The 47,148-nt window shown below is 47.4% G+C and carries 44 protein-coding genes, 2 tRNA genes, 2 rRNA genes, 1 pseudogene and 1 riboswitch (1 of these 50 cut by a window edge); of the genes and pseudogenes, 7 read left to right on the forward strand and 42 right to left on the reverse strand.

Features of this window, described 5'->3' with window-relative positions; genetic code table 11:
* From ABN764_RS20385 to ABN764_RS20395, 3 genes and pseudogenes are all read right to left on the reverse strand, one after another.
* Positions 1-118: the 5' portion of a hypothetical protein gene (locus ABN764_RS20385; RefSeq protein ID WP_446672924.1), read on the reverse strand. It extends 347 nt beyond the left edge of the window; only the first 118 of its 465 coding nucleotides appear in the window; its start codon is at positions 116-118; its stop codon lies off the left edge, out of view.
* A gap of 50 nt (positions 119-168) precedes the next feature.
* Complete coding sequence (locus ABN764_RS20390; RefSeq protein ID WP_036618848.1) at positions 169-597, reverse strand: hypothetical protein; 429 nt, start codon at positions 595-597, stop codon at positions 169-171.
* A gap of 210 nt (positions 598-807) precedes the next feature.
* Positions 808-1,404 (reverse strand): annotated as a pseudogene (locus ABN764_RS20395) (site-specific integrase); the annotation flags it as partial.
* Positions 1,405-1,514: 110 nt separating this feature from the next.
* On the opposite strand from ABN764_RS20395, the gene ABN764_RS20400 reads away from it, so the two are divergent.
* The 3 genes from ABN764_RS20400 (at position 1,515) to ABN764_RS20410 (ending at position 3,086) form a co-directional block, all read left to right on the forward strand.
* A complete protein-coding gene (locus ABN764_RS20400; RefSeq protein WP_021254967.1) occupies positions 1,515-2,054 on the forward strand; it encodes a GNAT family N-acetyltransferase in 540 nt (179 codons plus the stop codon).
* Positions 2,055-2,451: 397 nt separating this feature from the next.
* Positions 2,452-2,733 carry a hypothetical protein gene (locus ABN764_RS20405; RefSeq protein WP_446672925.1) on the forward strand — a complete coding sequence of 94 codons (282 nt, stop codon included), beginning with the start codon at positions 2,452-2,454 and terminating at the stop codon, positions 2,731-2,733.
* A 41-nt stretch (positions 2,734-2,774) separates the two neighbouring features.
* Positions 2,775-3,086 carry a hypothetical protein gene (locus ABN764_RS20410; protein WP_446672926.1) on the forward strand — a complete coding sequence of 104 codons (312 nt, stop codon included), beginning with the start codon at positions 2,775-2,777 and terminating at the stop codon, positions 3,084-3,086.
* Between the two features lie 5 nt (positions 3,087-3,091).
* Here the strand turns inward: ABN764_RS20410 and rlmD are convergent, their stop codons facing one another.
* From rlmD to ABN764_RS20430, 4 genes are all read right to left on the reverse strand, one after another.
* Positions 3,092-4,630: a 23S rRNA (uracil(1939)-C(5))-methyltransferase RlmD gene (gene rlmD, locus ABN764_RS20415; RefSeq protein WP_446672927.1), complete on the reverse strand. Its 1,539-nt coding sequence runs from the start codon at positions 4,628-4,630 to the stop codon at positions 3,092-3,094.
* 581 nt (positions 4,631-5,211) lie between these two features.
* Positions 5,212-6,114, reverse strand: a complete 903-nt coding sequence (locus tag ABN764_RS20420) for a diacylglycerol kinase (RefSeq protein WP_446672928.1) — start codon at positions 6,112-6,114, stop codon at positions 5,212-5,214.
* Positions 6,115-6,547: 433 nt separating this feature from the next.
* Entirely contained in the window at positions 6,548-7,651 is a 1,104-nt protein-coding gene (locus ABN764_RS20425) for a sirohydrochlorin chelatase (protein ID WP_446672929.1), read from the reverse strand.
* A 4-nt stretch (positions 7,652-7,655) separates the two neighbouring features.
* Complete coding sequence (locus tag ABN764_RS20430) at positions 7,656-7,946, reverse strand: YerC/YecD family TrpR-related protein (RefSeq protein WP_021254972.1); 291 nt, start codon at positions 7,944-7,946, stop codon at positions 7,656-7,658.
* Between the two features lie 280 nt (positions 7,947-8,226).
* On the opposite strand from ABN764_RS20430, the gene ABN764_RS20435 reads away from it, so the two are divergent.
* Positions 8,227-8,769, forward strand: coding sequence for a tyrosine protein kinase (locus ABN764_RS20435; protein ID WP_446672930.1), 543 nt, complete (start codon positions 8,227-8,229; stop codon positions 8,767-8,769).
* Positions 8,770-8,828: 59 nt separating this feature from the next.
* On the opposite strand, the gene ABN764_RS20440 is transcribed toward ABN764_RS20435, so the two are convergent.
* The 21 genes from ABN764_RS20440 to ABN764_RS20540 all read right to left on the reverse strand — a co-directional run bounded on the left by ABN764_RS20440 (position 8,829) and on the right by ABN764_RS20540 (position 31,701).
* On the reverse strand, positions 8,829-9,827 hold the full coding sequence (locus tag ABN764_RS20440; RefSeq protein ID WP_174808358.1) for an inorganic phosphate transporter: 999 nt from the start codon (positions 9,825-9,827) through the stop codon (positions 8,829-8,831).
* 104 nt (positions 9,828-9,931) lie between these two features.
* Complete coding sequence (locus tag ABN764_RS20445; RefSeq protein WP_021254975.1) at positions 9,932-10,543, reverse strand: DUF47 domain-containing protein; 612 nt, start codon at positions 10,541-10,543, stop codon at positions 9,932-9,934.
* 457 nt (positions 10,544-11,000) lie between these two features.
* Positions 11,001-11,831: an alpha/beta hydrolase family protein gene (locus tag ABN764_RS20450; RefSeq protein ID WP_072731989.1), complete on the reverse strand. Its 831-nt coding sequence runs from the start codon at positions 11,829-11,831 to the stop codon at positions 11,001-11,003.
* 180 nt (positions 11,832-12,011) lie between these two features.
* Positions 12,012-12,257, reverse strand: a complete 246-nt coding sequence (locus ABN764_RS20455) for a hypothetical protein (RefSeq protein WP_028532338.1) — start codon at positions 12,255-12,257, stop codon at positions 12,012-12,014.
* Positions 12,258-12,325: 68 nt separating this feature from the next.
* The gene (locus tag ABN764_RS20460; protein WP_174808360.1) at positions 12,326-12,904 is read right to left on the reverse strand and encodes a TetR/AcrR family transcriptional regulator; all 579 of its coding nucleotides are present in this window, start codon (positions 12,902-12,904) and stop codon (positions 12,326-12,328) included.
* A gap of 69 nt (positions 12,905-12,973) precedes the next feature.
* Positions 12,974-13,765, reverse strand: coding sequence for an ABC transporter permease subunit (locus ABN764_RS20465; RefSeq protein WP_174808361.1), 792 nt, complete (start codon positions 13,763-13,765; stop codon positions 12,974-12,976).
* Positions 13,765-14,874 (reverse strand): ABC transporter ATP-binding protein, encoded by a 1,110-nt coding sequence (locus tag ABN764_RS20470; protein ID WP_446672931.1) that lies wholly within the window; start codon positions 14,872-14,874, stop codon positions 13,765-13,767. The genes ABN764_RS20465 and ABN764_RS20470 overlap by 1 nt, the downstream gene beginning before the upstream one ends.
* 248 nt (positions 14,875-15,122) lie before the next feature.
* Positions 15,123-16,430 (reverse strand): phosphoribosylamine--glycine ligase, encoded by a 1,308-nt coding sequence (purD, locus tag ABN764_RS20475; RefSeq protein ID WP_446672932.1) that lies wholly within the window; start codon positions 16,428-16,430, stop codon positions 15,123-15,125.
* A 10-nt stretch (positions 16,431-16,440) separates the two neighbouring features.
* On the reverse strand, positions 16,441-17,988 hold the full coding sequence (purH, locus tag ABN764_RS20480) for a bifunctional phosphoribosylaminoimidazolecarboxamide formyltransferase/IMP cyclohydrolase (protein ID WP_446672933.1): 1,548 nt from the start codon (positions 17,986-17,988) through the stop codon (positions 16,441-16,443).
* Between the two features lie 471 nt (positions 17,989-18,459).
* A complete protein-coding gene (gene purN, locus ABN764_RS20485) occupies positions 18,460-19,038 on the reverse strand; it encodes a phosphoribosylglycinamide formyltransferase (RefSeq protein ID WP_268625127.1) in 579 nt (192 codons plus the stop codon).
* A gap of 287 nt (positions 19,039-19,325) precedes the next feature.
* On the reverse strand, positions 19,326-20,366 hold the full coding sequence (gene purM, locus ABN764_RS20490) for a phosphoribosylformylglycinamidine cyclo-ligase (protein ID WP_446672934.1): 1,041 nt from the start codon (positions 20,364-20,366) through the stop codon (positions 19,326-19,328).
* Positions 20,367-20,712: 346 nt separating this feature from the next.
* Positions 20,713-22,182 carry an amidophosphoribosyltransferase gene (purF, locus tag ABN764_RS20495; protein ID WP_446672935.1) on the reverse strand — a complete coding sequence of 490 codons (1,470 nt, stop codon included), beginning with the start codon at positions 22,180-22,182 and terminating at the stop codon, positions 20,713-20,715.
* Positions 22,167-24,407, reverse strand: coding sequence for a phosphoribosylformylglycinamidine synthase subunit PurL (gene purL / locus ABN764_RS20500; protein ID WP_446672963.1), 2,241 nt, complete (start codon positions 24,405-24,407; stop codon positions 22,167-22,169). Before purL ends, purF begins: the two co-directional genes overlap by 16 nt.
* Before the next feature lie 76 nt (positions 24,408-24,483).
* On the reverse strand, positions 24,484-25,170 hold the full coding sequence (purQ, locus tag ABN764_RS20505) for a phosphoribosylformylglycinamidine synthase subunit PurQ (RefSeq protein ID WP_028532345.1): 687 nt from the start codon (positions 25,168-25,170) through the stop codon (positions 24,484-24,486).
* 3 nt (positions 25,171-25,173) lie between these two features.
* Positions 25,174-25,416 carry a phosphoribosylformylglycinamidine synthase subunit PurS gene (purS, locus tag ABN764_RS20510; protein WP_021254988.1) on the reverse strand — a complete coding sequence of 81 codons (243 nt, stop codon included), beginning with the start codon at positions 25,414-25,416 and terminating at the stop codon, positions 25,174-25,176.
* A 164-nt stretch (positions 25,417-25,580) separates the two neighbouring features.
* Complete coding sequence (locus ABN764_RS20515; RefSeq protein ID WP_446672936.1) at positions 25,581-26,711, reverse strand: phosphoribosylaminoimidazolesuccinocarboxamide synthase; 1,131 nt, start codon at positions 26,709-26,711, stop codon at positions 25,581-25,583.
* Between the two features lie 433 nt (positions 26,712-27,144).
* The gene (gene purB, locus ABN764_RS20520) at positions 27,145-28,443 is read right to left on the reverse strand and encodes an adenylosuccinate lyase (protein ID WP_021254990.1); all 1,299 of its coding nucleotides are present in this window, start codon (positions 28,441-28,443) and stop codon (positions 27,145-27,147) included.
* Complete coding sequence (gene purK, locus ABN764_RS20525; RefSeq protein WP_446672937.1) at positions 28,436-29,653, reverse strand: 5-(carboxyamino)imidazole ribonucleotide synthase; 1,218 nt, start codon at positions 29,651-29,653, stop codon at positions 28,436-28,438. The genes purB and purK overlap by 8 nt, the downstream gene beginning before the upstream one ends.
* Positions 29,650-30,165 (reverse strand): 5-(carboxyamino)imidazole ribonucleotide mutase, encoded by a 516-nt coding sequence (purE, locus tag ABN764_RS20530; protein ID WP_232055443.1) that lies wholly within the window; start codon positions 30,163-30,165, stop codon positions 29,650-29,652. Before purE ends, purK begins: the two co-directional genes overlap by 4 nt.
* Before the next feature lie 198 nt (positions 30,166-30,363).
* A riboswitch (purine riboswitch) is annotated at positions 30,364-30,464 on the reverse strand.
* 473 nt (positions 30,465-30,937) lie between these two features.
* Positions 30,938-31,372 carry a universal stress protein gene (locus tag ABN764_RS20535; RefSeq protein WP_446672938.1) on the reverse strand — a complete coding sequence of 145 codons (435 nt, stop codon included), beginning with the start codon at positions 31,370-31,372 and terminating at the stop codon, positions 30,938-30,940.
* Positions 31,373-31,419: 47 nt separating this feature from the next.
* A complete protein-coding gene (locus ABN764_RS20540) occupies positions 31,420-31,701 on the reverse strand; it encodes a DUF1294 domain-containing protein (RefSeq protein ID WP_072731979.1) in 282 nt (93 codons plus the stop codon).
* A 214-nt stretch (positions 31,702-31,915) separates the two neighbouring features.
* On the opposite strand from ABN764_RS20540, the gene ABN764_RS20545 reads away from it, so the two are divergent.
* Complete coding sequence (locus tag ABN764_RS20545) at positions 31,916-32,266, forward strand: hypothetical protein (RefSeq protein WP_083545368.1); 351 nt, start codon at positions 31,916-31,918, stop codon at positions 32,264-32,266.
* Here ABN764_RS20545 and ABN764_RS20550 read toward each other — a convergent pair.
* Both ABN764_RS20550 and ABN764_RS20555 read right to left on the reverse strand, forming a co-directional pair.
* Positions 32,263-33,303 carry a matrixin family metalloprotease gene (locus ABN764_RS20550; protein ID WP_446672939.1) on the reverse strand — a complete coding sequence of 347 codons (1,041 nt, stop codon included), beginning with the start codon at positions 33,301-33,303 and terminating at the stop codon, positions 32,263-32,265. The two genes, ABN764_RS20545 and ABN764_RS20550, sit on opposite strands and share 4 nt — an antisense overlap.
* 206 nt (positions 33,304-33,509) lie before the next feature.
* A complete protein-coding gene (locus ABN764_RS20555; RefSeq protein WP_174809890.1) occupies positions 33,510-34,460 on the reverse strand; it encodes a transglycosylase domain-containing protein in 951 nt (316 codons plus the stop codon).
* Between the two features lie 273 nt (positions 34,461-34,733).
* Between ABN764_RS20555 and ABN764_RS20560 the strand changes: the two genes are divergently transcribed.
* Positions 34,734-34,809 (forward strand) — tRNA-His (locus ABN764_RS20560).
* 10 nt (positions 34,810-34,819) lie between these two features.
* Positions 34,820-34,901: transfer RNA gene (locus ABN764_RS20565), tRNA-Leu, on the forward strand.
* Positions 34,902-35,006: 105 nt separating this feature from the next.
* On the opposite strand, the gene ABN764_RS20570 is transcribed toward ABN764_RS20565, so the two are convergent.
* From ABN764_RS20570 to ABN764_RS20625, 12 genes are all read right to left on the reverse strand, one after another.
* The gene (locus ABN764_RS20570; protein WP_446672940.1) at positions 35,007-36,005 is read right to left on the reverse strand and encodes a hypothetical protein; all 999 of its coding nucleotides are present in this window, start codon (positions 36,003-36,005) and stop codon (positions 35,007-35,009) included.
* Between the two features lie 25 nt (positions 36,006-36,030).
* Positions 36,031-37,032 carry a hypothetical protein gene (locus ABN764_RS20575; protein WP_268624895.1) on the reverse strand — a complete coding sequence of 334 codons (1,002 nt, stop codon included), beginning with the start codon at positions 37,030-37,032 and terminating at the stop codon, positions 36,031-36,033.
* Between the two features lie 227 nt (positions 37,033-37,259).
* Positions 37,260-38,339 carry a hypothetical protein gene (locus ABN764_RS20580; protein WP_268624894.1) on the reverse strand — a complete coding sequence of 360 codons (1,080 nt, stop codon included), beginning with the start codon at positions 38,337-38,339 and terminating at the stop codon, positions 37,260-37,262.
* A gap of 92 nt (positions 38,340-38,431) precedes the next feature.
* On the reverse strand, positions 38,432-39,415 hold the full coding sequence (locus ABN764_RS20585) for a hypothetical protein (protein ID WP_268624893.1): 984 nt from the start codon (positions 39,413-39,415) through the stop codon (positions 38,432-38,434).
* Positions 39,416-39,500: 85 nt separating this feature from the next.
* Positions 39,501-40,898, reverse strand: coding sequence for an ABC transporter substrate-binding protein (locus ABN764_RS20590; protein WP_446672941.1), 1,398 nt, complete (start codon positions 40,896-40,898; stop codon positions 39,501-39,503).
* A 13-nt stretch (positions 40,899-40,911) separates the two neighbouring features.
* Positions 40,912-42,237 carry an ABC transporter substrate-binding protein gene (locus ABN764_RS20595; protein ID WP_446672942.1) on the reverse strand — a complete coding sequence of 442 codons (1,326 nt, stop codon included), beginning with the start codon at positions 42,235-42,237 and terminating at the stop codon, positions 40,912-40,914.
* Between the two features lie 52 nt (positions 42,238-42,289).
* Positions 42,290-42,931, reverse strand: a complete 642-nt coding sequence (locus ABN764_RS20600) for a hypothetical protein (RefSeq protein WP_446672943.1) — start codon at positions 42,929-42,931, stop codon at positions 42,290-42,292.
* A gap of 2 nt (positions 42,932-42,933) precedes the next feature.
* A complete protein-coding gene (locus ABN764_RS20605; protein WP_446672944.1) occupies positions 42,934-43,284 on the reverse strand; it encodes a hypothetical protein in 351 nt (116 codons plus the stop codon).
* A 187-nt stretch (positions 43,285-43,471) separates the two neighbouring features.
* The gene (locus ABN764_RS20610) at positions 43,472-44,506 is read right to left on the reverse strand and encodes a hypothetical protein (protein WP_446672945.1); all 1,035 of its coding nucleotides are present in this window, start codon (positions 44,504-44,506) and stop codon (positions 43,472-43,474) included.
* A gap of 320 nt (positions 44,507-44,826) precedes the next feature.
* A complete protein-coding gene (locus ABN764_RS20615) occupies positions 44,827-45,810 on the reverse strand; it encodes a hypothetical protein (RefSeq protein WP_446672946.1) in 984 nt (327 codons plus the stop codon).
* A gap of 952 nt (positions 45,811-46,762) precedes the next feature.
* Positions 46,763-46,879, reverse strand: a 5S ribosomal RNA gene (rrf, locus tag ABN764_RS20620).
* Between the two features lie 146 nt (positions 46,880-47,025).
* Positions 47,026-47,148 (reverse strand): 23S ribosomal RNA (locus ABN764_RS20625); the annotation flags it as partial.

A 47,148-nucleotide genomic window follows, 5' to 3' on the forward strand; every position in this document is an offset into this window, starting at 1 on the left:
CAATGTCATCATGTATCACTACACTATCTATAACTTTAGGATTGTTTTCTCTATTCATCCAAAATTGTTCTATATCTATTGTAATAGGAATGAGATGAAACTCATGTTCTAATGCCATCTAAATCCTCCCAATACTTTATAACTTCACCTTCCCCCCACCTGTTGTTTTCAGATGTAAGGTTCATAATCCTTTTCATATGACACTTTCGTTTCTTCATGCGTCGGTATATCTATCAGTTGCACTTTTTTAATATCCATGTGTAAGAAATCGTTTGCTAGTATTTTTACTATTCTATCAATACTCATCATATCCCAATCTTCTGAAAGCTTTGACCATACATAAATATAGGTAGGCTTGTGGCCTTTATCATTCATCGGTGCAAAGTGGTCAACTTGACATAAGGTATCTTCTTCATCCCTCGGATATATATAACTATAATCGATGTCCTTATTACCTTTTATGAACTCCTCAATCTCGTCATAAAATTCTTTGTCTTCTGTTTTATCAAGTTCGTTATTCAATAAATTTATGAGACAGGGCTGAGTCAATAAATCGAAATATCCTAGAAAGTTATTTTTGTCCTTGTCAGAAAACAATGTAATTTCATCATTAGAACTTTTGTCGCAGAATCCATATACTCCATACCAAAATAGCCAATGTAGATCGGCTACACTTTGGCATTTTGTGTTTTGGGAGATGTTCTTAAATGTTCTTAAATGCTCTTAGAAATTTTTATATTTTTGTCTTGAAAGGTAGTAAAAGAGTAGTAAATTCGTTTTTTACTACCAAGCAAGATACATTTTATATCAAGCAGCGAGCTGCTGTTCTTGTTGCTTTCTTTTTTCCAATCGTTCCATTTCTGCACTTGCAGAATCGAATGTTGCGTGTGCGTAATAGTTGAGGGTCATTGTAATGTTGGAGTGTCCCATGATGTATTGCAATGCTTTTGGATTCATGCCTTCATTGGCTTTATCGGTGCAGAATGTATGTCTTAGGGTATGTGGTGTCACTACCTTTGGCAATGCTACTTCATTATCATTATCCTTGTTGTACTTCTTTACAAGTCCTTGGAACACACTATTGTAATTTATACCGATTTTCGGATTGCCGTTTCGAGTAACGAATATGAAGTTGCTGTAGCCATCTATGGTGACAGTCTTTGTAAATCTGCGCCTATCCATTATACGTCTAAAGGCTTGATAGACTTCCTCTGTCATCTTAATTCGTCGGAAACCACTCTTTGTTTTTGGTTCATCAATGTAGTATCCAGTTCCTGTGCAGTATAACAACTGATGGTTTACATCAATAATTCTGTTTTCTAAATCTATATCTGCATCTGTCAATCCGCACAACTCGGAAATACGAAGTCCTGTACCAAGCAGTATGATTATATCATCATAATGTGGAAATATCCGGGTTTTTATACTATACTGGTGTCGTTAAGGCACGGAGGACGGGGAACGGCGTTACGGGCAGATGCAGCGAATTTATATTTTCGGAAGTAGGGAAGAAAATGATTGAATTAAGAAAAATTACCCACGATAATTTTGAGGCAGTGTTGAAGTTAAGCATAACAGACGAGCAGAAAGGAAATGTGGATTCCAGCATATATTGTTTGGCTAAAGCCTATGTAAAGATACTCAACGACGAAAAACCTCCTATGATCTTCGCTATATGCAACAATGATGAAGTCATAGGATATGTCGATATTGGATTTTTCGAACTGGCGGAAAGTGCATTTTTATGTGAAAAATATGGAGATAAATCTACTTATGGACTTAATCGCTTTATGATTGATAAAAAGCATCAAGGCAAAGGATTTGGCAAACAAGCAATGATGAAAGTTATTGATTACATAAAGTCGTTTCCACAAGGAAAAGCCGATGCAGTTGCTACATCATATTGGATGGTAAACGAAGCCGTCCGGAAGTTGTTTGCGTCTGTCGGTTTCGTTGAAACAGGAGCGATATGGGACGGACAAACAGGGGGTAATTGGAATGCAGAAAGAAAAGATATAGAGTATGCAGAAGTAGGTGCCAGACTCGGATTATAAAGCTAACAATTTGAATAGTGCATCGTACAGTATAAGACCAACTATGCGAAGTCAATAGCAAAAATGCAAAAAGAAAGCACAACATTAGCCGTGCAAAAAAGTGCACGCTTCCGCGAACCTGTGGGAAACAGGCTTGAAAAAAGGGATAATAGTAGTAAATTGGAGTTGAAATCCTGTGAATGTGCTTGTAAATCAAGGGCTGTGGGGTTTAACTAACAAATTTTTTGTAAATTAGTTTGCTTTTGCAATACTGCTCCCTCCCTTTCACCTATGACGTTTAGACTACTTCAACTCTACATCAACTTTCTACATCTTTCAACACCGACTCCCTAATAAAAGGTTATCGCAACTAATCCCCTACCAAGAACGATTGCTTTGATTGAAAGGGGAGGTAATAATGAATATTGAAAGAGTGTTTACAGGCACAACTGACTTTAAGACCTTAATTATTAGTCAATTGGAGAAGGAGATTGAAAATATTGTATCTGCCGCCCGAAAAGGATACATTTGTGGCACCTATGCAAGGCATGGGAACATCGCTTGTACCAATCATGCAGTTAAGGAACAAAACCTCACAGAAGTCATTCTAAGCGACTTAAAAGCGATGTACGACAAACTGAACCTACCTGATCTGGATGCCAAGGTCAAACAAAGAATAAACGCTAACCAAAAAAAATAACAAAACAGCTACAAGCCATTGATAAACAAATACAAAAGCAAATGGATATAAAGAAAAATGCTTTACAGAAGTTTGTCAGTGATGCTATTACCAAGGACGACTATGACTGTTTGGTTACAGATATTGAAGACAAGTTGCTGCATTTAGAAGTCGAAAAAAGCCAACTTCAAAAAAAGATGGAGGAAAGCTACTCAGCGAGTAAACTTTTCTCCATCAAAGAACAATTTAAAAAAGCAGTGGCTTTCGATACTTTGACTACAGAGACTCCTTTACGCTTCGTTGAAAAGATTGAAGTCAAAGAAGATAAAAGCATCAAGATTTATTATAAGTTTGCCATGGTTGAGGGGTTATAATCCACTCAACCTTCTTCTAAAACTAGCAGTGAAACACACTCCACATGCGTAGTCTGCGGGAACATGTCCACCGGCTGTACCTCAACGACGCGGTAGCCTCCACCCGCCAGCACTTGCAAATCGCGAGCCAGCGTCGACGGATTGCAGGACACGTATACGATGCGCTCTGGTTGCATGGCAAGCATCGTGTCGAGCAATGCAGGATCGCAACCCTTGCGCGGCGGATCGACGACGATGACATCAGGCGTCACACCCTGCTCCTTCCAGCGAGGAATAACGTCTTCTGCTGCGCCAACGGCGAATTCTGCGTTTGTCACGCCATTCAGTTCTGCATTGCGGCGCGCATCGGCGATCGCTTCCTCAACGATCTCGACGCCGAGTACCCGCTTCGCGCGCCGTGCAAGGAACAGCGAGATCGTCCCTATGCCGCAATACGCATCAATGACCGTCTCTTCCCCTGTCAGGCCAGCATATTCTACAGCCTTTTCATACAGCACTTCCGTCTGCACCGGATTTACTTGGTAGAAGGAACGCGCGGAGATTTTGAACGCGATATCACCGATATAATCCGTAATATATTCCGAACCCCACAATACGCGGGTCTTATCTCCCATAATAACGTTCGTACGCTTCGTATTAATATTCTGGCAGACGCTCTTCAACTGCGGCAAAGCCTCAGCAAGCTCCGCTACGATCTTCTCCTGATGCGGCAGCTTGTCCCCATTCGTCACGAAGGTGATCATCAACTCGTTCGTGCGGAAGCCGACGCGCATCATCACATGGCGCAGCAGCCCTGTATGCTGCTCTTCATTATACGGCTCAATGCCGTATTTCCGTACAACTTGCTTCACCGCACGCATCGCGTCGTCGTTCATTTCATGCTGGATCAGGCTCGTATCCGTATCGATGATCCGATGGCTCGCTTTTGCAAAGTAACCGCCGATCAGCTCGCCTGTGCGCTCATTTTTGCCGATCGGCATTTGGCTCTTGTTCCGATAGCGCCAAGGCTGCTCCATTCCGATCGTTGGCCATACTTTGATCGGCTGCTCCTGCGCAGCATTTTCAGTTGCAGCTGCTTCGCCATCCGCTTGCTCCACTTGGAACTTCCCGATACGCTCCAGCACGTCGACGACATGCTGCCGCTTCCATATCAGTTGCTCACTGTACGCCATATGCTGCAACTGACAGCCGCCATATGCATTCGCTGGATGCTCCAACTCCACGCGATGTGGGCTGTCTACAAGGCGCTCTAACACCTTCGCATATCCGTACTGTTTCTTCACCTTCAGTACAAGCGCACGCACCTGCTCACCCGGCAATGCCCCTTGTACGAACAGTGTGAAGCCGTCTGCACGACCTACTCCTTCTCCATCATGCGTCAAGCCGATAATATCCAGTACAACCTCATCGTTCTTCTGAACCGGAGCATTATGCACGCGTGCATGTGCCGCGCGTCCACCCACCGCTTCCTGTGAACGCGTCGCAGATGCAGACTGTCCTCCATTTCGACGCCCCGGCCGTTTGCTTTGCTTATTTCCTTTCACTCTGATGCCCTCCTGTTATGTGCTAACGAATTCATCTATTTTTGAATGCCCTCGCATTGCTTGTCTACCGTCATGTTCATGCTCTTTCTTCTGTCAGGAACCATAGATACATGAGATATCTTCCTCAATGATCGCAAGCAGTCTGACACGATACAAATAACGTCGAACGACTCTGCATCCTTACGCAGCCTCGAAAACGTCATCCCTATTGCATCCAGCTGTTCACATGTTGAGCATGGCACAATCATACCATAATCTACCCGCGAACAAGAAGAACCAGCGGTTCACTAGCTCTAACTACTTTTTCCTAACAAAAAAGAATCCCAACCATAATCCGGTCAAGCCACATCTCAGCATTCAGCAATTAGCAATTAGCATTTAGCTTCTGCTTTCTGCTTTCTGCTTTCTATATCCAATTATCGCTATTCTATTCTCCTCACCACAGCAATAACAATAAAACGGCTTGACCCGCGCCCTCAACGACAGCAAGTCAAGCCGAACGTCCACCATCTGATCGTGGAACGATATCATTCTATTTTCCATTGCCATAACAGCTCGGTACATACGCACTTCTCTCCAGCTCACAAAGCCTCTGGAACATCCGCGAAAATACGCAAATGGGACGGCAGCACCCTGAACGTCGCTGGCAATAAACCGCCGAATTCGCCGTCTAGATTGAGCTGAACTGCATCCGGCGATGTAACCGTAACTCGATTCGTCTGCTTGTGAATGACGAGCGGATCATTAATATGCTCTCCCCGAAGAGCCATACTAGCTACCCGAACGAACTCCACAAGATTGCAGCGTTTCAGCATAATGACATCGAATAAGCCGTCATCAATTCGCGCCTCAGGCGCCAGCTTCTCGAAGCCGCCAACCGAGTTCGTATTCGTAATCAAGAACAGCATGAATTCCTCATGATAGACGCCGTGGCCTTCCAGCTCAATACGCAGCTCCGTCGGACGCAGGCGAGTCATCTTCTCAAGGCCCTTCATATAATAAGCGAGCTGCCCGATAATCGTCTTCAGCTTGCTTGGCACCTCATACGTCAATTCCGTCAAGGAACCGCCGCCTGCAATATTAATGAAGTACTTCTCATTCGACTGCCCAAGGTCAATAACCCGAGTTGTCTGACGCGTAATAATTGAGCAAGCATCCTCCCAATTGCGAGGAATACCCAACGCCCGTGCGAAGTCATTCGTCGTCCCAAGCGGAATAATGCCAAGTGGAGGCCGTTCCGGCTTGTCCGCCATCCCATTAATGACCTCATTGAGCGTACCATCGCCACCAGCTGCGATAATCATATCATAGCCGTTATCAATTGCTTCTGCCGCACTAGCCGTTGCATCTCCTTCGCCTTCCGTCGCATGCGTCGTCGTCTCGATGCCAGCAGCATCCAGCATATGCAATATATCCGCCAGCCGCTTCCTGCCTTCCTCCCGGCCAGATGTCGGATTATAAATAAGCCTAGCTCTCTTTACCATGAATGTTTCACCCATTTACAATCTATTCACGTTCAACCGATTTCACAACCTTCTTCGCGAAGGCTTAGCTGCCAGCAACATTTCGCCATATCGTCCAGTTCTAGTCACTTTGCCTCGAACAGCAAAACAACCTGTGTTATGAACCATACTACCATAGTAAGCTTCTTCATATCCACATCATGCCTTGTTGGAGACATCCTAACTTTACAGCAGCCCTGCGGACAGTTATAAAAACTCCGAACCACCAACATATATTCTTATGTATCAAGATGCATCGTGGCATTCTCACGCAATTCCATCTGCATCGTCACATCATACAATCTATTCTTCTCATGATAACACAATCGTTCCTCAAAATGTTCGAAACTGACGGGATAATCGCCCTAGCAACTTCCGTCGGCAGACTTTCAAACGATCCCAATCCCGGCACCAACTATTGAGATACATTCCCCTTCATCATAGCCAGTAAACGAACCGCTTCCTGCTGCAGCCATCTATTCAAGGCGGAGTGCGGCAGCAGAGCTTCGCCATCATACATGGCAGACACATCACCAAGCCGCTGCGGAATCACATGAGAAGTGAAATAACCTCGACTGAGGAACACAGGAACGACGGCAACACGACGTTCAACAATCTGTTCTCCGCACGAGCGGCCTCCACCATCATGACCATCGAAGACATCCATACCGCCGAACGAGTCTAGGGGAACAGTCAATTGTTCCGCCCTGCCGCTCCAGACAATTTCATCTTGACCGAGCGTCAATACGCTCTGTAAACGGCTCACCGCTTCCGCAATATCTTCACAGCAGAGCAAGGCATGTGAGGCTCCTGCACACGAGCCACGCAGCACAAGCTTCCGCTCCAGTCGCCGTAAGCTCTCATGCCAGCGCGAAGCAAATGGCTCGTATCGACTTCCGTGCGCAACGAGCAGCACTGCATCCGAGTCTGGTCGTACCCCGAGTCCACGCAGCCGCTCCTCCACCATCTGAAGGAGAACATCCTCCTGACTGTCCACATCCGCAATCGAACAGCTTCGATCAGACTGTGCCGACAATCCTAAGTAAGAGCCACTTTCACTCCCATCTCCACTTTGCTCAACATGAGCAGAGAAGGAAGATTCGACAGCTCGCCCGTTCTCTTCCATTCCTTCGCTCGACATAGCTGACGGACACACATGCAATGGAACAACATCCCCTCCATCGAGCGGTCGGCCGTAATAGACGCGGGCACGCACTCGGAATGGCTCCAAGTCCGTCTTACAGAGCGGAGCAGGCTTAGCGCCCAGCGCATATGCTATCTCATCGGCATGCGTACTACCCGCAGACACGAACAAGGGGATGACCCCAATATGGTTCACCCCTTGTGCTTCCAATGTATTAATGCCGTATTGTATATCTTGTTCCGGTACACATTCCAAGTAAGAGGAGACGACAGCAACCCCTTCAGGCCAATCCGTCTGTGCGATGGCTTCCTCTACCAGTGTAACCCAGGATTCATCTCTTGAACCGTGGCTGATGATAAGCAGTCCCGGCTTCATCAGATTATTTACCTAAGCGTTCTAATGCCATTTTATAACCATCATTTCCGTAGTTCAAACAACGCTTCACGCGGGAAATCGTGGCTGTACTTGCTCCGGTCTCCGCTTCAATCTGATTGTACGTACAGCCCTTGCCCAACATACGAGCAACCTCCAACCGCTGGGATAAGGATTGAATCTCATTTACCGTGCACAGATCATCAAAGAAAATATAACACTCTTCCACTGATTTCAGCGTCATAACCGCCTCAAACAGCTGGTCGACTGACTTATCGTTCAATTTTTTCAATTGCAACCTTATCCACCCCTACATCAATGCTTGTTACCCTCATTGTACTTCCTTTGACATACCTTTTCAAGCATTACAGTTGTCATGCGTTAGTGAATTACTGTAAAAATAGAGCGCTTCCATAAAAGATTGGGCGTCCGTCTACGGGCGATCGTCCAATCGAGTTGTTCGCCTATCACATACAGTATATTATCCCATACCAATGCAGAAAGCACTAGAGAATGTTGATTGGAGTACGTTAAGACTATGCAAACCTGCCATACTTATACAAAAAGGTCGTGATGAGATGAACAACCCTCGCCAATATGAGAGGGCTCCTTTACCGTCGCAGCTGATGAACGTCCCCAGTCTTCCCAAGCAAAAGGAAAACAAGGCGCATATCCGCAGCTTCAGCCCTGAACCTGCGCCCTTCTTGCCGTCATTCACTCCACCGCCACCGTTAGAGACAACAACAGCCATCGTTCCATTTAGCCAAGCAGCCGAATCGCCAATTGCCACGGTTGTTGAGGAGACCACTGCCAAGAAAAGCGGCTTCTCGATCGGTGACATTAAGCAAGTCATTGATCGCATGGGCGGAATTGAAGGCATCGTCGAGACGATGGGCAAGGTGCAGAAAGTAATGAACAGCGTATCCCAGATTGCTCCCGTCGCCAAGCTGCTCATGGGCACACTCCTTCCAGGCAAAAAGAAAGACGGAGAAGACGGTGACGAAGATGATCATTGGACGAAAAATCCGCGGAGGCGCCGCCGCAAGCGTACAACAGGAAAAGGGAAATCGCCGATTCCAAGTAAGCAGCGCCGTCGAACTTCCAAGACGCGTCGCCGGTAATTACACACAGCAAAAGAGCCGACTCCTCCATAGAGAGAGCCGGCTCTGTGTGCTTCTATTTAAAAGAATAGATCGATGAACTTGAAAATAATCATCGCAAGTACCGCGCAAATCGGAATCGTAATGAACCAAGTCACTACAATACGACCTGCTACGCCCCACTTCACCGCCGAGAAACGCTTGGCGGAGCCTACCCCCAAGATCGCGGAGGTAATAGCATGCGTAGTGCTAATAGGCAAATGCGTCAGCGTTGCCGACATAATAACCGAGGCTGCAGACAAGTCTGCGGCAAAGCCGTTAATCGGTTCAATTTTGAAAATTTTCGTTCCCATCGTTTTAATGATCTTCCAGCCGCCAATCGAAGTACCGAGTGCCATCGCTGTTGCAGCAGCAATCTTAACCCACAGCTGTACTTCCATTTCGGTCTGCAGTTGTGCAGTGACGAGTGCGAATGTAATAATCCCCATTGCCTTCTGCGCGTCATTCGTACCATGTGTGAATGATTGCAGAGCAGCCGTAATAATTTGACAGGTTCGGAACCCTTTATTAACGGTATGTGGACTATGATTCCCAAATATCCATTTCAAGATTGTCATCACAACATAACCGACAGCGAAAGCAATAATTGGCGAAATAATAAGACCGAGAACGATGTTTTTAAATCCGCCCAAGTTCAAATAATCTGATCCGGCGCCGATGAATACTGCCCCTGCCAATGCACCAATGAGCGCATGCGAGGAAGATGACGGAATCCCGAACCACCAAGTAACTAAGTTCCAGATTATGGCCGCGATCAGCGTCGCCATGACGATTTCAAGACCATTCTCCAGCTTTGCTGGATCGGCAATGCTGCCGCCTATCGTCTTGGCAACCCCTGTAAAGGTCAGCGCCCCGGCAAAGTTCATCACAGCGGCCATCAAAATGGCAACTCTCGGCGGAAGCGCCCTCGTTGACACCGACGTGGCGATCGCATTCGCCGTATCGTGGAAGCCGTTAATAAAGTCAAAGGCAAGCGCCAAGAAAATAACGACGCCCACGATAATCATCGTAATATTCATATCCATTATCTATGTGATTGCACAGCACTAATTATCGTCTGTCCGCGCAATCCCTACCTCCTTCGTACACTAGGGCTGGCTTATCTTATGTGTTACGACAGTTATTAGGAATTTCGCATGACGATCGTTTCAAGCTGCTTCGCCACATCCTCACAGCTGTCGGTCGTCTGTTCAAGACGCTCGTATACGTCCTTGCGTTTGATCAATTCGATTGGATCCTTTACTTCAGCGAACAAGGCACGAACCCCACGGCGGTAAATGTCGTCTGCGGAATTTTCCAGCTCATTGACACGTATGTTATGCTCGCGGATAGCAAGCAGTTTTTTCTGTGACAACAGTTTGATTGCCTTCTGTATTTCATATGCACTGCGCTTGATAACATCGGCGAACAATACCACGATTTCATCACGTTCAATCATTTGGTACATGTCGAAACGCGAAGCGCTGGCCTCCATCCCATCAAGAACATCGTCGAGTGCAGTGGTAAGCGCCATAATGTCCTCGCGCTCAATCGGCGTAATGAATGTTTTATTAAGCTCTGTCAAGATCGTATGTACATAGACGTCACATTTGCTTTCCAGATCCTTCATTTCCTTCGTAAACGCCAAGACATCCGTCAAATCTTCTACGCCTTGTGCGAACGTTTCTGCCGCTAGAACGAGCGTATCCGCCATGTTTTGCAGCGTTTCGAAAAACACGTCCCTTTTCTTGAACATTCCCGAGATCTCCTTTGCAACAAAAATTGCATGTGATGTAATCTTCTAAACCTTACATATCTTATCATAGGATACGGTGGTTTTGTAAAGAAATCGTAAACCAAACGTGAGCAAATGTCGAAACTTTAGCCCTATTCACCGCCAGAAATTCTCCCTTATTCGACAATTTTCGCCGTTTTTCATAAAAAGTACAGCAAAATACCGTTCTCACGCCGTTTTTCGCTCACCATCCAATGTTTCCCATGTTGAAATGTTGGATATGCCATAGACATGGGCTAGCAATCATGCTGCGCCCACCATACGGTATAGTTTCCTCCTTTTTCTGCAAAGACATACATAAGATCGGCATATGCTCGTATTCACCCCAAATCAAAAAAGACGAAGCTGCTATGCCTTCCGGCTGCCACTTCGTCTCACATTCATAATTGGATTATCTCACCCCCACACCATCATCAAGCTATATACTCCAGTTCGCCCATTCTTCCTGCCGCTTCTCCCACCGCTTCAACCATTGAAGCGTGCAGGTGAACAGCTTCTCCCGATGCGTGCCATCCGAATACGTATGATCGGCTTGGAACACAATTTCCTTATCACATTGACCGTCGCTGCGCAGCCAGAACACCTTCTGGAACAAGAAGCTGTAATCCGCCGGGATGACATCATCACTTGTGCCGTGTACGAGCAGTACATCGCCATTGAACTTGCGTGCCTCTTGCAGCGGCTGATGAACACCCAACGCATTGAAGTAAGCAGGCGTGAAGGAATATCCCAGGTAATCGGCGGATCCTCTTGTCATTGCCGTATCGTACTGCTCTCGCCCGACTATCCGCACAATATCATTGAATGGGTAGGCTACAGGCGACCAGAGGACAAGCCGCTTAATGCGCTGATCGCGCACAGCGGTCAATATTGCAATCGCTCCACCTAAGCTGTGGCCGATCAGCGTTACCCGCTGCGGGTCGACATCACCGCAGCCGAGCGCATAATCGAGTACTGACTGCGTCTGACTTATCATGTCATCTAGACCAGTATGCCCGTAATCGCCCGTGCTCTCGCCGCATCCGGCGAAGTCGAAGCGCACAACGATGTGCCCTTCCCCTGCCAGTCTGCGCGCTGCATTCACGAATAAACGGTCAACACCGATTCGGCTGCCGACGAAGCCGTGGCAAATAATCGTTACAGGGGCGCGCCGCTTCACACCACGTTCAAATGGAGCTCGCTCCTCTGGATAATGAATCGTCGCCGCCAACCGTTCTTCTTGCCATCGAATATCAATATGTCGCTCCATCTTACACTCCCCTGCCTTCTACATCACTCAGGTGCGTGCAGTGCACCCTGCATCGTCTATATCATATAATTCCGATTAATATACTATGTTTTAAGTTGAGTGTACTCCTCTATCCGATTGCTGTCAAGAGTTCAGACAAGAAAAAAACCGCAACACCGCGCAGCGGTATTACGGTTTTGATTAGTAATGCAGTCCGTACGAACGCTGCAGCATCTGATGCGTCTCCAGCGTCCCATCCGTCATCCCCGCCTGTAAATGCGAGGCAGCCTGATCATAATCGTCTGTGTCCGCAGAGTCATCCGTCAAGGATGACTTGCTAGCTAAATGGGACTCTTTAACCGCGGACGCTTCGCTTGGCCCCCTCGAATGCTCCTGATTGAGATACAGCTGTGTTAGCCCTTGTTCTGAATCGCTCTTCCCTTTCATCCTTGTCACCCTCCTGCCGTATGTCATGATTGGCCTATACGACATTATTATGGTGTGTAAGGAGAATTTTATACGCCGTTAGAAGGACGTTCAGACAGAATGCCATGACAGAGCATCGTCGTGATCTGGTCAGACAATGTGCGTACGTTCATCCGCTCATCCAAATTGCCTGGCTGGAGGAAGAACTGCTTCATCGACACGAGATAACGCACGATCAAATGCGGAGAAAGCTCTTTGCGAATCTCTCCCCTCTGCTGCCCCCGGAAGATTGCCCCTTCAAACTCCGGGATGACGTGCTCCTCTTGATAGGCCATCATTTTTGCGAACAGATTTGGATAGTACTGCGTTAAATCGGTAACGAACGTTAAAGATATCCGATCAAAGGGCTGGTATTTTAGCAAAAGGTCGAATAGTTCATACATATCCTTCGCTTCTTCCATCACACGCAGCAAAAATTGATGGCTCTCCTGCACCATCCGTTCCGTAATAGCCTCAAGCAGCCCTTCCTTACTTTGAAAATATTTATATATCGTCATTTTCGCAACGGGAACCGCCTCCGCAATCTGCTCCATACTCGTCTCTTGGATGCCCCGTTCGAAAAACAACCGCTGTCCGACATCCATAATTGCGATCGCTTTACTGTTCAACTGGCATAAGCTCCCCTTTCCGTGCGGACAAGGCTCTGCCGCCTATGCCTTCAAGAGAGAGACTGCATCTTACAGATCCCGCTTCGTCAGCACAAGCCAGCCGAAGAGCAGCCCGCCTGCATATATCCCTATCGTAATGAATACACCCTCCCAAGGCAAGCTGCCAGCGTCGAATAAATCTTTGCCATTGAATACCGTGAACAAGCTGATATCCGACATCCAGGCTAACGACTTCTCCATACCGGAGAGCAGATGAAATAGGAACGATAAGATGACGATTCCAATACTAAGCGACATTCCGGTTCGCTCGGAAGTGACGAAGACCGTCATCACATATCCGATTCCGGCAAATGCCTGCGCCGCCAGCAGGCCCGCGATCGAGTAGGTGAGCAGCAGCCCTGCATCCGCCACGGTACTGAACAGGTGCCCGAACCATACCGTAACCCCATAACTGACCGCTGCAATCAAGAAGAAGGCAAGAAGATGCGCGCAGGCTTTACCGAGGAATAGCTGCCCACGAGATGCTGGCAGGGTGAACATGAAATCCACTGTCCCTCGATCCCTCTCCCTCGCCACCGTGGAAGCCGCCCACATCGCAGCGAATATGCCTAACAGCATCATGTAGAACACAAGCGGCTCGCCAGCCATCCAGCCCTCGAAGCTGCCGAACATCTCCACATGCATACCGAATCCTTCCAGCAAGGCAGGAGGGAACTGCTTCAAAGCGTCCAACAGCGATGTATTGCTCGTATACATGTCGCCGAGTCCAGCGAACATCATCTGGAACACAATAATGATGCCTGCCCATATGAAAAAGCTGCGACGATTCGTTCTCCATTCATAACGAAACACCTGCCACATTACGCTTCTCCCCTTTCGCTCTCAGAACGCTCACGTGAATGCCCAGCTTGCGTTGGCTGCTCTACTGCATCCTCCCGCGAATGTCCAGCCTGCTTTGTCTTCTCTACTACGCGCTCGTGCAAGTGCCCAGTTTGCGATGATTGCTCTCCTGTGCGTTCCCTCAATTGCCCAGCTTGCGTTGATTGTCCCGCTTGATCCTGCGAATGATTTTCCCCATTTCCGCTCGCATCGTACTCCGCCATGAACAGATCCTCCAAAGAAGGCTGCTCAATACGGATATCCCTTAGCTCGTGGGCAGCAATACGCTGCAGGGCTAGGTGCAAATCACCTTGCAGCACAAGACGATGCTCCATGCCATCGTATACTGCGTTCGGATCGATATTTCTCAATCGGTAAGCCTCTATGCAATTACCCTGCTGCTTGAATTGAATATGTGCAATCCGGCGATCCTTGCCTGGAATCCCATCTACATCACTTACTCGCAGCAGACGACCTTCTCGGATGAACGCGACACGGCTGCACAACTTCTCTACCTCGCTTAGAATATGGGTGGAGAAGAAGATGGTCGCTCCCCGTTCATGCTGCTCCATTAATATCTGGAAAAAGGTGTGCTGCATCAACGGATCAAGCCCTGATGTCGGTTCATCCAGTATAATTAAATCCGGCTTATGCAGCAGACACTGTACAATGCCAAGCTTCTTGCGATTGCCAAGTGAGTACGACTTCACTCGCTTACTGATATCCAACTTTAACTGATCTGCCAAGGCCATTGCAGTTGTATGTTGCAACAACAGCCCATTCATTCGCGCAGCGAAGTCCAGTACTTCTTTGCCTGTTAGCTCCTCGTTATAATGCACTTCTGACGGTAAATAGCCGATTCTCCTGCGAACATCAGGACGTTCCTTGTTCATTACTTCTCCGAACAATTCCACTGTCCCCGAGATAGGGCGAATGAGCTGCATAATCGTACGAAGCGTAGTAGACTTTCCCGCCCCATTCGGTCCAATAAATCCGAAAATCTCACCCTGCTGTACTTCTAAATTGACTTCGTGGATACCGCGCTGTGATCCGTACCTTTTTGTGAGATTGCTCAACTTGATAGCGTTCATGCGGCACACTCCAATCTATACTATAGTTAAATTATGAGTATATCTTATTCCGCATATATTCAAACTCACAAGTCCGTTTTATACTCAATCAAGTATGAAAGTATACCATTCTCCACTCATTAGCTCTTTCCTGCTCATCATTTCGAATCAATGGAAAAATAGGCGATCGAGCTCAGATATCCGAGAATGCTCCCTGCAACTTCCCCTTCGATAACAAAAAAAAGAGGAGCATCGCCCCTCTTCCTCGTCTATCTTGTCTGTACTTGTATTCGTTCTGACTTCGCACCGATGTCACTGCGGTATTGCATCCCACTGAATTGGATGCGTTGAACTGCCTCATATGCCTTCGCTTTGGCTGCTGCCACATTGTTGCCAATGCCGACAACTCCTAGCACTCGGCCTCCTGCTGTCCGCCACGTTCCATCCTCATCACGCACCGTGCCCGCATGGAATAAGAGAGCTGATTCCGCTGCCTGCTCCAACCCCGTAATGACGTCTCCTCTGCGAACATCTCCAGGGTAGCCTTCTGCTGCTACAATGACACACATCGCAGCATGATCATGCCATTCAAGCTCAATCTCCTGTAGACTGCCTTCGGCGACTGCCCACAGGACTTCGAACAGGTCTGACTTCAACCGTGGGAGTACAGACTGCGTCTCTGGATCGCCGAAGCGTGCATTGAACTCAATGACCTTCGATTCCCCATCCGGCGTGATCATTAGTCCAGCGAACAGCAAACCATGGAAGGAGCGGCCCTCGGCTACCATCGCCTTGGCAGCCGGTTCAATGATCGTCCGGCGCGCCTTCTCTAGAATGGACGGTGAGAATTGCGGCAAAGGGCTATATGTCCCCATACCACCTGTATTCGGTCCGCGATCGCCATCGAAGATTGGCTTGTGATCCTGCGCTGGTTCACATACGCGCACCGTTTCTCCATCTACGAAGGCCAGAATGGACATTTCCTCACCGAGCATAAATTCTTCAATGACAACCTTGCTGCCAGATGAGCCGAACTTTCCAACTACCATCACCTCATGCAATACTTCAATTGCCTCTTCATGCGTATGAGCAATAACCACACCCTTGCCCGCCGCCAGACCATCGGCCTTAATGACGACCGGCAGCATATGTTGATGGACGTACGCCGATGCCTCGGTGAAATTATCGAACGCAGCGTAGGCAGCGGTCGGAATTTTATATTTGTGAAGCAGATGCTTCATGAACACCTTGCTTCCCTCAATCTCAGCTGCCTTACGATCAGGGCCAAATACGCGCAGTCCTTGTGCTTTCAGTACGTCAACAATTCCGCCTGCCAGTGGATCATCAGGTCCTACGACAACAAGGTCAACTTCCTGTTCAACTGCGTATCGGGCAATGCCTTCATAATCGTGGACTGGCAGCGGCACACATTCGGCGAGGTTCGCAATCCCTGCATTGCCTGGCGCACACAGCACCTGCCCAACTTGCGGGCTATTGCGAAGCGCCCATACCAGTGCATGCTCGCGTCCGCCGCTGCCGACGACCAATACCTTCTTCCCTACGTGCTCCATATTCATGAACGCCTCCTTAGTGCTTAAAGTGACGTACGCCAGTCATCACCATGGCAATACCATGCTTATTTGCCACTTCAATGGATTCGCTGTCTCGAACTGAGCCTCCTGGCTGAATCACTGCCGTAATTCCAGCTTCTGCTGCCAAGGCCAGCGTATCGCCCATTGGGAAGAACGCATCGGATGCAAGTACAGCGCCGCGCGCCTTCTCACCGGCTTGTTCGATTGCGATGCGAGCTGCACCTACCCGGTTCATCTGTCCGGCACCTACACCAACTGTCATTCCATCCTTCACAAGGACAATCGCATTCGACTTCACATGCTTCACGACATTCCATCCGAACAACAGCTGTTCCATCTCCTCAGAGGATGGTTCACGTTCTGTTGCGACCTGTACACTGTCTGCTTTCAAGGAATGTAAATCGAGATCCTGCACAAGCACGCCACCATCCACTGTCGTCAGCTGCCGTGATGATACCCGCTCGTCCGGGGATGGAATTGTTCCTGTTTTCATCAGACGGATATTCTTTTTCTGTGCAAGCACCTCAAGCGCTTCTTCTGTAAAGCTAGGAGCGATGACAATTTCTAAAAATATTTCATGCAGCAAACGGGCTGTATCGCCATCGATTTCTCGGTTAGAGGCAACGATTCCGCCGAATATCGACGTTGGATCAGACTCATATGCCTTCTCATAAGCTTCCAGAACCGTAGCACCGATCCCTACGCCGCATGGATTCATATGCTTCACTGCAGCCACCGCAGGTGTACGGAACTCACTAACGATCGCAAGCGCCGCGTTGGCATCGTTAATATTGTTGTAGGACAGCTCCTTGCCATGCAATTGCTCAGCTGTTGTAATACTGCCTACGCCCGCCAATGGTCGGCGATAGAAGGCCGCATCCTGATGCGGATTCTCCCCGTAGCGAAGCGGCTGTGCCAGTTCATACGTCACACTCAACCGCTCCGGCCATTGCTCACCAACCTGCTCAGTCAGATATTCCGCAATGATGGAATCATAAGCTGCCGTATGGCGGAATACCTTTGCCGCAAGACGACGACGAGTCTCGATTGTCGTATCGCCACTAGCGCGAACTTCTGCGAGAACAGCCTCATAGTCCGCTGCATCGACGACAACCGTGACATCTGCATGATTTTTAGCAGCGGAGCGCAGCATTGTCGGGCCACCGATATCTATATTCTCAATCGCATCCTCATAGGACACGCCTTGCTTTGCGATCGTCTGCTGGAATGGATAGAGATTCACAACGACAAGATCAATCGTAGACAAGCCAAGCTCATCCAGCTGCTCCATATGAGCCGGATTGCCGCGCATCGCCAGCAGCCCGCTATGAACGGCGGGATGCAGCGTCTTGACCCGACCATCTAAAATTTCCGGGAACCCCGTCACATCCGATATCCCTGTAACCGGCACTTGCTCCTGCTCCAGCAAAGCTTTCGTTCCACCCGTGGAAATAATCTGCACACCCGCTTCCGTCAAGCTGCGCGCAAATGCAACTACGCCCGTCTTATCGGATACACTGATCAATGCTCTTTGAATCGCCATGTTGTCCTCTCCCCTGCTAAACTTTGGCATTTTAATTAAATATCATTGTAATGCGTTACCGTATGGAAGTCTATATCATGGCTCCCTGTTAAAAACGAACCTTATCTACCCGTCAGAATCTTCTACGCAAATATCTCAAATATCGATCAGAGCCCATCGTCTAGTCTCGTCTCGCCAACTACTATTTCGCAATAGCGGCAGAAACATGTCCCTGTACAGTGGAAAAACTGATAAAATGTCTTTCAAATAGTGGACACAATGTTGCAACAGAGATACCTTTCCCCAAACCTCAATCAACACAATATATAGATGAAATGACAATCAAACTTCTACATGTAGACATATCCTCATCTGCAACAATATAACCCTCTGTGTCCACATTAGCGTGGACATTTTCCCCATTTGTCCTCGAAGGAGATACAAATATGTTGTGCAGGCATTCTTGTATGATCATCGGTAGCATCAAAAAAATTAGTTGGTTGCAAGAAGCTCCGCAGAGAGAAGATTCTGCACCACTTGCGGGTACAGTTCGTGCTCAGCTTGCTGGATACGCGCTGACAAAGTATCCTCCGTATCATTAGGCTGGATGGCAACAACCTGCTGGGCCAATATTGGCCCTGTATCCATTCCTTCATCAACAAGATGTACCGTCACTCCCGTCACCTTCACGCCGTAATCCAATGCTTGGCGTACCGCGTGCATGCCCGGAAAGGCGGGCAGAAGCGAAGGATGGATATTGACCATGCGTCCTTCATAAGCTCGCAGCAATACGGGGGTTACAAGGCGCATATACCCTGCCAGCACAACCCAGTCAATGCGTTGCTTGTGCAGCAAGCGGAGAACGTCCTGCTCATAATCCTCACGAGAAGTATATTTCTTCGGTTCAAATATGGCGGCCTGCACGCCGGCTTGCTTCGCACGCTCAATGACGCGCGCATTAGGCTTGTCGCATACGAGCAGGGCGATGTCGGCCTTCAGACGCTGCCCGCAAGCAGCCGCATCGACAAGCGCTTGAAAGTTCGAACCCGAACCAGAAGCAAATACGGCAATGCGTGGGAGATGCTGCTCCTTAGACTGCTCATTAGGCTCCGATTTGGCACTTACTTCGACTCTAGCTTCTGCGCTCCCGATCGAGTTTACATTTATGCTTGTTCGTGCATCCGCACATGTACTCCCCTGGATCTTGCCCGGATCATCGGATGGCATATCCACTGTACGCATACCTTCACTCATACAATCATGCATTTTACTCATACCTTCACGTATACCTTCATGCAAATCATGCATATTTTCAGGCATACTTTCTGGTACATCCTCGTTCCATTCCGATTGCCGCATTACAAGCCTACCCCCGGGATGTGAACTTGACGGCTTCCTTCCGTAACTCTTCCCATGCGATATACAGCCTCGCCGCTTTGTTCCAGACTGCGGATTGCGGTATTCGCTTCCTCTTCCCCAACAACGATCACCATGCCGATTCCCATATTGAACGTCGTGAACAATTCAGAAGCGGTAAGCTTGCCAATTTCCTTGCACCAAGTAAACACAGGATGAATCGGCCATGCCCCATACTCAATCTCAACAGACGTACCTTCAGGAAGCACACGCGGAATATTCTCTAAGAATCCCCCACCTGTAATATGAGCCGCACCCTTCACATTCACTTGCTTCATCAGTTCAAGCATGGAGCGCACATAAATGCGTGTCGGCGTAAGTAGTACCTCTCCAAGTGTACTGCTGCCATCAGGTGCTACATCCGTCAAACTCAGTCCGCCTTGTTCAAGCAACAACTTGCGGACGAGTGAGAAGCCATTGCTGTGCAGTCCACTCGAAGCAAGACCTAGCACAACATCGCCAGGGCGAATCGATTCACCGGTAATGATTCGGCTCTTATCTACGACACCTACGCTGAAGCCAGCAATATCGTACTCATCTGCCGAATACATACCTGGCATTTCAGCCGTTTCACCACCGATTAGAGCGCAGCCCGACTGTGTGCAGCCTTCCGCAATACCGCTCACAATCGCTTCAATTTGCTCTGGAACGACCTTCCCGCAGGCCAAGTAATCAAGGAAAAATAACGGTTCTGCACCTTGAACGACAATATCATTCACACACATCGCCACAGCATCAATGCCGATCGTATCATGCTTATCAAGCGCGAACGCCAGCTTCAGCTTCGTTCCCACTCCGTCCGTTCCTGATACAAGAACCGGTTCTTTGTAGCGCTGAATATCCAGTTGGAACAAAGCTCCGAATCCACCCAAATCGGTTAGCACTCCTGGCGTAAATGTGCGGCGCACATGCTTCTTCATTCGTTCGACCGCTTCATTCCCTGCCGCAATATCGACACCCGCTTGTTTGTAGGCTTCTGACATGATCGTGCGTCTCCTCTCTCCCTGTAAGCAGGACAGGAATGCATCCTGCATTCCCGTCCGTCATCGTTAATGTGAAATGTTAATGAAATCTTGAAATTCCGAATTAATCAAAATGTATATTTTACGAATTTCGGCCCAACATGCGACATCCCAATGCCCGAGCGATCACTTAGCAATCACTTAGCAATCACTTAGCAATCACTTAGCAATCACTTAGCAATCACTTAGCAATCACTTAGCATTCATTTAGAAGTCACTTAGAAATTACTTTGCAAATCGCTAGAAATTACTTGGCCATCATTTATCACTTGGCAATCGCTAGCATTCACTTGACAGCCTCTCACACTCAACAGCCGCAGCCTGTGTGTTCATTGCCCGTCCCTGCTTCTGTATATAAATTCGTTGGATAGTCCTTATCGAAGCATGCTAAGCACAGTCCTCCGTTGGATTCATTCACAAATGCCCCACCAATTGCACCAATCATGCCGTCTTGGCTCAGAAAAGCAAGGGAGTCCGCCCCCACCAGTTCACACATCTCTTCCACCGTGTGCGATGACGCAATCAAGTCCTCGCTGTTCGGCGTATCGATTCCGTAGAAGCACGGATGCTTGAACGGTGGCGAAGCGATGCGCAGATGAACCTCCAAAGCCCCCGCTTCGCGCAGCATGCGCACAATTCGGCGTGATGTCGTGCCCCGCACGACCGAATCGTCGATTAAAACGACCCGTTTGCCCTCTACGACACTGCGCACCGCACTTAGCTTCATCTTCACACCCTGCTCGCGCAATGCTTGGCTCGGCTGAATAAACGTCCGGCCCGTATACTTACTCTTAATCAAGCCCATCTCATAGGGAATTCCCGTCAGCTCTGCGTATCCAATAGCAGCCGATATACTAGAATCCGGCACACCACTTACGATATCCGCCTCTACGAACGATTCCCTCGCAAGCTGCATGCCCATTTGTTTGCGTGCAGTATGCAGATTGACATCATGCAGCTGGCTATCTGGCCTTGAGAAGTAGATGAACTCCATCGCGCATAATGCGCGGCGTTGAAGCGGTGCGAACCGTTCCGAACGATGACCGAGCGCATCTACGATGAGCAGTTCCCCCGGCTCCAAGGAACGAACTAATTCCGCACCAACCGCTTCAAGTGCACATGTCTCCGAGGCAAATACATAACTGTCGCCCAGCCTGCCAAGCACAAGCGGCCGGAGGCCATTCGGGTCGGATGCGGCAAGCAGCTTGTCGTTCGTCATAATGAGGAAGGCGAAGCCTCCAACCAGCTCGCGAAGCGCCTCCTTCGCCGCACGAACGACGTCGTGCTCCGAGCGAGCGATAAGATGAGCAATCACCTCGGTATCACTCGTCGTCTGGAAAATAGAGCCCTTCTTCTCCAACTCGCGGCGAATTGCAGGAGCGTTGACGATATTCCCGTTCGTCGCAACTGCAAGATCCCCATCGCGTGTCTTGAAGACGAGTGGCTGGGCATTTGCCAGGCGGCTGTCGCCGGACGTTGAATAACGTACATGGCCGATCGCCCGATCGCCGCGCATATCCTGCAATCGCTCGGCATCGAACACTTCCTTCACAAGGCCCATTGCACGATGATAGTGGAAGGAACGACCGTCGGACGTACACATGCCTGCACTTTCCTCGCCACGATGTTGCAGCGTGTGCAGCCCGTAATACACCATCGTAGCCGCCTCTTCATAACCAAACACACCGAATACCCCGCACTCTTCCTTCAGGCGGTCAAATGGACCATCCTTGCCGCTGCCCTCATTGTAGTAAGCCCCTGTTACTTCATGAGACATGGAATCGCATCCTTCCATACCTGTTCTGCTTGTTGCCAAGGCATATCCAAAGCATCCGTTCCATCAACCCGAACGTGGATCTGTTCACCTCCGACTGTACCGATGCCCTCCACCGGAACTCCTGCTTCCGAGCAGCGAGCCTTCACTTCTTCCAACTGCTCCGCACGTACCGACAGCAGGATACGGGATTGGCTCTCGCTGAACAGTGCGATATCCGTACGCAGTCCTTCTGCACTTAGATCAAGCGTCGCACCGATATGACCGCTGATGCAGCTCTCCGCAAGCGCAGCCGCGAGACCTCCGTCCGATACATCATGTGCCGACTGCACTAGTCCTGCTTGAATCAGGCTCAACACGGTCTTCAGCAAGCTTGATTCTGCATCCAGATCGAGCTGTGGAGGACGACCTTCTACCGCGCCGTGTACAATGGCTTGGAATTCACTTCCGCCAAGCTCTGCCTTCGTGTGGCCCAGAAGCAGAACTGCATCTCCCGCCTGCTTGAAGGCTTGTGTCGTAATGTGCTGCGTATCATGAACGAGACCGACCATGCCAACGACTGGCGTTGGATAGATGGCTCCCTTTGCATTTTCGTTATACAAGCTTACGTTCCCGCCGATAACCGGCGTATTCATCACACGGCATGCTTCAGCCATGCCATCAACAGCCTGCTCCATCTGCCAGAAGTTCTCCGGCTTCTCCGGATTGCCGAAGTTCAGGTTATCCGTAATTGCCAGCGGCTCTGCACCGGAGCATACAATATTGCGCGCTGCCTCACAGACCGCAATGCGGCCTCCCATGAATGGATCAAGCATCACATAGCGGCCATTGCAATCCGTCGTCATCGCGAGCGCTTTGTTCGTTCCGCGCACAAGCACGACTGCCGCATCCGAGCCTGGTGCCACTGCTGTGCTCGTGCGAACCATCGTGTCGTACTGGCGATATACCCATTCCTTGCTTGCCACAGATGGTGAGCCAAGCACCTTCAATAGCGCTCCGTTCAGTGCTTCAACCCCGCTTACTTCTGGGTAAGCCGTTGTGTCCACGGAAGCGTTAGCCTCATAGTAAGCAGGTACAGCAGAAGGCTTATTATAAATCGGACATTCATCCACAAGTCCGTTAACCGGCATATCACCGACAACCTCGCCACCATACAGCAGGCGCAGGCGCCCATCGTCTGTAACGCGGCCAACCTTGCGGCAAATAACGCCCCAACGTTCAAAGATTTCCATCGCAATTGGCTCGTTATGCTCTTCAATAACGAACAGCATGCGCTCCTGCGATTCGGACAGCATCATTTCATAAGGTGTCATGCCAAATTCACGCTGCGGCACCTCGTTCAAGTCGAGCTCAAGCCCGTTGCCTGCCTTGCTCGCCATCTCCGCGCTCGAACAAGTTAGACCAGCCGCCCCCATATCCTGAATCCCGATCACGATGCCGGAAGCGATCAGTTCCAAGCATGACTCCATAACCAGCTTCTCCATGAACGGGTCGCCTACTTGTACCGCCGGACGCTTCGCTTCCGATTGCTCTGTTAGCTCCTCCGATGCGAATGTCGCACCATGAATGCCATCGCGTCCTGTCGGTGGCCCAACATAATACACAGGATTGCCGATTCCGCTCGCCACGCCCTTCTGGATATCTTTGTGGTCGATCAGCCCAACGCACATCGCGTTAACGAGCGGATTGCCTGCATAGCTGTCATCGAAGACGACCTCGCCGCCCACCGTCGGAATGCCGATGCAGTTGCCATAGCCAGCAATGCCTGATACAACATGCTCGAATAAATACTTAACCCGCTCATCCTGCAAGCTGCCGAAGCGCAGCGAATTCAGCAAAGCAACCGGACGCGCGCCCATCGAGAAAATATCGCGAATAATGCCGCCTACTCCCGTAGCCGCACCTTGAAACGGTTCGATGGCAGAGGGATGGTTATGGCTCTCGATTTTGAATACAACCGCTTGTTCGTCCCCAATGTCGACAATGCCCGCTCCTTCGCCCGGACCAACCAGTACACGGTCGCCTGAAGTCGGGAATCGCTTGAGCAGCGGCTTCGAGTTTTTATAAGCACAATGCTCAGACCACATGACACTGAACACACCGATTTCGGTATAATTCGGCTTCCGGCCGAGCAGCTCGCATATGCGTGCATACTCATCTTCTGTTACGCCCATTGTCCGGTACAGCTTCTGCTCCTCAATCTGCTCAGCAGTCGGTTCCTGCTTCATATGGCGAAGTCCTTCAGCAAGGGATTGTTCCTTCTGCTTCGCGCTGCGTGCTGCCGCCTGTTCTTGTTCCATCGTATTAGTGAGCGTTGACTGCATGTTGTTCCCTCCAAGCTTGTAAAATGGATGTAAACAAGCGAACGCCATCCGCTGAGCCCAGCAGTTCGCTAACCGCACGCTCGGGATGAGGCATCATGCCAAGCACGTTGCCAGCCTCGTTGCAAATACCAGCTATATGTTCAAGTGAACCGTTCGGGTTCTGCTCATACGTAAATACAATTTGATTGCCTTGCTTCAGCTTCGCCAGCGTTGCCTCATCGCAATAATAGTTGCCCTCGCCATGCGCGATTGGGATGTTCAGAATGTCGCCCTCGACATAATCCCGTGTGAACGGCAAATCTGCACGAGTTACTCGAATTGGGGCAGCGTGACATCGGAACTTCAGCCCTTCGTTTCTCCGCAGTGTCCCTGGAAGCAATCCCGCTTCCGTCAAAATTTGAAATCCGTTGCATATCCCAAGCACATAAGTGCCTGTCTCAGCAGCCTTAGCGACCGCCTTCATAACAGGAGCGAATCTGGCAATCGCTCCACTGCGCAAATAATCACCATACGAGAAGCCACCTGGAATGACGATAAGGTCATATCCGGTTACATCCTGCTCCGTATGCCATACCCGATCCACTTCGACATTCAGCGTATCTTGTATGGCATGGACACAATCTAGGTCACAATTCGATCCGGGAAATACGAGCACCGCTGCCTTCATCGCCTATTCCTCCAACTCGTACCGATAGTCTTCAACGACTGGATTCGCCAGCAGCTTCTCGCACATTTGCTCCACCTGCGCCGACGCCTGCTCGCGATCTTCCGTGTTGATATTGAACTCCATATATTTGCCGATGCGCACTTGCTCCACACCGCTGTATCCCATCGTGTGCACCGCCTGCTCCACTGCAGCCCCTTGCGGATCCAATACGCCTGCCTTAGTCGTTACGAAAACCTTCACCTTCATCCCTTTTTCCTCCCCATCAGTCCATACTGTCATGAAATTTGAACAAGTCTACAAAACTGTAATGAATACGATTCATAAAACAACGACCAAACCAGTCAACGTTTGATGATCCTCCGTAAACTAGAGAATTCAACAAAACGTTAAAACATTTATAAAACGAAAGATCATTCAGGCCATGCTTGCTCTGTAATGCGCTCATACAGCTCGATATAGCGGCGGCGAGTAGCTTCTACTACTTGCTCAGGCAGCACTGGCGGCGTCCCACATTTATCCCAACCACTTGCAGCCAAGTAGCGTCTTACTGGTTCCTTATCCAAGCTATCGATATCCTGATCCAGCACATACTGATCGATCGACCAGAAGCGCGATGAATCCGGGGTGAACAACTCATCAATGAGTACAAGTTCTCCGTCAATAGTTCCAAATTCAAATTTGCAATCGGCGAGCAAAATGCCCTTGGATGCGCATATTTCAGCCGCATACGTATACAGCTCGATGCTGACCTGACGCAGCTGCTGCGCAAGATCCGTACCCAGATCCTCGCACATAACCGCGAACGGCACATCTTCATCATGTCCCTCATCATGCTTGCGGGACGGTGTAAAAATCGGCTCCGGCAGCTTCTCGTTCATGCGGAGGCCTGCAGGAAGCTCAATTCCGTTGACAGATTGGCTGGCCGTATACTGCCTCCAACCGCCTCCGGTAATATAGCCTCTTACGACGCATTCAAAGTCAATGCGCTTTGCTCGGCGAGCAATCGTCATTCGATCTTGTAGGGAACTTAATATTGCGGATAAATCCTGGGGTTCGAGATGTTCATCTCGGCGATTCAAGCTTTCTGCATATCGCTCAGCTTGATGCAAAGCCGTGTCATGCCGTTGTATTTCTGGGTGAGATTCTAGGTGTGAATTCTGGTGTTGGTCTTGGTGTGAGTTCTCGCTGTCCTGGTTTGAATCATGACAACAATGCATATCATCAGCTGAATGTATGCTGCTACGGTATTGCTCCAAGCGCTTCTCCTGAGTCTGCTTCAGAAGCCCTTCATCGAATGGAACCACATGGTTCGCAATGACATGCTTCGTCTGCTCGAACCAGAATTGGCTCAGCCTGTTCAATACCTCTCCTTTGCCAGGAACCTCCGGCTTCAATACGGCGTCGAATGCAGAGATTCGATCCGATACAACAATTAATAAATGGTCTGGGTCCAGTTCATACAGCTCGCGCACTTTCCCACGATGGAGAAGCGGCAGCGGAACGATGTCAGTCTCAGTCGCAAATTGAGTGTTTGTAGACATCTCCTGTGCTCCTTTCGGCATTACGCCCATTTAGTCAAAAGCGCGTGTTCAAATCAACCCGCCCACATTATCTGCGGATAGAATCGAACAACCTTTAAAAGGAACCCTCCCATATATCGCACCCGCTGCAGCAGTCTCTTCCGATCGTGGTTGGAGGGAAGGAAGAGACCGCCTGCATTCGGCCGTCAGGGCGACAGCCTACGGGAGCTGCCTACACGTCATCTTAGGGGGACGAGTAGGAACCAAGCTCATCATTCAATTGTGTACTAGATAATGTTAGTCTCGCTATGGACTCAAGTGCCGGCTGCCAGTCCAACAAGTCACGACTAGTTCAAGGCAGCTTGCAACTTTGCTACTCACCACACTGCAATTTCGCGCTAACCAGCAACCTTGCTGCTAACCACTACCAATCTGCTTCGTCCTGCTGCAAGCCTTAATCAAGCAAGCCCACTTGGCGGAAGATCGTATCTACATTTTTCAAATGCCATGCAGGATTGAACGCATCCGCGATCTCTTCCGCACTAAGAACAGCCGTAATCTCAGGTGTGTTCTCAATAATGTCGCGGAAGCTGCGCTGCTCTTCCCATGCCTGCATCGCACGAGGCTGTACCGTGTCGTAAGCCTGTTCACGCGCCCAGCCCTTGTCGATCAGCTTCGTCATGACGCGGCCGGAGAACGGAACATCGAAAGTGCGCTGCATGTTGCGCTTCATATTCTCTGGGAACACCGTCAAGTTCTTCACGATGTTCATGAAGCGGTTAAGCATGTAGTTCAACAGCATCGTCGCATCCGGCAGGATGATACGCTCTACCGAGCTGTGCGAAATATCGCGTTCATGCCAGAGCGGCACATCCTCATAAGCGGTCAGCATATATCCGCGCATTACGCGGGACAAGCCGGAAATATTCTCGCAACCGATCGGATTGCGCTTGTGCGGCATTGCTGATGAGCCCTTCTGGCCCTTCGCAAATGCTTCTTCCACTTCGCGGAACTCACTCTTCTGCAAGGCGCGAATCTCAGTAGCGAACTTATCAAGCGATGTCGCGATAAGTGCAAGCGATGCCATGTACTCCGCATGACGGTCACGCTGCAGCGTCTGCGTCGAAATCGGCGCTGGCTTCGTACCAAGCTTCGCGCATACGAACTTCTCTACAGATGGGTCAATATTCGCATATGTCCCAACTGCACCGGACATTTTGCCGAACTCGACGCCTTCCGCTGCGCGACGGAACCGCTCTAAGTTGCGGAGCATTTCTGCATACCATAGTGCCATCTTCAGTCCGAATGTTGTCGGTTCTGCATGCACACCGTGCGTACGACCCATCATTGGCGTATCTTTATATTCAAGTGCTTTATTTTTCAAAATCTCGATGAAATTCAACAAATCGCGGTCGATAATCTCATTCGCCTGCTTCATCAAATAGCCAAGCGCCGTATCCACGACGTCCGTTGACGTTAAGCCGTAGTGAACCCATTTCCGCTCTTCGCCCAGCGTCTCAGATACTGCGCGAGTGAAGGCGATCACGTCGTGGCGCGTTTCTGCCTCAATCTCATAGATCCGTTCGATATCGAAGCTTGCATGCTCGCGGAGCTTCTTTACGTCTTCATGCGGGATGACGCCAAGATCAGCCCATGCTTCACACGCACACAACTCCACCTCAAGCCAAGCTTTAAATTTATTCTCTTCCGTCCAAATCGCCCGCATCTCCGGGCGCGAATACCGTTCAATCATCGTTTGCATTCCTCCACAAGTCCGTAAAATTCATCCATTCGAGCGCAGTATCGATGTCCGGCCCTAGTATGTTAATATGCCCCATCTTGCGCTTCGCCTTCGCTTCCGACTTGCCGTACCAGTGCAGCTTCGGCGTCACGCCAAGGCGGCTGGCTGCCGGATCGTCAGCACGGAACCATTGTACCATGTCCAAAGCGTCTTCGCCGAGCAAGTTCACCATAACGACAGGGGTATGGAGCTCCGTACTGCCAAGCGGCAAGTTGCATATGGCGCGAAGATGCTGCTCGAACTGCGAAGTGCGGCAGGCATCCATCGTGTAGTGTCCCGAATTGTGCGGGCGTGGTGCAAGCTCGTTCACAAGCAGGCGGCCGTCAGCGGTCAGAAACATCTCAACAGCAATGAGGCCAACGACGTCCAGCGCCTCGACAATACGGCGCGCAAGCCGCTCTGCTTCGTCCTGGATATGCTGCGGAATGCGTGCAGGCACAATGGACATATGCAGAATATGATGCCGATGAATGTTTTCCGCAACTGGGAATACAGCGATCTCGCCGCGAGGGCTGCGCGCCGCAATGACGGACAGCTCCAGCTCGAATGGAATGAACTCCTCCAGTACGAGCTCCGAGGTGAGAGCGGCAAGCGCCTCATAAGCCCCTTCCGCCTCGTCTGGGTGGCGAATGATACGCTGGCCCTTGCCATCGTATCCGCCGATTGCTGTCTTCAGCACACCTGCCCCGCCGAACGCTTCCAGCCTCTGTTGAATCTCAGCAGCGGAAGCTACGGCTGCATATGGCGCCACCGGTACGTTCGCGGCGGTGAGAGCTTCCTTCTCCCGCAAGCGATGCTGCGTAATGCGCAGCAGATGGCTGCCCTGCGGCGCGTAAGCTTCCCGCTCCAATCGCTCCACCACTTCGGCCGATACATTCTCGAACTCGTATGTGACAACATCCGCGCGCTGGCCTAACTCGTGTGCAGCGTCAGCATCGTCATAAGCGGCTGTAATCATCTCGGCAGCAGCGCCGCATGGCGCGTCCTGTGCTGGATCGAGCGCTGTGAAGTGATAGCCCATGCGCACGCCTTCAAGCGCCAGCATGCGGCCCAATTGGCCGCCGCCCAGCACGCCAATCGTTGCACCGGGAACAAGCACCGGTGCGTCCGCCCGGCTCGGGCGCTCTTGCGGCAGCGTGCGGCCGTTCACAGGCGCGCTCATTCGAGCGCCCCCGTGTCCTGCACCTGCTGCCGAACAGCTTCCCTGCGCGCCGCGATGCGCGCGCGCAGCACTTCATCGTGCATGCCGAGCATCTGCACGGCCAGCAGCCCGGCGTTCGTCGCGCCCGCCGGTCCAATCGCGACGGTCGCCACGGGTACGCCCGCCGGCATCTGCACGATGGACAGAAGCGAGTCCATCCCGTTCAGATGCGATGACTTCACCGGCACGCCGATAACCGGCAGTACCGTCTTCGCCGCTACCATGCCCGGCAGATGCGCAGCACCGCCTGCTCCGGCAATGATGACACGGATTCCTCTTGCCTCCGCCGTCTCGGCATAGCGGAACATCTCGTCTGGCGTACGGTGTGCGGACACTACCTGTTTCTCATAAGCAACGCCCATCTCCTCCAGCACTTCGCACGCCTTCTTCATCGTATCCCAATCGGACTTGCTTCCCATAATGACGCCTACTACCGGCACAATGCCTTGTTCGTGACTCGCTGTGTTCACCATCGCAATCCCCCGCTTTCGACAATGTCCAACCTGACCACTACTACATAACAAAAAAACGTTCAGGAGTTCCCCCTGAACGTATCATCGACTAAGTATACGGAATGAGCAAACAAGCGGATTTCTTCCGCTCTGGGCAGAATGATCAGGCTCCCATCAAGCCCCGACATCTGTCGGCGACGTGAAAAAGCGAGAACAGTCTTGCCTGTTCGTCATTCCCGTAGTCCAAAAATTTACGGTTCTTGGGTAGAAACTTCCGGCCATATTCCCGGAATTATACGAGAAACAATATTCGCTTATCCATCTTGTGCCTACAGTTTAACAAGGCTTAACATAGCGTGTCAACAACAAAATGCGAATAATAAATAATAAATAATAGTTAATGTTCGTTTATTGGCAATTTCCACATTGTTAGCATCATTAAATATTCAGAATCCTTGATTAATTCCGACCTATGATTGGATCTAAGACTCGATTTATGATTCTACTTACCGTCCAACTTAAAAAGCCAACAGCAGGATACACTCCTACTGTTGGCTTCTCTCTCGTTTACTTATTTATACTTTGCTTTCAAATTTGCTATCATTTACTGATGCTTACACTTATGCTTTCACCTATGTTTCCATATGCTAACAATGATACTCACTCACATATATACGTTCACATTCAACTTCACTTTTCGCCTTACTCTCCTATTTCGAGATCAACACGATCATATACCTCTTGCTTGCCTACTTGCCTCTACAAGATCATGTACGACCGACAGGCCAATGCATCATTTAATGACCAATACCGGGACCTTTGCATGCTGCACAACATGATGGCTGACACTGCCAAGCACGAATTCCTTCAACCCGTTCAAGCCGCGGCTTCCGATAATAACAAGATCCGCATTGAACTCATCTGCCTCATCAATAATTGCTTGACCAGGAGGGCCTTGCTGAAGGACAACCGTCGCTCGTTCGCCAAGCGCTGCAACTTTGCCCTCTGCTTCCTGCTGTAAACGCTCTGCGTATTCGTACAGCTCCTCGTTTGTCTCCGCTGAAGCAGTAGCATAAGCCGTACCAACAAAATATTGCGGGAACTGAAATACATGCACGACGCGTACTTGAGACTGCTCGCTTGCTTCCGCGAGTCCTACCGCGTGCTGTAAAGCCTTGCGGGACGGTTCCGATCCATCATATGCGACAAGAATGCGTTGAAATTTCATAACTCCCACCACACTTCCCCATAATTTACTAGTGCTGTGCTTATTATTTAACCAAACCGCAGCAAAATAAAACCAAACACAAAAATATTCACCAGCAATATAAACGGCACGCCTGCTGTAAAGGTAACATGCTGTGTCTTATGGCGCTTATTATACATCGCTATCAACACGCCTAGCGCACCGCCAAGCCAAGCTGACAAGAACAGCTTCCGCTCCGGAATACGGCGGCGATGCCTCTGTGCCCGCTGCTTATCCACAACCATCATTTGATATCCAACTACATTTATGATGAGTAAATAAATGAATACGATCCAAGTCCAATCTTTCATCCTATGTAACAGCCCCTTTCTCTCCCTATTATACAATAAGGCTATTCCAAAAGTATCGTGATTGATCGCATTCACCGGCTCAGATTCCATACTCAGACGTTCTTTTTACCCGGGTACAGGCAACATTCGCGGATCCTAATGTGCTTCTGCTTCATTCACGCAACATAACCGTTCACGATACCGTTAATGAGTACGAAGGAGTTGAGGCTGCCATATGCAAAAGCTGCTTGCCATTTTCACTATCTCATGCATGATGCTTATACTGACTGCTTGCTGCACGAGTGAACAAACGGAAACGAGCGCAAGCTGGCCCTACAACAATATGATCATCTTCCACGGGAATCGATATGTTGGCAGTGATGATCAGGTTCAACAGATCGACAAACTGCTGGGAGAAATCCAATCATCCTCAAATCGGGAGGAAGACTCAAGTGGAGATAGCTTCTCTAACACTTACCCCGTAGGAACAAAGCTGTATAAAATAAAAGGAATTAATGAAGAAACAGCTATCGCTGTTGAGGTGAAGAATAACCTCTATATTAAGGCTGCTAGGAAAGAGAACTAAATACCTTTCAAATCCTCTTTGCTAACGAGCGCCTTGCTTTTCTGATTCTGGTACATCTCCATATTTCCATCCTGGAGCGTCTGGTTCGTTACCTTCATGAAAATCGAGGTATCCTCATTCACGACGCGATAGGTACCGTCCTCATTTTGCTTCAAGAACAGAATGGATTGATCTCCTTGCTTCAATGGAGTCGTATCGTCTGAGACGACAATGGCTTCCTGATCGCGTCCACCAAGTTGAAGTACATTGATCGTACTATTTTTGAGAGATGCGTTCCCTTTGAGTACCTCCGATACTTGGAACTCAGATACAGTTCGGTACGTTTCAGGCGCACCGCTGCCTGATTTGCGAACCCCATTCTCCTGCACAACCTGTCCTTCTACGATTGCGTCAACAGCGTTGGCGAGTGCTGTATAGTTTCTGTACCCATATGCCCAACTAGCGTCAATATGCACAACGGGAGTCGATGGATTCGCTTGCGATAAAGCGATCGTCCCGTATTTCTTCTTAACCGTGTCCTTATCAGCAGATGTTGGGGATGTATTGGTTCTAGCAAGCGAACCATCAGACCAGAAGGTAAAAGATTTCATGACCGAAGGTTCACTGTCATTATGTGCAAGGCCCAATGCATGCCCTAATTCATGTGTGGCAACTCCCTCCGTAATAGAAGGGGAATATCGACTTTGGGTTGTGTAGTATTCGTTTACCCAAGCACGCGTTTTGGAGGCAATCCCATTCGAATATGTAGTGTAGCAAATTCCATCCCAATCATTATCTTTCGTTGGCGATACTTTCTGATTTCCTGCCCGAAAATCATATTTCGTGCCTGTCCCCATTGTAACACTGCCTGTCCCGCTCCACCGACTTGCCCCTGTATTCCAAATGCCTTTATAGAAGCTATTGGAACCATCATTGTAGAACTGGATAGAGCTTGAGCTGAACTTCCATGGATTCTCAGGAGTCGCTGCCTGAGCAGTTCCCATAAGTGCAAAGACAAGAAACATAGACATAGCCGTACTTAGTAATTTCTTTTTCAACCCTTATTCCTCCCTGTTCAATTTTATACATCATCTTATTTTCCTGTAAAAGATTTCATAGGCGCCGATTCATATATATGTCTCATTCCTGAGAAAATTGCTTTTGCACGAAAATTAATCACGTCATTCAGCGTTTTATCCATGAGTACACAAAAAAAGGCACACCTGTCGCAGCTCATCCGAGCTTGATCAAGTGTGCCTTTTCTTTATTTTCCTTTATTGTGGATAACGACACCAATCGGTGTCTTCAGCGCTGCTTGGCGCTCTGCCTCTGTCATCCAGCCCAAATCCTTCATACGCTTCAATACAACATGCTGGCGCTGGAGAGCCAGCTTCATATTCTTCGCTGGGGAATAGCGTTCAGGTGCCTTAAGCAATCCAACGAGAATCGCTGCTTCTGCCTTGTTAACCGTAGGAAGATCGCCATTGACTCGTGTCGTCTTGCCGAAATAATAGCGTGCTGCATTCTCGATGCCATATTGTCCATGTCCGAAATATACTTTATTCAGGTACATTTCCAATATCTCTTGCTTGCTAAAATTCCACTCCAGATTGGCCGCTATCGCCATCTCCTTCATTTTACGGGAAAATGTCTTATCATGCGTTAAGAACAAGTTGCGCGCCAGCTGCATCGTAATCGTACTGCCGCCCTGTGCCTTCTGCTGCTTCGTCACATTTATCCAGACTGACCGCGCCAGCCCGATCGGATCAATGCCGGGATGAAGCTTGAAGCGATGATCCTCAATGGCCATCAGTTCCTGCGGTATAAAGGAAGCCATATGCTCCAGTTGAACCATATGCTGTCCCTTGGCTGTATTCGCTTCTTGTGCAATCTGCTCACGGAACGTTATGAGCTTGCCTTGATCAATCCAGGCCGTCCCTGTTGCCGCCATCCCTACCCACCCAATAATCGGGGTAAGAATTGCAATGATCAAGCTATATATGACCCAACGCTTCCACTTCATTCGGTGTGGCATATGGGCAGGTTGTGCTATCGTTTCCGTTTGTTCATGTATCATAGTTGATTCTTTCTTCGTAGGACGATGAGGCTCATCTTGGGCCGCATTCGGTACCTTGCGATGTGCTATTGTTTCTTGAGCAGGCAGAGGCATAAATACCGATGCGTGAACCAGATGACCTTTTCTTTGTTTTTTCATTCGTAACCGCCTCCCCTTCTTATATGTAAGAGCTATTATTCATTTTGAAACATAACCCTTACGTACAGTGTATACGTTGACCTCATGCCATGACATCGAATTGACTTGCAGCCAGCTTACAATGATGAAAGAAAAGGTGAAAGTAAAGCAGAAAACGCCTTTTCTATGAAATAGAAGACGAGTGAGTCACAAAAAATGTTGTTGGTATATTTTCCTTGTTGCAAATCATGTCGGAAGTATGCTAAATTAAGATTCTGTTGAGCAATCAATATGGCGGTCGTGGCGAAGTGGTTAACGCATCGGATTGTGGCTCCGACACTCGAGGGTTCGATTCCCTTCGATCGCCCCATATTCATTTTGCCGATGTGGTGGAATTGGCAGACACGCCGCACTCAAAATGCGGTGCCGAGAGGCTTGCCGGTTCGAGTCCGGCCATCGGTATACGACAAAAAGAGTTATCAAATTGCGTTAAGCAATTCGATAACTCTTTTTTTATGCCATTTGGATTTCTCTCTTCCTCGGAAGAGAGTTATTGATCGATCCACTTCATTTTTCCATTAGCATTCTATCTCCAGCAAACATATAAACTACGTTTTTATCAGCATCCAATGCAACTGACATTTTTGTCTCTTTATTTTGAATAAAACAGAAATCACGCGCTGATTTATCCCATTTCACTTCAAGTCCCTGAATGTCCATATGGAACAATTTTTTGGCAATCGGCGCGACTATTTCTTTCACTTCTTTTTCTGTTACTGCCTTGTCTGCTTGTTTTCGCGCAACGTCATATACATACTCGGTCTTTCCTGTTTTTGCTTCAACAGCCAGAGTAATATGATCACCTTTAAGCTTCCACGTGTCACCTTTGCTGCCGGCATAATAACCAAGCTCGGCTTTCTTTACCTCAAATTCCTGATCGAGAGCTGTTTTCACTGCATCCGCTGCCGTTTTGAGTAATTTCGGTTCTAGCTCGTTCTTGTCTACTTGAATAACGGCTGCTCCAATATAATTTTTATTCTTTGATTGCCCAGGTGGATATTTCATCCAAGAAATCATGAAGTCTTTTCCCTCTAATATATAAAAGGTTTGTGAAACCTTTCCTTTGTCATAGCTCTGAGTGATTTGAACCTCTTTATGAAATGCATAGGCTTTCTTGGCGTACATCCCTTTCAACTTGTTCAGCAGTTCCTTTTGATCATCCTTGCTCACTTTATCAAGCGTTTGAATCCCCTTAATTGTGATCAGTTCCCCTGTACTTGGCTTAAAATCTACTTTGTATAATTCGTCTGCCGAAGGAACCGTCGCCAAATCAAATGGATGTTTAAAGGCCTTCTCGAACTTCAACTTTATCTCTTTCCCTGCAAATTGATTCACGGCCTTTTGCAGATTGGCAGCAACCTTTTTATCAACTTGAATACTGCTGCCCGATGTTTGTTCTTGCTGCTTTCCTCCTGCTGCTTCGGCTCCTACAAAGGTCGGGCCCGCAAGTGTAACGAACATACTGGATACGATCATTGTTGCTAAAATTGCTTTTTTTAGATTCATATTATCTTCTCCTTTTTATTAAGGTTTAATCTCTTTCTAAATCCTCCAGAAGCATTCTTACCCCGGAAAACATATAAACTACGTTTTTATCGGCATCCAGCGCCACGGTCATTTTCGTATCTTTCTTTTGATTGAAGATGAAGTCTCTGGAAGCACCGTCCCATTTTACTTCAAGCCCCTGGATGTCCAAATTGAATAACTTCTTTGCAATCGGCGCGACTATCTCTTTCACTTCTTTTTCCGTAATCTCTTTGTTCGTCGTCAATTGTTTTCGCGAAATATCATAAATATATTCGGTCTTCCCTGTTCCATCCAAGGACAGCGTAATATTTCCACCTTTAAGTTTCCATGTACTTTTTTTATTAGTACCTCCAACCCAAGCCTTCGTCACCTCAAAATTGTGGCCTAAAGCTGTTTTTACTGCCCCGGCTGCCTTTTCCATGAGCTTTGGATCAAGCTCGTTCTTGGCAACTTCGACTTGGGCTGAAACATGAATCTTTGTCGGCCACCCCGGATAATTTTTCATAAGTAAGGCAGAAAATCCTTTCCCGTTTAACGAATACATGCTAAAGGGCGTCTTTGATTCTACATCGTGCAGATCGACATGAACTTCTTTAGCAAATGTATAGTCTTTCTTCGCATATAACCCTTTTAATACTTTCAGTACTTCGTTCAGATCCTCCTTACTGACTTTATCGATGGTTTGATAGCCTCTAATCGTAGTAATTTCTCCTGTTTTCTCCTTGAAGTTCACACTATACTTTCCATCTGCCGACTTAACCTGCACCTGATCGCTTATGGATTGGGAAGTGCCCTGCATATTCAGCTTAATTTCTTTCCCTGCGAATTGTTTTACTGCCTTCTCCAGCTTGGCGGCCAGCTTCTGATCGATTTGAATCTTCTTACTATTCGATTGCTGCTGTTCCTGCTGTTGCGCTGCCCCAGCACCCGCAGGAATCGGCCCTGCCAAGGTAACCAACATACTGGATACGAGTAAAGATGCTAGAGCTGTTCTCTTCCAATTCATACTAAACCCTCCTATGTTCCACCCTACTTTTAAAGTTTTGGACGTTTTTTATTCGTAAAGTGGTGATCGCCTACAATGTATAACAATTTCACTCCTCTCATTTGTGACATCATCTCTACTATTCTGAATGAAGATGGTTTCAAATAAAAAAATCCACCGACGCATAGAAGCCAGTGGATTATTTGATACGGAGTCAAAATATAATGAAATGGTTCGTTTGTAGGCGTTTAATGGGGTTTCGCTTCCAAATCGGCTGCATACTTAATGATCCCAGGAGCAGCAGCTCTTCCGACTCGAATGTACACGACCTTTTTATTTGCATCCAATGCCGCTCTTACATTCATGCCATTTTTCTTGGTGAAAGCAAAATCCTTTTCTGTTCCATCCCATTTCACGCTATATCCATTCATATCGATATTAAATACTTTCTTCACTATTGGGGCGACCGCTTCTCTCGCCTCTTTTTCGGAAATACCTTTATTTTCGCGTACTTGTTTTCCAAGCTCATTGTAAATACTATTGATTTTCCCTGTATTGGGATCTGCATAAATCGTAACTTTGCCATCATGGAACACCCATGTTATATTGGGTTTATTCTTTGAGATAATTGGCGATAAATCGACGCGAAGCTGAGCAGTCGTCATTTCAAATTTATTTGTAGAAACAGTTTGAGCAGCATCAACAACTGTTTTCAGCAGTTTCGGATCAAGCTCTTTCTTATCAAAGTCAATCGTGATATGACCGATATGTTCTGGTATGCCATCTAATTTGTGTAAGGAAGCGGAGAAATCCTTTCCTTTCAATTCGTACGTCTTCTCCTCTCTAACCTCTGCTTTTGACGTTTTTGAGAGTTTCTCATCCGTAAACTGGTGAATCACCTCAACTTCATTATCAAATGCATACTTCTTCTTTGGATATATCGCTTTCAACCACTTTAATACGTCTTCCTGTTCCTGCTTGCTGATTTGGTCAATCGTAGCGGTTTTGCCGCTTACCGTCCAGATAACCCCTGTATCATAATCAAATTGTAATGAATATTTACCATCTACAGATCGCACTTCTGTTATTTTTGATGCATTCTTATTATTGAAATCGAGCTTACCTACCTTTTGCAATTGCACGTCTTCTCCGGCAAATAATTTTACCGCTTGATTCAGCTTTTCCGTCCACTTCGGATCTATTTGAATTGTCCAGCGATCCAATTGCTGCTCTTGCGCAGCCCCTGCTCCTGCAGGAATTGGATCTGCCACGGCAACCAACATACTGGATACAAGCATTGATGCCAGAATTACTTTTTTGATATTCATTTTATTTCCCCTTATGTATGATTGTATGGATATTTTTCTCTCAAATTACGCTATGCAATTCAATAACTCTTTCATATTCAAACCTTCCCTATTCAGAACCCACTTAACGCTCTGACACCTGATGTTAAGAGCACTATGTTCTTATTGGCGTCCAGTGCTACTCTCAATACGGGTTGTTTGTCTTTAATGAAGTAGTAATTTTTAAAGGTGCTGTCCCACTTCACTTCTAAATCCGCAATGTCCATATTGAATAATTCCTTGGCAAGCGGAGCAACCGCTTCTTTGGCATCCTTTTCCGTAATCCCCTTGTTGGTCGTTACCGCTTTACGTGTTCTATGATATACGTTAGTGACCTTTCCCTCCTCCATTTCAAGCGATACGTTCTTATCTTCAAGTGTCCATGTAAAGCGTCTTAGATTAGCGGATGTAACTTCTAGATCATGATTGAATACCGTTTTTATTGCTCCGATTGCCGTTTCCAACAACTTCGGGTCGAGCTCTTCCTTGGTGAATTTTATTGTAAACGCACTAACTGCATCTTTCGGCATTTTAGCAGTATTCTCTTTGAAGAAATATACCTCAAAGTCCTTCCCTGTCAGCTTATACGACAAACTTACACCTAGCTTTTCTTTATCACCATCATAGCCACGGGACTTGATCACTTCTTTATCAAAGACATATGTTTTCTTGGCATATGCCCCCTTTAACGTATTCAGGACTTTCTCCTGATCCTGTTTACTAATTTTATCAATTGTGACCTTTTCTTCAATCTGCCATATCCGACCACTTCCAACATTAAAGCAGATAGCGTATTTTCCGTCTACGGATTCAACCTTTGCACCATCAGGAGAGAATTCTATCTTCTCGCCGACACTCTTCAGCTTAATCTCTTTCCCTGCATATTGTTTGATTGCCTTTTGCAGCTTGGCGGCCAGCTTCTGATCGATTTGAACCTTCTTGTTATCCGTTTGCTTCTGTTCTTGCGCAGCCTCAGCCCCTGCTGGAATCGGGCCTGCCACGGCAACTAACATACTCGATACGATCATAGACGCTAGAATTGCTTTTTTGATATTCATAGTAATCCTCCTATGTATTAATACATGAGTACTCTCTTCATGCCAACATTGAACAATTAGATTCAACTTAATTCGCTTATTGCTCCTACTTGGTTTCTCGCAATCGATCTAACATGTCTTGCCCCTTGATTTGAAGCTCGGAAACCGCATTGTCCAGCGTTTCTTCTTTGTTTATTATGGAATTCAGTGAATTCGACAATAACGAATCGAATTCAGCTTGGAAACCTGGTGGAATGCTTTTTTTATCTAAGACACTGCTAGCTTCCATTGGCTTCAGGAGGTAAAAAGCCTCCGTTTCCCGCCCTCTAAAATCCTTGAAATAGTCTAATCGCGTAGGCAGCGTATCGTTCATTGCCTTCCCAGCAACCTGCGCCATTTCCGGCCCATTCACGAATTTGACAAATTCCCAAGCTGCCCGCTTGTTCGGAGAATCCGCAGATATGGCATAGATCTCCGACAATTTCACGTAAGCCGATTCATCAGGCTTTGCAGGATTAACAGGCGCGGCCGCGATGCCCCAGTCGATCTCCGGTGTCTTTGAGTAGTAGGGAATATCCCGTAAAAAGGAAGCAAACCACGGCGGTTGAATCGTCATTGCCGCTTGGCCCATGTAGAACATCTCGTTAGATCGGCTATACTGCTTCAAATAGTCTCCGGTATATTCGTATCCATCAAGCTGTTCGCCTTCCTCCACTGGGGGAGGAGCATAGGCTGCATGATTACGGACGGCATCCGCCGTCATCTTCATTGCTTCCTTCCAACCATCTGACTCTATCAACAGCTTACCTGATTTCGCATCAACGAGCTTAAGTGCCGATGCAGCGGCGATATCATACATCAAACTTGCCGGCCCTCTCGTTTGATACAAGCCAAACACTTGCTTTTTTCCCGATCCGTCGCTCGAAAATCTCGCTGCCAGATCAATAAGCTCCTTCCACGTCATTTTCCCGTTTGGCGGCTCGATTTGATGCTTCTTGAACAAGTTGCGATTATAATAGATGACATTCGTCTCGAAGGAAGGAGTGAGCCCGTACAGCTTCCCATTCCCTTTTGCTCGCAGCCTGTCGATAAGACCAGGCATGAATCCGTCCAAATTGTATTGATCCTGGCTGATAGCCGGCTCTATGTCATACAACCTTCCTTCTTGAGCGAAGGCCTCAAACATGCTTTCATTCAAAAACAGCACATCCGGCTTAACTTTATCAAGCAGCTTTTTCTTTTCCTCATTTAAATCGAATGACCCGTTTTTTTCAGCTTCATCGAACAATTCCTCTTCACTGATAACCTCAATATCGATGTCGGGGTTCATCATCTTAAAGAAGTTCCCATAGTCACTATAAAACCGATCTTCATCTTGATAGACAACCCTGATCTTCCCTTTGCCGTCTTTTAATGGCGCAAGCTCTGACCGTTCTCCGAAGCAGCCGCTTAAGAGAGACATGATCGTCAGCAGCATAATTACGGTCTTCCCACTCTTTAACACGTTTCTACACTCCCTATTTCCTTTTATCCTTGTTTGCAGATTCTCGCACTTTTAAGAGCAGTTCCTGCGCTTTTACCTCCAACGCGGCAGCTGCTTCATCAACTGACTTCTCGTTCGCAACTACGGCCAACAGCTCCTCACGAAGCGGTTTATAAAATAATCTGAGGAACTCGAATGGAAGACTTTCATAAAGGCCGCTTTCCTGCCTGATCTTCGGCATATAAAATGCATCCGTACTTCTGCCATTGATATCCTTCATATAACCGTTGCGTGAAGGAAGCTTGCCTTCCAGTGTCCGCGAACGGGCCTGCGCCATCTCCGGACCATTCACGAATTTGACGAGTTCCCAAGCTGCCCGCTTGTTGGCTGAGTCGGCCGCAATTGCGTAGATGGGAGAAAAGGTAATGGATGAAGAATCCATTGCAGGATCTACCGGAGCCGTAACTACATTCCAATCTTGCTTGGTCAATACAAGCTCCCTAGTTTTGTAAGCGCTGCCTATCTCCATAGCAACTCCATCTCTAAGTTCTTGTGTGTAAATTTGACCTTCAGGATGCAAAAATACAGATTTGCTGCGTACAGCATCCGTTACCTGCTTGATGGCTTTCTTCCAGCCATCTGAGTTCAGAAGCACCTTCTCTCCCTTCGGGTCGAGCAGCTTCAATCCGGAGGAATCGGCAATTTTGTACAAAATGAATCCTATATCCCCAGACCATTCATAGAACCCGTACACCTTATTTTCTCCGCTTCCGATATTGGCAAACCTCGCTGACAAATCAAACATTTCCTGCCATGTCATATTGTTCTTCGGCGGTTCGATTTGATGCTCCTTGAACAACGCTGCGTTATAGTACAAAACTTCCCTATCCACATAAGGAGCAAGCCCATACAGCTTGCCGTTGCCTAAGCTTTTGATTCTGTCGATCAGCCCTGGCAAAAAGCCCTTCATATCATAGTCGTCCTGCCGGATCATTTCTTCCAAGTCGTATAACCTGCCAGCTTCAGCAAATGATTTAAACGTTTTCGCATCACCCAGCTTTATTACGTCTGCACCGGAGTTCACCAACAGCTTCTTTATTTCCGTATCCCAATCCTCTGCACGAATCGTTTTCCCTAGATTTTGAAGCACCTGAGTCTCGGAGATAACCTCGACCTCAATCTGCGGATATTTCATATGAAAATACTTCCCGTAGTCGTGGTAAAAGGCTTCCTCATCCTGATAGATCACTTTGATTTTGCTTGGCTGCAAAGGCTCTAGCACTTCCTTCTTACCGAAGCATCCGCTCATTAAGGAAACGATCATAAGCAACGAGATCACAATTTTCCATCTATTATGCATACTTCTAGCTCCTTTTTTTATTCAAGCGCAGTTTGCAATGAAACCCTAACGTCTAATGCCCCCCCAATAATGCTGTGCCACCCGATATGAGGTACACCACGTTCTTATCGGCATCCAATGCTGCCCTCAATACCGTTTCTTTGCCTTTAACGAAGCAATAATCTTTAAATAGGTTGTCCCACTTCACTTCTAATCCCGAAATATCAATATTAAATAATTCCTTGGCAAGCGGAGCGACCACTGCCTTTGCATCTTTTGTCGTAATCTCTTGGTCGGTCATTACCTTTTTTCTTGTATGATGAAATACATTCAAGACCTTTCCCTTTTTTGCTTCCATCTCAAGTGATACATCATTATCCTTAAGTGACAACATATGATAGTTGTCTCCGTTAGAACTAAGAGACCCCTCTGTTACATTCAAATCATGATCGAAAGCCGCATTTATCGCTTTTGCTGCCGTTTCCAGCGACTTTGAATCGAGCTCTTCCTTGGCTAACTTTATCGAAAGACTGACATACTCTACTGGTGTCTCTCCCCACTTATCCTTGGACAGAAGTGCTTCAAAATCTTTCCCTGTCAATTCATACGATAAATAATGATCTTGCAGTTTTCCTTTTTTATCGTCATAGCGCCGCTTCATGACCGCTTCTTTATCTAAGACATATGTTTTCTTTGCGTATGCTCCTTTCAGCATTTTCAGAGCCTTTTCCTGATCCTGTTTGCTGATTTAATCGTTCCATTGATCTCCCATACTTCACCTTTCTTATAATCGAAGTGGACTGCGTACTTTCCATCTGTCGATGTAACCTTTGCATTTGTAGCAAATGTAGTCTCGGCAGCCTCCTGCAACTTTATCTCTTTCCCCGCAAATTGCTTTACTGCTTTTTGCAACTTGGCGGCCAGCTTCTGGTCGATCTGAACCTTCTTATTATCCGTTTGCTTCTGCTGCTCTTGCGCAGCCTCGGCTCCAACAGGAATTGGCGCCGCCACGGCAACTAACATACTCGATACGATCATAGACGCTAGAATTGCTTTTTTCATGTTCATTTTATTTCCTCCTTTAATGGAACACTTGATAACTATAATGCTAATGAATGGAATAGAACTTAACCACGAAACTTTATATGAATAAAAATTAAGAGAACATTAATGTTTGCACAGAAGTAACGGAGCATATTAAAAAAAGCACCCTTTCGGATGCTTCAAATGGATGATTTTCACTTACCTTTTTGCATTATTCTTCTTCTAGTCTGCTTGCAACAGGGTCTTCCCCTCCAAAAAGTGCATTTGCCCCGGATTTAAGGTACACTACCTTTTTATTGGCATCTAATGCCACTCTTACTCTGGTTTCTTGATCTTTAACGAAGCAGTAGTCTTGATATAAGCTATCCCACTTTACTTCGTATCCCGTAATATCGATACTGAATAATTCCTTGGCGAGCGGAGCGGCCACCTCTTTTGCCTCTTTTGCCGTAATCGTCTGGCTCGTCGTCACCTTTTTGCGCGTATTATGGAATAAGTTAGTTGCCTTCCCGCTCTGTTCATCTACGTAAAGAGTAGAACTGCCGTCCTTTAATTCCCATGCGTTTTTTTTAGTATTACTAACAAGATAAGCCTCTGTTATGTTAAATTGATGGTCTAACGCCGTTTTCACCGCTTCCTCCGCCGCTGTCAACAGCTTCGCTTCAAGCTCTTCCTTAGCAAATTCGATCCGGGCTCGATTAATATAATCTTTTAGATCCGGATCATTTTTAACGAGCGATACTTCAAATCCTTTCCCCTTCAGATAATAAGTGGACTCTTGGCTGAATTGTCCCTTTTTATCTTCATAGTAACGTTCCAAGATCACCTCTTTATCAAGAGCATATGTTTTCCCCGAATACATTTTTTTCAACAATTTCAGAACATCGTCCTGATCCTTTTTGCTGATTTTGTCGATAGTTGTTTTTCCGTTCAAAGTCCATACTTGTCCTGTTTTATGATCAAAAAATATTTGATAGACCTCGTCCACGGATTGAACCTTCGCCATCGTGCCATTCGGACGAACTAGTTCGCCGACATTTTGCAGCTTGACATCTTTGCCGGCAAATTTTTGTACAGCCTTTTGCAGCTTGGCAGCAACCTTTTTATCAATTTGAACACTGCTGCTTGATGCTTGCTCTTGTTTCTTTCCTCCTGCTGCTTCGGCTCCTACAAAAGTCGGGCCCGCCAGCGTAACCAACAAACTGGATACGATCATGGATGCTACAACTGCTTTTTTCAAATTCATACTAACCCCTCCAATGTTTCATATTCTCATGGTGTACCACTGGTGTATTCACCTACAATATATAACAATATCAATTCGCTCATTTGTGACACCATCTCTACTATTCTTTCCATAGAAGTGTGCTTTGCAGCGGGCTGTTCCGATATTCCGGTTTTAACTTTTGTCTTGCCCCATCAGCAGTCTGATAAATATATCCTTTCTGGGTAGGGGACTTTCGAAGCACTTCTATGATTGTCTCCTATGCGAATATTCAAATGTAAAAGAGTTATTAAATTGCGCCATGCAATTCAATAACTCTTTAATGTTCAAACTCGCCCTATTCAGAATCCGTATAATGCTCCGACACCTGCTGTTATGGACACTACGTTCTTATTAGCGTCCAGTGCTGCCCTCAGAACCGGTTTTTTGTCTTTGAAGAAGTAGTAATTTTCATATTCGCTGACCCACTTCACTTCCAATTCCGCAATATCCATATTGAATAATTCCTTGGCAAGCGGTGCAACCACGTCTTTAGCCTCTTTATCCGTAATTTCTTTATTAGTCGTTACCGCTTTACGCGTTTTATGAGATACCTTAGTGAGCTCTCCCCTCTCTATTTCTACCATTACGCCCTTGTCCTCAAGTGTCCATGTAAAGCCGTTTGTTAGTTTAGCGTTTGTAACTTCCAAATCATGATTGAATGCCGTTTTTGTCGCATTTACTGCCGTTTCCATGAGCTTCGGATCGAGCTCTTCCTTGGTAAACTGTATCTTAAAACCACCAACAGTACCTTTTAGCTCTTTAGCGGAATTTTCTTTTGCAAAGGAAACATCAAAATCTTTCCCTGTCAACGTATACGACAAATTCACACCTAGTTTTTCTTTTTCGCCATCATAGCCTCGCTGCATGATCACTTCTTTGTTAAAGGCATATGTTTTATTTGCATATGCTTTTTTTAACACTGTCAAGATTTTCTCCTGATCCTCTTTACTGATTTTATCGATTGTGACCTTTTCATCAATACCCCATATTTTCCCATTATCAATGATAAAGCGGATAGCATATTTTCCGTCTACGGAATCAACCTTGGCACTCGGAGAGAATTCTATCCTCTCGCCGATATTCTTCAGCTTGATCTCTTTCCCCGCATATATTTTGATCGCTCTTTGCAGCTTGGCGGCCAGCTTCTGGTCGATTTGAACCTTCTTATTATCCGCTTGCTTCTGCTCTTGCGCAGCCGCGGCCCCTGCAGGAATCGGGCCTGCCACGGCAACTAACATAGTGGATACGATCATAGATGCTAGAATTGCTTTTTTAATGTGCACTTGTTTTATTTCCTCCTATGTTTCATTTTTGAACCCTCTTTTTATGCTAACATTGAACATGTAATACTCAACTTAACATTCAATGAATAAGATTTAAGAATAAAATCAGAAATGAAATGTGAACGACCAACTCCGTAATGCCAGTTTGCAAATGAAAACTGATACTGTTTGTTACATCATCCTTCTCTGCTTCCATACAAAAAAAGAGTTATCAAATTGCACCAGGCATTCGATAACTCTTTTTTATTTCATCCATAACTATGAATATTTTCGTATTTTCCTTTTCTCGCTCAGCATCCAATTTCTCTTCCAATCCCTTCTGCATAGAATTGAGCACTTCCTAAACTGACTTCTTATGCTGTACGATTTCCTTCACCGCATTGGTCATTGCATAGCGGATAGGAAGAGACAAAACAGAAATGATGCTCTGCGCATTTAACCTCGACATCTCGGTGCATACATAGGGAATACGCTTACAATTAACTTCATTTCCATAATCACATAAAAGCATCAATATTAGGATTTCATAACTTTTAATGAGTGAACATGAAGAAGTGCGAGATAGAATTATGAACTTGGAGTGTATACGATGTGGATCGTTATTAACTTACCTATAGTGTAAGTGGCACTAATCTGGCCCTCACTGAATAAATATTTTACGATTCAATTATCTTTGAAACTTATCAACGTGTGGATAAGTGAATCATTGGTAGAATGTGCATAACTTCGTAATTTTGCGAAATATCGAATTATTATCGTGTAGTTATCCAATGTTATGAACACGTTTTCAACAGAAATTGTGGATGGGACGGCTTATATATACGAGATTTTTCACTTTATAAAGTTATCCCTCTGTGCATATTTCTTCAATAACATACCTATTCATCGTTGTGGATAAGCTGTGGACAACAAATAACCCACCAACTAAAATAGTTAGTGGGCTATTTCATTTGCTTGGCGACGTCCTACTCTCCCGGGACCCTGCGGTCCAAGTACCATCGGCGCTGGAGGGCTTAACGGTCGTGTTCGGGATGGGTACGCGTGGAACCCCTCCGCCATCGCCACCAAACAGCATTGGCATTAGCCAATATGATGTTCAAGGTTTGAACCTTGAAAACTGAATGCGAAAGTTAGTGCTAGTTGTTCATCCGGGGCCCCCGAAAAGTATTCGGTGTTGCTGCAAAGCTTCACGTCACTTTTTGGGGTTTAATCTTTTAGGATAAGCCCTCGACCGATTAGTATTGGTCAGCTCCACACATTACTGTGCTTCCACCTCCAACCTATCTACCTCGTCGTCTTCAAGGGGTCTTACTAATTGGGAAATCTCATCTTGAGGGG

The organism is Paenibacillus wuxiensis, assembly GCF_040195695.1.
Lineage (GTDB): Bacteria > Bacillota > Bacilli > Paenibacillales > Paenibacillaceae > Paenibacillus_B > Paenibacillus_B suaedae.

What these genes read in the sequence shown, in the direction of transcription:
- ABN764_RS20575 (WP_268624895.1), bottom strand. Translation starts at nt 37,032, where the DNA reads ATGAATTGGAAGAGAACAGCTCTAGCATCTTTACTCGTATCCAGTATG.
- purF (WP_446672935.1), bottom strand. Translation starts at nt 22,182, where the DNA reads ATGTCTCATGAAGTAACAGGGGCTTACTACAATGAGGGCAGCGGCAAG.
- purQ (WP_028532345.1), bottom strand. Translation starts at nt 25,170, where the DNA reads ATGAAGGCAGCGGTGCTCGTATTTCCCGGATCGAATTGTGACCTAGAT.
- ABN764_RS20410 (WP_446672926.1), top strand. Translation starts at nt 2,775, where the DNA reads ATGGATATAAAGAAAAATGCTTTACAGAAGTTTGTCAGTGATGCTATT.
- ABN764_RS20445 (WP_021254975.1), bottom strand. Translation starts at nt 10,543, where the DNA reads ATGTTCAAGAAAAGGGACGTGTTTTTCGAAACGCTGCAAAACATGGCG.
- ABN764_RS20610 (WP_446672945.1), bottom strand. Translation starts at nt 44,506, where the DNA reads ATGAATTTGAAAAAAGCAGTTGTAGCATCCATGATCGTATCCAGTTTG.
- ABN764_RS20545 (WP_083545368.1), top strand. Translation starts at nt 31,916, where the DNA reads ATGCAAAAGCTGCTTGCCATTTTCACTATCTCATGCATGATGCTTATA.
- purB (WP_021254990.1), bottom strand. Translation starts at nt 28,443, where the DNA reads ATGATTGAACGGTATTCGCGCCCGGAGATGCGGGCGATTTGGACGGAA.
- purK (WP_446672937.1), bottom strand. Translation starts at nt 29,653, where the DNA reads ATGAGCGCGCCTGTGAACGGCCGCACGCTGCCGCAAGAGCGCCCGAGC.
- ABN764_RS20605 (WP_446672944.1), bottom strand. Translation starts at nt 43,284, where the DNA reads ATGAACATGAAAAAAGCAATTCTAGCGTCTATGATCGTATCGAGTATG.
- ABN764_RS20570 (WP_446672940.1), bottom strand. Translation starts at nt 36,005, where the DNA reads ATGAATCTAAAAAAAGCAATTTTAGCAACAATGATCGTATCCAGTATG.
- ABN764_RS20540 (WP_072731979.1), bottom strand. Translation starts at nt 31,701, where the DNA reads ATGAAAGATTGGACTTGGATCGTATTCATTTATTTACTCATCATAAAT.
- ABN764_RS20465 (WP_174808361.1), bottom strand. Translation starts at nt 13,765, where the DNA reads ATGTGGCAGGTGTTTCGTTATGAATGGAGAACGAATCGTCGCAGCTTT.
- purH (WP_446672933.1), bottom strand. Translation starts at nt 17,988, where the DNA reads ATGGCGATTCAAAGAGCATTGATCAGTGTATCCGATAAGACGGGCGTA.
- ABN764_RS20585 (WP_268624893.1), bottom strand. Translation starts at nt 39,415, where the DNA reads ATGAATATCAAAAAAGCAATTCTAGCGTCTATGATCGTATCGAGTATG.
- ABN764_RS20405 (WP_446672925.1), top strand. Translation starts at nt 2,452, where the DNA reads ATGAATATTGAAAGAGTGTTTACAGGCACAACTGACTTTAAGACCTTA.
- ABN764_RS20555 (WP_174809890.1), bottom strand. Translation starts at nt 34,460, where the DNA reads ATGAAAAAACAAAGAAAAGGTCATCTGGTTCACGCATCGGTATTTATG.
- ABN764_RS20420 (WP_446672928.1), bottom strand. Translation starts at nt 6,114, where the DNA reads ATGGTAAAGAGAGCTAGGCTTATTTATAATCCGACATCTGGCCGGGAG.
- purD (WP_446672932.1), bottom strand. Translation starts at nt 16,430, where the DNA reads ATGAATATGGAGCACGTAGGGAAGAAGGTATTGGTCGTCGGCAGCGGC.
- ABN764_RS20455 (WP_028532338.1), bottom strand. Translation starts at nt 12,257, where the DNA reads ATGAAAGGGAAGAGCGATTCAGAACAAGGGCTAACACAGCTGTATCTC.
- purM (WP_446672934.1), bottom strand. Translation starts at nt 20,366, where the DNA reads ATGTCAGAAGCCTACAAACAAGCGGGTGTCGATATTGCGGCAGGGAAT.
- purS (WP_021254988.1), bottom strand. Translation starts at nt 25,416, where the DNA reads ATGAAGGTGAAGGTTTTCGTAACGACTAAGGCAGGCGTATTGGATCCG.
- ABN764_RS20400 (WP_021254967.1), top strand. Translation starts at nt 1,515, where the DNA reads ATGATTGAATTAAGAAAAATTACCCACGATAATTTTGAGGCAGTGTTG.
- ABN764_RS20440 (WP_174808358.1), bottom strand. Translation starts at nt 9,827, where the DNA reads ATGAATATTACGATGATTATCGTGGGCGTCGTTATTTTCTTGGCGCTT.
- ABN764_RS20435 (WP_446672930.1), top strand. Translation starts at nt 8,227, where the DNA reads ATGAACAACCCTCGCCAATATGAGAGGGCTCCTTTACCGTCGCAGCTG.
- ABN764_RS20425 (WP_446672929.1), bottom strand. Translation starts at nt 7,651, where the DNA reads ATGAAGCCGGGACTGCTTATCATCAGCCACGGTTCAAGAGATGAATCC.
- ABN764_RS20595 (WP_446672942.1), bottom strand. Translation starts at nt 42,237, where the DNA reads ATGCATAATAGATGGAAAATTGTGATCTCGTTGCTTATGATCGTTTCC.
- ABN764_RS20515 (WP_446672936.1), bottom strand. Translation starts at nt 26,711, where the DNA reads ATGTCTACAAACACTCAATTTGCGACTGAGACTGACATCGTTCCGCTG.
- ABN764_RS20600 (WP_446672943.1), bottom strand. Translation starts at nt 42,931, where the DNA reads ATGCTGAAAGGAGCATACGCAAAGAAAACATATGTCTTAGATAAAGAA.
- purL (WP_446672963.1), bottom strand. Translation starts at nt 24,407, where the DNA reads ATGAAGCAGGAACCGACTGCTGAGCAGATTGAGGAGCAGAAGCTGTAC.
- purE (WP_232055443.1), bottom strand. Translation starts at nt 30,165, where the DNA reads ATGGTGAACACAGCGAGTCACGAACAAGGCATTGTGCCGGTAGTAGGC.
- ABN764_RS20450 (WP_072731989.1), bottom strand. Translation starts at nt 11,831, where the DNA reads ATGGAGCGACATATTGATATTCGATGGCAAGAAGAACGGTTGGCGGCG.
- ABN764_RS20535 (WP_446672938.1), bottom strand. Translation starts at nt 31,372, where the DNA reads ATGAAATTTCAACGCATTCTTGTCGCATATGATGGATCGGAACCGTCC.
- ABN764_RS20470 (WP_446672931.1), bottom strand. Translation starts at nt 14,874, where the DNA reads ATGAACGCTATCAAGTTGAGCAATCTCACAAAAAGGTACGGATCACAG.
- ABN764_RS20580 (WP_268624894.1), bottom strand. Translation starts at nt 38,339, where the DNA reads ATGAATATCAAAAAAGTAATTCTGGCATCAATGCTTGTATCCAGTATG.